Raw genomic sequence first — 54,289 nt, 5'->3', positions numbered from 1 at the left:
TAAACGTCCTCCGGGGCCTTGTAGACCTCCCCCGTGAGCCAGTAGATGACCCGCTCCGCCACGTTCTCCAAATGGTCCCCAAGCCGCTCGTAGCTGCGGGCCACCCGCATGAGGGTGAGGGCCTTGGTGATGGTCCGAGGGTCTTCCATCATGTAGGTGATGAGCTCCCGGGTTACCTCCTCGTAGAGCCCGTCCACCTGGTCGTCCAGTTCCAGGACCTTGCGGGCCAAAGCGGTGTCCCGCTCGGCCACGCTCCTGCCCAGGGTGTCCATCATCTCCAAAAGGCGCCTGCCCATCTCCGGCAGGGTCACGTAGCGCTTCAAGGGGGGCTCTTTGCTCAGGAGAAGGGCGTCTTCCGCCACGTGCATGGCGTAGTCCCCCGCCCGTTCCAGGTCGGTGAGGGCCTTAATGATGGTGAAGATCAGCCTGAGGTCCGTGGCCACGGGCTGGTGGCGGGCGATGACGGCGATGGCCTGGTTTTCAATCTTGAGCTCCAGCTCGTCCACCTCTTTGTCCTTGGCGATGACCGCCTGGGCCCGGGCGGCGTCCTGCTGGACCAGGGCCTCGGTGGCTTCCTGGGTCATCTCCCGCACCAAGGAGAGCATCCTCAAGGTTTCTTCCAGAAGCTGGTTGAGCGCTCGGTCTAGGGCTTCCCGCATGGGTTCCTCCTCGCTTCAGTCTAGGGGAAGGTGGACGCCGAAAACGTTCTCTTCCCCTTCCCGCCTTGCGTAGGCCTCTCCTCCGAGGCCTCGAGCCAGGCGGCGCACCAGGTAAAGGCCAAGCCCTTGCCCCAGGCCCCCCTGGAACCCCCGGCGCCCCGGGAGGAAGAGGGTTTCGTAGTCGGGGAGGGGTGGGCCCGCATCCCGCACCTCCAGGTGGAGGCGGTCCGCCTCTAGGTGCGAAAGGAGGCGGATGGGGTCTTGGCCGTACTTGAGGGCGTTTTCCAGGAGGTTTAAGAGGATCTGGAAGAGGGCGTCGGGGTCGGTGTGGGCGGTGTGGGGGAGGTGGACCTCCACGCGCCTTCCCTGGAGCTTCTCCTGGAGAAGCCTTTCCAGGCGGGGCCAGAGCTCCTGAAGGGGAAAGGTGCGTTTAGGCCCGGGCTGGGTGAAGGAAAGGCTTTGCGCCAGGCGGGCGAGGCGGGCCACCTCCCCTTTGAGGAGGTCCAGGACCTCCTTTTCCTGCTTGGTTCTGGGCGTGAGGGCCTCCAGGAGGGGCCCCATCCCCGCCAGGGGGGTCCTGAGCTCGTGGGCCAGGGTAAGGGTGGCCTCCTCGAGGGCCTCTAGCCTTCCCTTCACCTCCGTTTCGTCCAAGAGGTAGAGCCTTCCCGGGAGGGCCTTGGCCTTCAGGAGGCGGCCCCGCACCTCTAGGTGCCTTTCCCCCCCGTGGAGGGCTAAGGCTTCCAGGCGGTGGTCCCGTAGGGCGAGGAGGAGGGGGCGGCCCACCACCTTTTCCCGGCGCACCTGCAAAAGCTCCTCCGCCTTGGGGTTGAGGTAGACCACCTGCCTTTCCCGGTGCAGGACGAGGCCTTCCAAGGCCTCCTCCCAGGCGGCCCAAAACTCCTTCACCCCACCTCCTTGAAGCGGTACCCAAGCCCCCGTACCGTTTCCAAAAAGCGGGGGGCTTTGGGGTCCTCGCCCAGCTTTTCCCGTAGCTGCAGGATGTGCTGGTCCACGGTCCTGGGGGTGCCAAAGTAGTCTGGACCCCAGACGGCCTCCAAGAGCGCTTCCCGGGTGTAGACCCGGCCCGGATGCTGGGCCAAGTAGGCCAAAAGGGCGAACTCCCGCCGGGTGAGGGGAAGGGGTTTCCCCTCCAGGCTCGCCTCCATGCGCTCTAGGTCCAGGAGAAGGGGGCCCCGCTTCAAGCGCTTGGGCTTCCCCGCCCGGCGCAGGAGGGCCTCGAGGCGGGCGAGAAGCTCCTCCGTGGCGAAGGGCTTGGCCAGGTAGTCGTCCGCCCCCCGGCTTAGGCCCTCCACCCGGTCCCGCACCTCGGCGCGGGCGGTGAGGAGGAGGACGGGAAGCTCGGCGAAGGCGCCTTGGCGCATCCTTTCCAGGAGCTTGATCCCGGGCTCATCGGGAAGCATCCAGTCCAGGATCACCGCTTCCGCCTCCTGAAGGAGGGGCCAGGCCTCGTGGGCGTTTTCCGCCTCCAGTACCCGGTGCCCGGCCCGCTCCAGGGCCAGGCGGACCCCAAGCCGCACCGCCCGTTCGTCCTCCACCAGGAGCACCGTGGCCACGCTTTCAGTCTAGCCCGGGCCAGGTCAGGGCACGGTCAAGCCCTTGGCTGGACTCGCCTAACAAATGGTTTGATGCGAGCGCAATGCCCATCGCTTGGGCCTTGGAAACACCTGTCACAGGACCCCGTAAGGCAGCGAGGTCTTAGGGTACGGCCCTGCTTTGAGAGGAAGCCCTCGCATCCAGCCCAGAAAGCGTGGGGAGAGCAGCCTTCCTCAGGCTCTGGCCAGTGGCTTGTGGCTAGCAGCATAATGGCTTTGGTGCGCAAGGTACTAGAAGCCCATCTTCTGGCCTTGCTTCGGGAGCCTCACTCCTTGGACGAACTTTATTTTACCCTAAAAAATCTTCATCCCAACTTGCGTAAGGTCACGCTTTTTGGTCTGTTAATCCGGCTTAAGCGGGAAGGGTGGGTGGTCTACCGCGATGGGCGCTTCCTAGCGAGGGAGACGCACGACCCGGACGCTTAGGCCGTCCGTGAACTGGACCTCAAAGTGGCCTCCTGGGGGTAGGCCCTCAAGGGCCAGGCGGGCTTCCCCGGCGGGGTGGAAGAGGGTGAGGGCGGTGCGGGTGCCGTCATCGGCCACGTGGAAAACCGCGAAGCTCTTGGCCCCCTGGACCCGAACCCAGAGGAACCCTCCCTCCTCTTGGGCTTCTACCCGCGGTTCGGCTTGGGGAAGCAGGGAAGCCACGAGTTCCCCCAAAAGGTTCCCTTCCAGGTAGAGGCCCACCCGGGTGTAGCGGGCCACGGGCGCCTTGGCTTGGAAGTGGAGGGTCCCTTCCGAATCCCGGAGGACATACACCGGTAGCTCTAGGCCGTCCACCCTCAAGCGATAGGGGGAGGGTTCTCCTTCAGGGTTTGCCTTAAGGAGAAGCGGGGGGTTGAAGACCAGTGCGCCGTTTTCTATGCGACCGGTGAAGAAGAGCCCTTCTTCAGGGAGGCTTTGCGGACGGGGGGGCGTGGCCTCCAAAAAGCCCTGGGCCCCCTCATAGGTGTAATCGGAAACCCATTGGGGCCCGCAGTAGCTCATGAGGTCGTAGCGCTCGTTGGGGTCGCGGAGGGTTCCCGTGGCGAGGTCATAGCCCCAGGTGCCGATTTTTCCCCCCGGATAAGGGTAGTTGGGGTCGCCGGAGGTACCGCAAGGGGCGTGTTCCCGCCCGAAGTTGTGCCCCAGCTCGTGGGCCATGACCACGGGCGCAGAGGAGGCGTAATCCCAACCCACCGCCACCGGGTAGCCGATGTACCCGATCCCCGCAATGCCCGAGGTGTAGGTAACCCGCACAAAGCCGTAGTAGTACCGCCCGCTGCCATCTGTTTGGCGCAAGATGCGGAGCTCAACCAGCAATTGGGCCCAGGTGTTCCCGTTGCTGGCGCTTAGGGTTCCGGAGAAGGTGTAAGGGGTCCGGATGGTGAAGCTTATGTCCTTCAAGGGCCACACGCGCCAAAGGGTTTCTGGGAAGTCGGGTACCGAGGCGGTCTGTCCCTGGTGCACCACGGGCACCACGGTGAGGTACAGGGTGGTGCCTGCGCCCACTGCGGGCGTGAGCACGCGGAGGTTGTCGCTTTCGTTGGTTTCGGGAACCTGGTTGGCGGGGTCCACCCGGAGCTCCACCCGAAGCCCCGGGGCCACCCAGGAAGCGGGCAGGGTGGCGTTGCAGGTGGAGGATAGGTCGCCCTGCGTGGCGCGGGTGGGGATGGGGTTTGGGCAGGAGAAGGCCAGGTTCCCCTGGAAGGTGTTGTTCACATAGACAGCGCCCCCAATCGGCGTGGTTAAAGACACAGAGGATGGGCTTGCCACCAGGTGCACCCTGAGGAGGGCGGGTTTCCCAGCTACCAAGCGCAGATTTTCCTTAAGCACGGTTTGGCCCCACTCGGCCTTCTCAATGAAAAGATTGGCGTTCGCCGAGGCTGGGGTTACGCTGAGGGTCAGGGATACCTCGCGGGTAAGGCTTCCTCCGGTGCCCCGAACATAGAGGTTGTAGGTACCCGGGGATAAGGAAGGGGAAGCTTTGAGCTCGAGGTTGGGCGCCGAGGGCACGGGGGTGGAGGTGGGGGAGAGGGTCACCCCCGAGAAGGGATTTTTATTGGCATCCACGAGGCTTAGGTCTATAGAGCCTGGATACGTACCCGAAACCACAAGGCGCACGTAAGCCGTGCCCCCTTGGGGGACGGAGAGCGCTGAGCTTTCTAGCGTGAGAGTGAAATCCTCGCTAGGCGGCGAGCTCACGGTGACGTCCAGGTTTTTCTCTTGGGTGATGTTGCCGCTGACCGCGCGGAGCTTGAGGGGGTAGGTGCCCGGGGCCACGCCGCTTCCCACGGAGACGGTGAGGGTCTGGGTGACGGGGGAGCCGGCGAGGCTAACGGAGGGAGGGGTGAGGGTGATGCCGGGCACGGGGTTATGGGTGTTGCGGTCCACCAGGGAGAGGCTGACGGCCCCCGTGAAGCCGTTCGTGGGGGTGAGGGTGACCTGGGTGGTCCCGCTCCCCCCTTGGGGGATGGTGAGGCTTGCGGGGTTGGGGTCGGAGAGGGTGAAGGAAGGAGGCTGGTTTTGGGCTTGCTGTTGGCAGGAAACAAGGGAGACAGCGAGGCCCAAGGCGAGGAGGAGAGCAAACTGGGCCATAATCCGCACCTTAGCAGAGGGCTAGGGCGCTTAGGTGAGAGGGTGCTATCCTGGACCTTAATGCGGCCTGGGCTTTCCGCCAAAAGGTTGGTGGTCAAGGTGGGGAGTGCGGTCCTGGCCGGGCCTAGGGGGTTGGACCGGGAGGCCATGGCCGAGATTGCCCGCCAGGTCCTGGCCCTGAAGGCGGCGGGGCGGGAGGTGGTTTTGGTGTCCTCGGGGGCGGTGGCGGCGGGCATGGCGGCCACGGGGCTTCCCCGCCCGGAGGACATGCCCCTGAAGCAGGCCTTGGCCGCCATCGGCCAGCCCCTCCTCATGGCCGTTTGGCGGGAGGCTTTTCAGGGGGTTCCCGTGGCCCAGGTGCTCCTGACGGCGGAGGATTTGGCCTCGAGGGAGCGCTACCTGAGCGCCAAGGCCACCCTGAAGGCCCTTTTGGAGCTAGGGGCCATTCCCATCATCAACGAGAACGACACCGTGGCCTTCCAGGAGATCCGCTTCGGGGACAACGACCAGCTTTCCGCCCGGGTGGCGGCCTTGGTGGAGGCGGGGCTACTCCTCCTCCTTTCCGACGTGGACGCGCTTTACGAGGAAGACCCCAAGAAAAACCCTGAAGCGAGGCCCATCCTCGAGGTCAAAGACCCTGCCTCCGCCCTGCGGCACGCCGGGGAAGGGAACCCCTTGGGAAGCGGCGGCATGCGCTCCAAGCTCCTCGCCGCCCGGCTTGCGGGGCGGGTGGGCATCCCCACCCTGCTTCTGCCCGGGAGGCGGCCCTCGGTCCTCTTGGAGGCCTTGGAGGGGGTGCCCATCGGCACCTACTTCCACGCCCAGAGGCGCTACCGGGGGGAGCGGGCCTGGCTCTATGGCCTTGTGCGCCCCAAGGGGGAGCTCGTCTTGGACCAAGGGGCGGTGCGGGCCCTGCGGGAAAGGGGGGCAAGCCTCCTCCCCGCCGGGGTCAAGGAGGTGCGGGGGCGGTTTGGCCGGGGGGAGGCGGTGCGCCTCCTCGCCGAAACGGGAGAGGAGGTGGGGGTGGGCCTTGCCAACTATGCCGCCGAGGAGATCGCCCGCATCCAGGGGCGGAAAAGCGCAGAGATTGAGGCCATCTTGGGCTACCGCTACACGGAGGAGGTGGTCCACCGGGACCACCTGGCCCTAAAGGAGGAGGCATGACGGCGCTGGGTCTAAGGGATTTGGCGGAGCGGGCCAAGGCCAAGCTTCCCCTCATCGCCAAGGGGAGGCGGGACGAGGCCCTTTTGCGCATGGCGGCGCTTCTTTCCGAGCGCTGGCCGGAGGTGCTGACGGCCAACCGGATGGACCTGGAGGAGGCGGAAAGGGCGGGGCTTCCCAAGGCCAAGCTGGACCGGCTCGCCCTAAAGGAGAAGGACCTCAAGACCCTCACCGAGGGCTTGAGGCAGATCGCCGCCCTTCCCGACCCCTTGGGGCGGATTGAGGGCTTGAGCAAGCGGCCGAGTGGCCTCCGGGTGGGCCGGATGCGGGTGCCTTTGGGCCTCATCGGCTTCATCTACGAGGCGCGCCCCGGGGCCACGGTGGAGGCGGTGGCCGTGGCCCTGAAAGCGGGGAACGCCATGCTCCTCAGGGGCGGCAAGGAGGCCTTCCGCTCCAACCAGGCCCTGGTGGGCCTATGGCACGAGGCCCTGAGGGAGGCGGGGCTTCCGGAGGAGGCGGTCCTCCTGGTCCCCACCACGGACCGGGAGGCCATCCTGGAGATGTGCCGCTTGGAGCTTCTGGACCTCCTCATCCCCCGGGGCGGGGAGGAGCTCATCCGCTTGGTGCAGAAGGAGGCCCGGGTGCCCGTCCTGGCCCACGCCAAGGGGGTGAACCACCTCTATGTGGACGAGAAGGCGGACCTTTCCATGGCCCTCCGTCTGGCCCTGAACGGCAAGACCCAGCGCCCGGCGGTGTGCAACGCCCTCGAGGCCGTCTTGGTCCACGAGAAGGTGGCGGAGGCTTTCCTGCCCCTTCTGGAGGGGGCCATGCGGGAAAAGGGGGTGGAGCTTAGGGCCTGTCCCCGGGCCCTTCCCCTTCTAAAGGAGGCGGTGCCCGCAGGGGAGGAGGAATGGGACCGGGAGTACCTGGACCTCGTGCTCCGGGTCAAGGTGGTTTCGGGCCTGGAGGAGGCCTTGGCCCACATCGCCCGCCACGGCTCCCGGCACACGGAGGCCATCTGCACGGAGGACCCCAAGGCGGCCTGGCGCTTCCTGGAGGAGGTGGACGCCTCCTTGGTTCTCTGGAACGCCTCCACCCGCTTCAACGACGGCTTTGAGCTGGGCCTGGGGGCGGAGATCGGCATCAGCACCTCCAAGCTCCACGCCTACGGCCCCATGGGTCCCCTGGAGCTCACCGCCTTGAAATGGGTGGCCCTGGGGGAGGGGCAGGAGAGGAAGTAGGCGTTGCTGCGAAGGGTTTTTGACCTTTACACCGAGGCCCACGTTCCCTTCTTCGCCGCCGCCCTCGCCTACTACGCCCTTCTCTCCCTCATGCCCCTTCTTTTCCTCTTGGTGGGGGTTTTCGGCCTCCTGCTGGCGGGAAACCCCCTTTGGCAAAAGGAGCTCCAGGAGGCCTTAGGGGGGCTCACCCTGGCCCTTTTCCCCGCCCGGCCCGAACTCGCAGAGGACCTCCTCCGCTTCCTTTCGCAAAGCGCCTTTCCCCTCACCCTGGGAAGCGGCCTCCTCTTCCTCTGGTCCGGGAGCAACTTCTTCGCCGCCCTTAGCTACGCCTTGGGCCTCGTCTTCGGCCGCCCCCCCGGGGTGCGCCACCGGCTTTTAGGGCTTTTCATGCCTTTTCTCCTGGGCCTCGCCCTCATCCTCCTCTCCCTCCTGGGTCTGGCCCTGGGCTTTATCCTCCGCTACCTGCCCCCGGCTTGGCGGGGCCTTCTTGGGCCTTTGGAGGTCCTTCTGCCCCTCTTTTCCGCCTTCTTCCTCTTCCTCCTCACCTACGCCTTTTTCCGCGGGGTTCGGGGGCTACGGGACCTCCTCCCCTTAAGCGCCGGGGCCGGGATGGCGGCCCTCCTCTTTGAGGGGGTGCGGCTTGGGCTTCCCAAGCTCCTTCCCCGCTCCCAGTACGAGCTCCTCTACGGGCCCCTGGCGGGGTTCGTCCTGGCCCTCCTCGGGCTTTACCTGGTCCTCCTCTCCCTCCTCCTGGGGGCCTTGGTGGCCCGGGCCCTCGAGGACTAGCGCCTTTTCTCCAAGGTGCAAAAAGGGGTAGGATGGACTCATGCGTCCGGCCAGGCTAGCCCCCTAAAGGGAAGGGGCCTGGCCGTCCCTTCCCTGCGGGGGAAGGGTTTTTTTGAGGAGGCGAAGATGGAGAAGTACAACCCCCACGCCATAGAGCCCAAGTGGCAACGCTTCTGGAAAGAGAAGGGCTTCATGAAGGCCAAGGAGGTGCCGGGGAAGCGGGGCAAGCAGTACGTCCTCGTCATGTTCCCCTACCCCTCCGGGGACCTGCACATGGGCCACCTGAAGAACTACACCATGGGGGACGTCCTCGCCCGCTTCCGCCGGGTGCAGGGCTACGAGGTCCTCCACCCCATGGGCTGGGACGCCTTCGGCCTGCCGGCGGAGAACGCCGCCTTGAAGTTCGGCGTCCACCCCCGGGACTGGACCTACCAGAACATCCGCCAGGCCAAGGAAAGCCTGGAGCTCATGGGCATCCTCTACGACTGGGACCGGGAGGTGACCACCTGCGAGCCCGACTACTACCGCTGGAACCAGTGGATCTTCATCAAGATGTGGGAGAAGGGCCTGGCCTACCGGGCCAAGGGCCTCGTGAACTGGTGCCCCAAGTGCCAGACGGTTCTCGCCAACGAGCAGGTGGTGGAGGGGCGTTGCTGGCGGCACGAGGACACCTTGGTGGAGAAGCGGGAGCTGGAGCAGTGGTACCTGCGCATCACCGCCTACGCCGACCGGCTCCTTCGGGACCTCGAGGGCCTGGACTGGCCCGAGAAGGTGAAGGCCATGCAACGGGCCTGGATCGGCCGCTCGGAAGGGGCGGAGATCCACTTCCCCGTGGAGGGCCGGGAGGAGAGGATCACCGTCTTCACCACCCGCCCCGACACCCTTTTCGGGGCCACCTTCATGGTCCTGGCCCCCGAGCACCCCTTGGCCCTGGAGCTCGCCGCCCCCGAGCGCCGGGAGGAGGTCTTGGCCTACGTGGAGGCGGCCAAGCGCAAGACGGAGATTGAGCGCCAGGCGGAAGGGCGGGAGAAGACGGGGGTTTTCCTGGGGGCCTATGCCCTAAACCCCGCCACTGGGGAGCGGATCCCCATCTGGACCGCCGACTACGTGCTCTACGGCTACGGCACCGGGGCCATCATGGCCGTGCCCGCCCACGACAGCCGGGACTACGAGTTCGCCAAAAAGTACGGCCTCCCCATCAGGAAGGTGATTGAACGCCCCGGCGAGCCCCTTCCCGAGCCCCTGGAGGGGGCCTACGAGGAGCCGGGCATCATGGTGAACTCCGGCCCCTTTGACGGCACGGAAAGCGAGGAGGGCAAGCGGAAGGTCATCGCCTGGCTGGAGGAAAAGGGCCTGGGTAGGGCCCGCATCACCTACCGCCTGCGGGACTGGCTCATCAGCCGCCAGCGCTACTGGGGCACCCCCATCCCCATGGTCCACTGCCCCACCTGCGGCGTGGTGCCGGTGCCCGAGGAGGAGCTTCCCGTCCTCCTCCCCGACCTCAAGGACGTGGAGGACATCCGCCCCAAGGGGAAAAGCCCCTTGGAGGCCCACCCCGAGTTCTACGAGACCTCCTGCCCCAAGTGCGGCGGCCCCGCCAAGCGGGACACCGACACCATGGACACCTTCTTTGACAGCTCCTGGTACTACCTCCGCTACACCGACCCCAAGAACGAGCGCCTCCCCTTCGCCCGGGAGAAGGCGGATTTCTGGATGCCGGTGGACCAGTACATCGGCGGGGTGGAGCACGCCGTTTTGCACCTTCTCTACAGCCGCTTCTTCACCAAGTTCCTCCATGACCTGGGCATGGTGGGGGTGGAGGAGCCCTTCCAGGGCCTCTTCACCCAGGGCATGGTCATGGCCTGGACAGACTTCGGGCCCGTGGAGGTGGAGGGGGAGCGGGTGCGCCTCCCCGAGCCCACCCGCATCCAGCTGGAGATTGGGGAAAACGAGCTTTCCCTGGAGGACGTGAGGAAGATGGGGGCCGAGCTCAGGCCCCACGAGGACGGCACCCTCCACCTCTGGAAGCCCGCGGTGATGAGCAAGTCCAAGGGCAACGGGGTCATGGTGGGGCCCTTCGTGAAGGAGGAGGGGGCGGACATCGCCCGCATCACCATCCTCTTCGCCGCCCCGCCCGAGAACGAGATGGTCTGGACCGAGGAGGGGGTGCAGGGGGCCTGGCGCTTCCTGAACCGGGTGTGGCGGCGGGTGGTGGAGGACCAGGAGGCCCTTCTCCATACCACGGGGAAGTTCCAGAAGGAGGACCTGGAGGGGGAGGACAAGGCGCTTTACGGGAAGCTCCACGAAACCCTGAAGAAGGTGACGCAGGACCTCGAGGCCCTTCGCTTCAACACCGCTATCGCCGCCCTCATGGAGTTCCTCAACGCCCTTTACGAGTACCGCCGCAAGCGGCCCGTGACCCCGGTCTACCGCACCGCCATCCGCTACTACCTGCAGATGCTCTTCCCCTTCGCCCCCCACATCGCCGAGGAGCTTTGGCACCGCTTCTGGCCCGATAGCCTCTTTGAGGCGGGCTGGCCCGAGCTGGACGAAAGCGCCTTGGAGAAGGACGTGGTGGAGGTGGCGGTGCAGGTGAACGGCAGGGTGCGGGGCACCATCCGGATCCCCAAGGACGCCCCCCTGGAGATGGCCCTGGCGGAGGCCAAGAAGGTCCCCAACGTCCAGGCCCACCTGGAGGGCAAGCAGGTGGTGAAGGAGATCTACGTGCCGGGGAGGATCCTCAACCTGGTAGTGCGCTGAGGGAAAGGCTTAGCCGGGTGGGCACCACCTGGGCCACCTCGCCCTGGGCGGGGGTAAGGAAGAGCCCTTCGCCCGGGGCGTAGGCCAGAAGCCGCCCATAGCCCAGGAAAAACCCCTCGGGGTCCAGGAGGCCGTAAAGCCTTTCCGGCTCCGGGGGATGGGAAAGGGGGAGGACCCTGGGCCTCGCCTCCTGGAAGTGGGCAAGGAGGCGCTCCAGGCGGTTTTGCCGCCGCAACTTAGGGCTTTTCCGCCTGGCCTCGGGCAAGGGGGGCACGGGGCGCGCCTTGAGGTCCCGGCGCCAGGCGAAGGCTTGGAAAAGCGCCTCCGAACCCAGGATGAGGATCTCCGCCGGGCTCAAGGCCTCCGCCTGAAGGAGGCGGAACTCCGGGTCCAAAAGGCCGTCCGTGTCCGCCACCGCCGGGCTCCCCCTCGNCGGGGGGGGGGAGGTGGCCCCCAGGAGGTAGCGGCGCACCGGGGTGAGGGCGCCTTCCCGGTAGCGGAAGAGGGTGAAGGTGCCCGGCAAGGCCCCTTGCCCCGGGTCCAGGTCCAGGAGATAGGCCTCCTTGAGCTTCTCTAGGAGCCTATGGGCCAGGGTGGTCTTGCCCACGTCCGTGGGGCCCAAGAGGAGGAGCACGAGGAAAACTCTAGCACCCCTTCGTGGTCTTACGCCTTTTTGCCACTTCGCAAGAAAGTGATATACTTGGCCCAACATGGAGCTCTGGTTTGAGGAAACGGGGGAGGAGCGGCAGGTCCTAGGGCCTTTCCGGGAGTTCTTGAAGGCGGAGGTGGCCCCGGGGGCGGCGGAAAGGGACCGCACGGGGGCTTTCCCCTGGGACCTGGTGCGGAAGATGGCGGCCTTCGGCGTCTTCGGGGCGGTGGTGCCCGAGGCTTACGGGGGGGCGGGGCTTTCCACGCGCCTCTTCGCCCGCATGGTGGAGGAGATCGCCTACTACGATGGCTCCCTGGCCCTTACCGTGGCGAGCCACAACTCCTTGGCCACCGGGCACATCCTCCTGGCGGGGGACGAAAGGCAGAAGGAAACCTTCCTCCCCAAGCTGGCCTCGGGGGAGCTCTTGGGGGCCTGGGGCCTCACCGAGCCCGGCTCGGGCTCGGATGCGGCGGCCCTGAAGACCCGGGCGGAGGAGGTGGAAGGGGGCTTTGTCCTGAACGGCACCAAGCAGTTCATCACCCAGGGGAGCGTGGCCGGGGTTTACGTGGTCATGGCCCGCACCGACCCCGCTCCAAGCCCGGAGAGGAAGCACCTAGGCATTTCCGCCTTCGCCTTCTTCCGCCCCGAGAAGGGCCTAAGGGTAGGGCGCAAGGAGGAGAAGCTCGGCCTAAACGCCTCGGACACGGCGCAACTCCTCTTGGAGGACTTGTTCGTGCCCAAGGAGGGGCTTTTAGGGGAAAGGGGGAAGGGCTTTTACGATGTCCTCCGGGTCCTGGACGGGGGGCGGATTGGCATCGCCGCCATGGCCGTGGGTTTGGGGCGGGCCGCCTTGGACTACGCCCTAAGGTACGCCAAGGAGCGGGAGGCCTTCGGCCGGCCCATCGCCGAGTACGAGGGGGTTTCCTTCAAGCTGGCGGAGGCGGCCACGGAGCTGGAGGCGGCGCGGCTTCTCTACCTCAAGGCGGCGGCCCTCAAGGATGCAGGGCGGCCCTTTGCCCTCGAGGCTGCCCAGGCCAAGCTCTTCGCCAGCGAGGCGGCGGTGCGGGCCTGCGACGAGGCCATCCAGGTCCTCGGGGGCTACGGCTACGTCAAGGACTACCCCGTGGAGCGCTACTGGCGGGACGCCCGCCTGACCCGCATCGGCGAGGGGACGAGCGAGATCCTCAAGCTGGTCATTGCCCGGCGCCTTCTAGAAGCGGTTTGAAGGCGAGGGCCTTGGGGGCCTTGAGGGCGAGCTGCCCGCAGGCCGCCCCCACGTCCTGCCCCCGGCTGAAGCGGATGGAGGTGGGCACCCCCAGGCGCTTGAGCTCCTCGGCGAAGGCCAAAATCCCCGGTTTGGGCGTCCCTTCCACTGGGGCCCCTTCCCAGGGGTTGAAGGGGATGAGGTTCACGTGGGCGCTGATCCCCTTGAGGAGCTTGGCCAAAAGCCTCGCCTGCCAGGGGTGGTCGTTCACCCCCTTGAGGAGGGTGTACTCAAAGGTCACCCGCCGCTTGGTCTTGGCGTAGTAGTGGCGCACCGCCTCCATGATCTCGGCGATGGGGTAGCGGTGGGCCGTGGGGATGATCTTCCGCCGCGTTTCGTCGTCGGGGGCGTGGAGGGAGAGGGCAAGCCGCACCCCAAAATCCTCCTCCGCCAGGCGGTAGATCCCCCTAGGGATGCCCACGGTGGAGAGGGTGATGCGCCTGGGGCTCATGGCCAGGCCCTTGGGGTGGAGCATGACCCGCACCGCCTTGAGGACCTGGGTGAGGTTCAAGAGGGGCTCCCCCATGCCCATGAGGACCACGTTGCGGATCTCCCGGGGGGAGATGCCCTGGTGGTAGGCGATGGCGAGGAGTTGGTCCAGGATTTCCGCTGCCCTTAGGTTGCGGCCAAAGCCCAAGGCCCCCGTGGCGCAAAAGGTGCACCCGGCGGGGCAACCCACCATGCTGGAGAGGCAGACGGTCTTGCGGTTCTTGTAGGGCATGTAGACCGCCTCGGTCTTCTTCCCGTCCAGGAGGGTGAAAAGGTACTTGACGCTCCCGTCTTTGCTCGGGTAAGCCTCCACCAGGGAGAACTCCGAGATGCGCCACGCCTCGGCCAAGGCTTCCCGCATGGCCTTGGGCAGGTCCGTCATCTCGGCGAAGTCCCGCACCCCCCGGGCGTAGAGCCAGTGGGCGATCTGGGCCTTGCGAAACCCCTCGCCGGGGAGTTCCTCTGGGAGTAGCTCCAGGATGGGCTTCATGCAACTCCCTCGTAGATGGCCTCGAGGTCCAGAGTTCCCTCCAAGCAAGGTAGCGTGAGTGTTTCCCCAAGGGTTTCTTCCCGGAAACCTTCGGAGGCCCTTCGGTAGAAGACACCTCCCCGCCCTTCGCTTTCCAGGATCAGGTAACCCTGGAGGCTTGGCAGGCTAAGGTAGTGGGAGCGCTTTTCCCTTTTGTCTTGGGCTTCTGTGCCTCGGGAGAGCACCTCCACTACCAGGCAAGGGGCGGTCTCGTAAAGGGGGTGGGCCTTGGGGCCGCACACCACCATGACGTCCGGGTAGTAGAAGGTGTCTTCGGACAGCTTGAGCCTGGCGGTTTCGCTATAGACCCTACAGCCCTTAGCCCGGGCCAGGGGCTTCAGAAGAGCTACCAGGTTGGTAACGATAAGGTTGTGGTCCAGACTGGCCCCGGCCATGGCGTAGGGGTAGCCCCCCAGGAGCTCGTGCCGGACGGGGCTTTCTTCCTCCAGGGCCAGGTACTCTTCCTCGGTGAGAGGGCGCAGGGCCCGCTCGGTCATCCCCCCATTATAGCTAGCGGAGCCGGCCATAGCCCAAAAGGAGCCCAACCAGAAGGAGGAGGAGCCCCAAGGGCCTGGGCCGCGCCAGAAGGCCCAGGAAGCCGCCGAAGAGGAAGAGCCCAAGCCCCACCCGGCCCCTTCCCTCCCGGAAGGCCCTCCCCGCCAGGAAGCCCAAGAGGACGGGAAGGGCGAAGAGGACGAGAAGGAGGAAGCCAGCCAGGAAGGTGAAGGAGGTCAAAGCCGGTGCTCCTCCGGGGCGAAGCCCTCCACCCAGAAGCTCCCGTCCGGGCGGTACTCCTTTTTCCAGACGGGGAGGATCTGCTTCACCCGGTCAATGGCGTATTCGCAGGCGGCGAAGGCCTCCTTGCGGTGCCGGGCCGAAACCACGATGGCGATGGAGGCCTCCCCCGGGTCCACCCGGCCCAGGCGGTGCCACAGGGCCACCCGGCCCAAGGGCCAGCGCTCCCGCATTTCGGCGATGACCTGGGCCATGGCCTTTTCCGCCATCTCGGGGTAGGCCTCGTACTCCAAATAGGCCACCGCCTCCCCCCGGTTGGGGCTCCGGGTGGTGCCGAGAAAGCTCACCACCGCCCCGTACTCGGGGGCCGTGGCCCAGTCCACCAGGGCCTTTAGGTCCAAGGGGCCTTCCGTGAGGCCGAAGGAGTCCTGCCCCCCGGAAACCGGGGGCAGGAAGGCCACCTCGTCCCCCTCCTTCAAGGGGGTTTCCGCCCCGGCCAACTCCCGGTTCACCGCCGCCATGCCCCCGGAGAGGGAGAGGCCGGGGAAAAGCCTTTCCAAGGCTTCCTTGGCCTCCTTTACCCGGGCCCCTTCCGGGAGGTCCAGGGGAAAGCGGTCCTTCCCCACCCGTTCCCGGTAAAGGGCGAAAAGCCTCACCTCAACCCGCATGGCCCCCAGTATAGACCTGGGTGAGGCCTAAGGCCACGGAAAGGGCCTCGGGGTAGCGCATGCGCATGGGGCCGATAAGGGTAAGCTCCCCAAGCCACTCGCCCTTTTGGAAGCCCGCCTGCACCTGGGCGAGCCCCTCCACCTCCCCCACCCGCACGTCCACCCGGCCTGGGGGGGTGAGGACCTCCTCGCCTCCCGCCTCGTAGAGCCGTACCAGGCGCTCCAGGAAGCCTGGGTCTTGGGCCTCGGGCTCCTTTAGGGCCTCGGCGAGCCCTTCCCGGTAGGAGAGGGAAAGGCCCACGTTTAGGGCCCGGGCCAGGTGGGCGAAGAGGTCCTCTAGGCCCCTGGGCGGTGGGGGGAGCGTGGCCAGGGGCCCTGCCAAGACCGCCTCCGCCTCCCTAAGCCGCTCGGGGGAGAGGGTGAGGGGAAGCCTCGCCTCCTTCACCCGCCCTCCTTCCAGGACGAAGACGGCCAAGGTGCCCTCGCCTAGGGGAGAGAGGTGGACCTGGAGCACCTTGGGGGTCTTGCGCGGCCGGAGGCGGAGGAGGGCGGGGTAGCCGGAAAGCCCCACGGCCACCTTCACCAGGAAGGCCTCGGGCTCCTTGGCCCCGGAAAGGGCCCGCTCCAGGCGCTCCTGGACGCTTTCGGGCAGGGGCTTGGGGGGGAGGAGGGAGAGGGAGTATTGGCGAAAGCCCTGCCGGGTGGGCACGCGGCCGGCGGAGGCGTGGGGCTTGGTGAGGTAGCCCATCTCCTCGAGGGCGATGAGCTCGTAGCGGGCCAGGGCGGGGGAAAGCCCAAGCCCCTCGGCGAGCCTGGCCGAGGGTACCGGGGCTTTGGTCTTGATGTACTCCTCCACCAGGAGGTGGAGGATGGCCCGCTGCCGCGCCGTCACACCCCTATTGTACCGGGGTGACGGCGGCCTCGTCCTCTTCCCCGGTGCGGATGCGGTAGACCTTCTCCACGGGGATCACGAAAACCTTGCCGTCCCCCACCTCCCCGGTGCGGGCGGCCTTCAGGATGGCCTCCACGGTGGGTTGGACGAAGGGCTCGGAAACCCCGATTTCCAGGCGCACCTTCTCGTGGAGCTCCATCTTCACCGTGGTGCCGCGGTAGGTTTCCACCTTTTCCGTTTCCCCGCCGTGGCCCTGGACCCGGCTTAGGGTAAGCCCCCGCACCTCGGCCCGGAAGAGGGCCTCCAGGACCTCGCCGAGCTTCTCCGGGCGGATGATGGCCACGATGAGCTTCATGCCTCACCTCCCAGGGGCTTGAGGGCGGGCGGGGAAGCCTCGGGGAGGACCAGAATGGCCCCTTCGCCGCTGGCGTAGGCTTCTTCCCCGTGCTGGGTCACGTCCAAGCCCAGGCCCTCCTCCTTGGGGCCTGCCCGCAAGGGGGTGAGGAGGGCGACGAGCTTTAGGAGGACAAAGGTGCCCAAGGCGGAGTAGGCCACCGCCGCCAGGACCGCCAGGGCCTGGACCCCAAGCTGGGCCGGGTTGCCGAAAAGGAGGCCATCCGCCACCCCGTTCCAGGCCTTTTCCGCCAGGAGCCCGGTGAGAAGGGCTCCGGTAATCCCGGCGAGGCCGTGGGCTCCGAAGACGTCCAGGGAGTCGTCTAGGCGCGTCCTTGGCCGGTAGAGGAGGAAGAAGTAGCTGGGGAAGGCGGAAACCGCCCCCAGGACCAGGGCGGAAAGGGGCGAAACGAAGCCCGCCGCCGGGGTGATGGCCACCAGGCCCACCACGATGGCCGTAGCCAGGCCCACAGCCGTGGCCTTTCCGGTGCGGAGGAGGTCCAAGAGGACCCAGACCGCCAGGGTGGCCGCTGGGGCCAGGAGGGTGTTCACAAAGGCCAAGGCCGCCACCTCCCCGGAGGCCAGGGCGCTCCCCCCGTTGAAGCCGAACCAACCGAACCAGAGAAGGGCCGCCCCCAGGAGGACGAAGGGCACGCTGTGGGGCAGGATAGCCTGGCGGCCATAGTCCTTGCGGGGGCCGAGGACCAAGGCCCCCACCAGGGCCGCGATGCCGGCATTGATGTGGACCACGGTGCCGCCGGCGAAGTCCAGGGCTCCTAAAGCCCCCAGGAACCCCCCACCCCAGACCCAGTGCGCCAGGGGCGCGTAGACGAAGAGCCCCCAAAGGGTGAGGAAGAGAAGGAGGGCGGGAAAGCGCATCCGCTCCACCAGGCCTCCGGTGAGGAGGGCGGCGGTGATGATGGCGAAGGTGCCCTGGAAGGCCATGAAGAGGAGGTGGGGGATCTCTCCTTTGGCCTCCAGACCCACCCCCCGCAAAAGGGCGTGGCCCAGGCCCCCAAGCCAAGGGTTTCCTTCGGCGAAGGCGAGGCTATACCCCAAAAGGGCCCAGCCCACCCCCACGAAGCCCAGGGCGGCGAAGCTCATCATCATGGTGTTCAAGGCGTTTTTGGAGCGCACGAGCCCCCCGTAGAAGAAGGCCAAGGCCGGGGTCATGAGGAGCACCAAGGCCGTGGAAACCAGCACCCACGCCGTGGCGGCCCCATCTACCCCTTCCGCCAAGGCCAAGCCCGAAAGCCCTACTGCCGTTAGTCCCCAAAGGGTCTTTTGCCGCTGCATGGCCACCCCCTCGAGGGCGAGCCTAGCACCCTAAGTGCATATTGTCAAGTAAAAGGTGTACATCTAGCCAATACTGCATGGACACACAAAGGCATTTACGCCAAAAACTTGCATAACGTCAAGCAAATAGCGAACAAACGTCAACAATAGGTCAGACAAGATGCTCTTCCAAACCCTCCACCCCCAGCCCTATCCCGCTAAACTGGGCCCCGTGACGTGGGAGGAGCTATTGGAACGCCTGGCCCAGGGGCAGGACGAGCGCACCCTTTTCCTGCCCCCCGACCTTTCGCCGGAAGAGCTGGCCCGCTACGCCGCCGGCCTCGCCAACCACAAGGGGGGAACCCTTTTCCTCGGGGTGAGCCCGGAGGGGCGGGTTCTTGGGGCTTCGGACATCCACCCCCTCCAGGTCACCCACGCCCTCTTTGAGCTCACCCAAGGCCTGCTTTTGCCCTACGTGGAGGCGGTGGAGGGGCCTGGGGGAAGGGTGTTGGCCCTCCACGTGCCGCAAAGCCCGGCGGCCATCGCCGTGGGGGCGGGGCGGGTGCCCTTTTGGGATGGGCGGCGCCTCACCGAGCTCCGCATGGGCCAGGCCCTGCCTGAGCCCGACTTCACCGCCCAGGTCCTGCCGGCGGCGAGCCTTGCCGACCTGGACCCGGTGGAGGTCCTGCGCCTAAGGCGCATCCTGGAGGAACGGGGAAGCGCCCTGGCTGCGCTTCCCGATTTGGAGCTCCTCTTCGCCCTGGGGCTATTGGAGCGGGTGGAGGGGGAGGCGAGGCCCACGGTGGCGGGGCTCCTCCTGGCGGGTACCCCCTTGGCCCTAAGGCGGCTTCTGCCCCAGGCGGAGGTGAGCTACTACTTCCACGAGGACGAGGAGGGGTACGCCTTCCGGGAAGACCTTCTAAGGCCCATCCCCGCCCTTTTGGAAAGGCTTCGGGACCTCATCCAGGCCCGGAACCGGATGCGCTACCTCACCGTGGGGCTCTTTCGCCTCGAGGTCTGGGACTTTGACCAGGAGGTCTACCGGGAGGCTCTCCTGAACGCCCTGGTCCACCGGGACTGGCAGAGCCGGGACGCCATCCAGGTCCACCACCACCGGGACCGGTTGGAGATCTCCAACCCCGGGGGCTTCCCCCCCGGCATCACCCCGGAGAACGTCCTGCGCCACCCCCCCAAGCGGCGCAACCCCCGCTTGGCCGAGGCCCTTTACCGCCTGGGCTACGTGGAGCGGGCCGGAAGCGGGGTGGACAAGATGTACCGCCTCCTCCTCAAGTACGGCAAGGAGCCCCCGGAGTACCGGCTTTACCCCGAGGCCCTGACCCTGGTCCTCTACAACCCCGAGTTGGACGAGGGCTTCGTGCGGGAGTTGGCCGAGGCCCAGGAGCGCTTCGGGGCCTTTAGCCTGGACCACCTCATCGCCGTGGGCCACCTGCGGCGGGTGGGGGAGGCCACCCTGGCGGAGCTTGCCCGGGCGTTGCAGCTTTCCGAGGAGGCGAGCAGGAAGGTCCTCGCCCGCATGGAGCGGATGGGCCTGGTGCGGAAGGAGGGGGGGAAGTACCGGCTGGCCCGGCGGGACGCCTTGGCGGAGCGGGCCCTGGCCTTTTTGGAAACCCCCCGGTCCAGGCGGGAGGTGGAGGCCCTTTTGGGCCTGCGCCCTAAGGCCGCCTTGACCCTACTGAACCGGCTCCTCCGCGAGGGGCGGGCGGAGCGGGTAGGACGGGGGGCGGCCACCCGGTACCGGAGGCGCTAGTGCTCCACCTGGTCCTTTACCAGCCGGAAATCCCCCAGAACGTGGGGAACATCGCCCGCACCGCCGCCGCCTTGGGGTGGCCCCTGCACCTCGTCCGTCCCCTGGGCTTTCTCCTCTCCAGCCCTAAGCTCCGGCGGGCGGGGCTGGACTACTGGCCCCACGTGGACCTGAGGGTCCACGACGACTGGGCGGCCTTCCTCGCCTCCCTCCCCCCTTCCGCCCGGGTATGGGCCTTTAGCGCCAGAGCCGAAAACGACCTTTACCAGGCCCGTTTTCGGGAGGGGGACTACCTCCTCTTCGGCCCCGAAACCCGAGGGCTTCCGGAGGCGGTGCTGGCCCAGTTTCCCGCCCTCAAGATCCCCATGCCGGGGCCGGTGCGCTCCCTGAACCTGGCGGTGGCCGTGGGGGTGGCAGCCTACGAGGCCTACCGGCAGCTGCGCATTAGGGAAGGCGCCCTTCCAGAAAGGCCCGGCTCCTAGGGTCTTTGGGGGATTGGAAGAAGCGGCCCGCCTCCCCCTCCTCCACCACCTGGCCCAGGTAGAGGAAGAGCACCCGCTGGGCGAGCCGTTTGGCCTGGAAAAGGTCGTGGGTGGCGAGGACCACCGCCCGCCCTTCCTGCGCTGCCTCCCGGAGGAGGGCCTCCACCTGGGCGGCGTTGGCTGGGTCCAGGCTGGCGGTGGGCTCGTCCAGAAGGAGGACCTCGGGCTCCACCAAAAGGGTGCGGGCGAGGGCCAAACGCACCGCCTCCCCGCCCGAGAGGCGGTGGGCGGGCTGGCGCGCCTTTTCCGCCAGGCCCACCCGGGCGAGGAGGGCCTCTGCCCGCCGCCAGGCCTCCCGCCGGGCCACCCCCCGGAGGCGGAGGCCGAAGGCGGCGTTTTCCAAGACGCTCCGCCGCAAGAGGGGCGGGGTCTGGGGAAGGTAGGCGGCACGCCCCCCTTCCACCCGGCCGCCATCGGGCCGAAGGTGGCCCGCCAGGAGGCGGAGCAGGGTGGTCTTGCCGCTACCCGAGGGGCCCAGGACCGCCAGGATCTCCCCGGGGTAGACCTCGAGGCGCTCCACCTCGAGGCAAAACTCCCCGTGGCGGTGGGAAAGCCCCTCGGCCCAAAGCGCTGGCCTCATTCCCGCTCCAGGATAACGAGAAGCCCGGTGACCAAAAGGGCGATGCCCAGGAGCACCATTCCCAAGGCCAAGGCCGCTTCCAACTCCCCCTTGCGGGTTTCCACCACGATGGCCGTGGTGAGAACCCGGGTGTGGTGGCGGATGTCCCCGCCCACCAGGGTGGCCGCCCCCACCTCGCTGATGGCCCCGCCAAAGCCCGCCGCCAAGGCGGCGGCCAAGGTGCGGCGGCTTTCCCCAAAGAGGGTGGGGAGGACCTGGGCTTCCGTGCCCCCCAGGCTCCGCACCAGGAGGCGCACCTCCTCCACCCGGGCCCGGGCCCCGGAAAGGACAAAGGCGGCGATGAGGGGGAAGGCCAGGATGGCCTCGGCCAGGACCATGGCGTAGGGGGTGTAGAGGAGGCCGAGGAAGCCCAAGGGCCCAGAGCGGGAGAGGAGGAGGTAGAGGAAAAGCCCCACCACCACCGAGGGCAGGGCCATGCCCGCATAGAGGAGCACGCGCCCCCAAACCCCGCCCCCGCCCCGGAGGGCGAGCCAAAGCCCCAAGGGAATGGCGGGAAGCGCCGCAAGGAGCGTGCCCGCCCCCGCCACCCAGAGGCTACGCAAGGCGATTTCCCAAAGCTCAGCGGCTTCCACCTAGGGGGATGATACACCGGCCCCGAAGGGGCTGGAAAAGGCTTTGCCCCGCCACCTTTAGGCCGGCGATGCGCTGGGCTGCCGCTTCGGAGGCCAAAAAGGCCCGAAGCTGCCTGGCTTCCGAAGCGCCCTTCCCTTTGGGGACCACGTAGTAGCTGTACTGGTTGAGGAGAAGGGGGTCAGCCTGGGCGTAGAGGGCCTCGAGGCCCCGCTTTTTCCCCACGGTGAGGTGGGTGGCCAGGTCGGAAAGCGTGTAGGCCCCCTTCTCCGCCGCCAAGACCAGGGTCTGGCCCATGCCCGCCCCCGACTCCAGGTACCAAGGGGGCCTAGGGGTTAGGCCCGCTTTCCGCCAAAGGGAAAGCTCCTTAAGGTGGGTGCCCGAGCGGTCCCCTCGGGAGACGAAGGGGCTTTGGGTTTGGGCGATGCGCCTTAGGGCCTCGAGGACCCCCTTCACCTGCCGCACCCCGGCGGGGTCCCCTTTGGGCCCCACCAGGAGGAAGAGGTTCTGGGCAAGGCAAAGCCCTTCCGCCAAAACCCCCTTGCCCAGGGCCTCGGCCTCCAGCTCGGGGGCGTGGACCAAGACGGCGTCCACGTCCCCCCGCGCCGCCAAGGTGAGGGCCTGGCCCGTGCCCACCGCCAAGACCTCCACACGTATCCCCGTGGCTTCCTGAAAGGGTGGTAGGAGCCGGTCCAAAAGCCCGGAATCGTAGACGCTGGTGGTGGTGGCGAGGCGCAGGGCGTGCGCCAGAAGGAAAAAGGGAAGGGCAAACGCCCAAAGGCGCATGGGCCCATCTTAGGCTAGGGAACGTGGAGGCGCTGGAAGAGGCCTTGGCCCTTTGGCGGGAGGGGCGCTACTTTGAGGTGCACGAGGTCTTGGAGGCGGCCTGGCTTCGGGCGGAAGGGGAGGAGAGGCGCTTCCTCCAGGGGCTTATCCTCCTCGCCGCCGCCCTGCACCAGGGGGCCATGGGCAAAAGCGGCCAAAGAAACCTCAAGAAGGCAGAAGCCCGGCTAAAGGGCCTGCCAAACCCCTATAGGGGCGTGGACTGGCAGGCCCTTTTGGCGGAGGCCCGGCGTAGACTTGGGGCGTGAACGCTTGGGTTTACGCCTACCGCGGCGAGCTCGTGGAAAACCGGCACCGGGCTTCCCTGGTGGTCTTCGGCCGGGAAGGGGTTTTGGCCTACGCCGGGGAGCCGGACCTTTGGGCCTACATGCGCTCCTCCGCCAAGCCCTTCCAGGCTTTGGCCCTTTACCTCACGGGGGCCGTGGAGCGCTTTGGCCTTGGGGAGGAGGAGGTGGCCTTGGCCACGGCGAGCCACGACGGCACCGAGGCCCACGTGGCGGTGGCCGCCCGCTTTCTCTCTAGGCTCGGCCTGGGCCCAGAGCACCTGGTCTGCGGGGTCCACCCGCCCTTTTCCAAGGAGGCCCGGAAGGCCCTGGAGGAGAAGGGGCTTTCCCCCACCCCCCTCCACCACAACTGCTCGGGCAAGCACGCTGGGATGCTCGCCGCCGCCCTGGCCCTGGGGGCGCCCACGGAGGGCTACCACCTGCCCGACCACCCGGTGCAGCGCCTGAACCGGGAAACCCTCCGGGCGCTTTCGGGTGCCGAGCCCCGCCACGCCACGGACGGCTGCAGCGTGCCCACCTTCGCCCTGCCCCTTTCCCGGGCGGCGCGGGCTTTTTACCTCTTGGCGGCCCCCGAGGAGGCCCCCTCCCCTTACCGGGAACCCCTTGGGAGGGTGCGGGAGGCCATGCGCCGCCACCCGGCGCTCGTGGCGGGGCCGGGGAGCATTGACACCTTGCTCATGGAGAGGCTTCCGGTGGTGGCCAAGCGGGGGGCGGACGGCTACTATGGCCTGGCCCTTCTGGAAAGCCCCAAGGGGCCTTTGGGCATCGCCCTCAAGGTGGAGGACGGCTCCGGCCAGGCCCGGGAGGTGCTGGTGGTGGCCCTCCTACGCCTTTTGGGCTTGGACCCCGGCCCTACCCCTTGGGACCGGCCCGAGATCCGGAACCACCGGGGCCTGGTGGTGGGCCGCCTCGAGGCCCGGTTGGCTTTAACCTGGCTCTAGCCCTCCTTACGTCCCGTGGCGGAGTAGGCTTTCTACGCTTTCGGGCAGGGGGGCTTCGGGAAAAAGGCCCTTGTAACGCTGGGCTAAGTCCTTGAGCAAAGGGATCAGTTCCCTTTCCCGCAAGGCCTCGGGGTAGAGCTCCCGCATCTCTCTGAGAAGGCGCTCCCGGGCCAGGTGCCGCGCTGCAAGGAGCGCCTCCCCTTCCAGGCGGGCGGCTTGCCCCCGGCTTAGCCTTTCCGCCTCCTTGCGCACGGCGGGGCTTTCCAAAAGGCGGCGGCAGGTGGGGCAGGGGTGGCGCTCGCTTGGGGCGCCGCAGATGGGGCAAGGGCTTCCCCTTTGGTGGGAAAAAAGGGCCAGGGCGGCCCGGGCCACCTTTTCCCGAAGCTCAGGGGGGGCTTCCTGGGCGAGCTTAAGCGCCCGGCGCGCCGCCTCGGGGTTTTCCGGGGGCTTGGGGGGAGGGGGGGGTGGGGTTTCCAAGGGGCCCACCAGGAAGCGGATCTCCTGGACCACCCCGGGGAAGCGCTCCTCGTAGCGGCGGAGGAGGGCGAGGCGGCTATAGGTGAGCTGGTGGGCGGTGAGGGGGTCCGCCACCCGCACCAAGAGGGTATTCCCCTCGAGGCCCACCGCCTCGGTGAGCTGGGCGAGCTCCTTCCCCACCACCTCCTTCCAGGCGGCCAGCACCAGCCCCCGCCTGAGCTTTTCCTTGCCCCCCGCCTTCTTCAGGGCCTCGGGCACCAGGTCCTTTAGCCGCCAGGGCATAGCACCACCCCTCCTTCCATGGTGCACGCAGGAATACCCTCCGGGGCCCAAAGCCCCGCCAAAATCGCCTGGGGAAGCCCCTGGGCGTAGGCCAGGACCGCCTGCCTTCGCCCCGCGTCCAGCTCCTCGCTCCACTCGTCCACCAGGAGGAGGGGCGCCTCCCCATGGTGTTCCCAAAGAAGGCGGTGCTCCGCCAGACGCAGGGCCAGGGCCAGGGCCTTGGCCTCCCCCCGGCTGGCGAAGCGGTGGGCGGGACGGCCCCCCAGGAGGACGACGAGGTCGTCCCGGTGGGGGCCTATAAGGGTCTGCCCCCGTTCCCGCTCCTCCTCCCGCCGCCCGGCCAGGGCCTCCAGGAAGCTTCCCCGCACCGTCTCCTCCAGGATAAGCCCGGCCTCCCCAGGGGCCAAGCTCCGGTGCACCGCCTGAAAGATGGGCAAAAAGCGCCCGAGGAAGCGGCGGCGGAGGGCCATGATCTCCTCCCCGTAACGGGCGAGCTCCAGGTCCCAGGCCTCGAGGCCCTCCCCCCCCGTTTTCAAAAGGGCGTTCCGTTGCCGTAAGGCCTTCTCGTAGGCGGAGAGGAGGGCGGCGTAGCGGCGGGAAAAGCGGCCGATGAGCCGGTCTAGGAAGCTCCGCCGCTCCTCCTTGGCCCCCAAGACCACCTCCACGTCCTCCGGGGAGACCAGGACCGAACCGGGAAGCTCCCAAAGGGCCTTCAGGCTCACGGCCTTCTCGTTCAGGAATACCGCCCTTCCCTCAGGGGAGAGGCGCTGTTCCACCCGGAAGACCCCGAGCTCGGTTTCCACCTCGGCGAAGAGCCAGGCCTCCTTCTCCCCAAAACGCACCAGATCGCCCAAGGTGGCCCGCACCTCCCCCCCGAGGGCCAGGTGGATGCCTAAGAGAAGCCCCGTCTTTCCCTGGGCGTTTCCCCCCACCACGGCGAAAAGCCCCTGGGGGGGACGGAAGGCGGTGAAGGCCAGGTTGCGGAAGTTTTTCTGCCGGAAAAGAAGGAGCCGCATCAGAGCCGCACCCGCCGGAAGAGGGCGGGGAGGAGAAGGAGGGAAAGCCCCAAAAGCCCGGCCCCAAGCAGGTACGGGGCCTCGGGCATGAGCCGGTAAAGCCCCGTGCCCAAAAGGGGTCCAAGCATCCGCCCCAGGGCTTGGGCGGCGCTATTGAGCCCCGCCACGAGCCCCTGCTCCCCCTCCCCCACCGCCAGGGAAAGGGCTGCCGTGATCCCGGGGCCCGCCAGGGCCGCCCCCGCTCCCTGGAGGGCGAGGCCTAGGGCGAGGAGGGGAAAGGTGTGGGCCAATGCGAGCAGGGAAAACCCCAACATCCCCACGGGAAGCCCCAGGAGGAGGAGGGTTTTGGGGGGCCAGGAAAGCTTCCGCACCAAAAACCCCTGGATGAAGACCGCCACGAGTCCATAGAGCACCAGGGCCATCCCCACCTTGCGGGCGGTTTCCACCCCGCTCAGGCCCAGGCGGTCTTGGAAGAGGAAGGCGATGGTCTGCTCCAAGGCCACGCCCGATAGGTTCAAGGCCAGGCCCAGGAGGAGGAGGGGGAAGACCCGGGGGTCAAAGGGGGAGAGGCGCCCCTCCGCTTTCGCCCCTTGGGGCCGGGACTCGGGGAGGGTGAGGGCCACAAAGAGGGCGTTCAAAAGGGCGATGGCGCTGGCGAAGAAGACCGGGGCCAATAGCCCAAAAAGGGCCGCAAGCCCTGCCCCTAACGCCGGGCCCAGAATAACCGCCAGGCCAAAAGCTGCCCCCAGAAGGGCCATGCCGGCGGTGCGGTTTTCCCTGCCCGTGACGTCCGCCGCGTAGGCCTGGGCCGTGGGCAGGGTGGCGGAACTGAAGGCCCCGCCCAAGAGCCGGGCGAGGAGGAGGAGGGGGAAAAGGAGGCTTGGGGGAAGGAGGCCCTTCTGCCCCAAGAGGGCAAAAAGGCCAAAGAGGAGGAAGCTTAGGGCAAAGCCCAGGATGCCCAGGAGGAGCACGGGCTTCCTGCCCCTTTCGCTCCGTCTGCCCCAGTAGGGGGCGAGGAGGAACTGCATGAGGGCGTAGCCCGTGGAGAAGAGGCCCACCTGGACCTCGCTCAGGCCGAGCTCCCTCCCCAAAGGCCCCAGGATGGGGAAGAGGAGGGAAAGCCCCAGGACGCTGTTGAAGAGGGTGAGGAAGAGGAGGCCGAGGGCAGACATGCCGTAAAGTTTAGCCGAAGCGGCCCGTGATGTAGGCCTCGGTGTAGGGGTGCTTGGGTTTGGTGAAGACGAGGTCCGTGGGGCCTTCCTCCACGAGAACCCCGAGGTGCATGAAGAGGGTGCGGTCGGAAACCCGGGCCGCCTGCTGCATGTTGTGGGTGACGATGACCACGGTGTAGCGCTCCTTTAGCTCCAGGATGAGGTCCTCAATGGCCTGGGTGGCGATGGGGTCCAGGGCGCTGGTGGGTTCGTCCATGAGGAGGAGGGGGGGTTCCACGGCGATGGCCCGGGCGATGCAAAGCCGCTGTTGCTGCCCGCCGGAAAGCCTGAGCCCGCTCTCCTTCTTAAAGCGGTCTTGCACTTCGTTCCAAAGGGCGGCCCGCTTCAGGGCCTCCACCACCCGGTCCTCCAGCTCGCTCCCCTTGACCCCCATGAGCCTTAGGCCGAAGGCCACGTTCTCAAAGATGGTCTTGGGGAAGGGGTTGGGCTTTTGGAAGACCATGCCGATGTGGCGCCGCACCGCCACCGGGTCCACCCGGGGGTCGTAGATGTTCACCCCTTCGTAGCGCACCTCCCCTTCCACCCGCACCCCCGGCACCAGGTCGTTCATGCGGTTGAGGGAGCGCAGGAGGGTGCTCTTGCCGCACCCCGAGGGGCCGATGATGGCGGTGACCTTGTTTTTGGGGAAGCGCACGGAGATGTTGAAAAGGGCCTGCTTGGGGCCGTACCAGAGGTTGAGGTGGCGCACGTCCACCAAGGCCTCGGCCTCGGAAACGGGGGCTGTGCGCACCGTCTCGTGGTCTTTGAGCATTTCCAGGCTCACCATTCCCTCCTAAAGCGGTTCCTGAGGTAAAGGGCCAAGAAGTAGAGCACGGAGAGCACGAGGAGCATGACCAGGATGCCTGCCGCCGCCACCCGGGCGAACTCCGGCTGGTTCTGGCTGATCCAGAGGTAGATCTGTACCGGGATCACCGTGTACTGGGAAAGGGGCCCTGAGGGGAGGAAGGGCACGTAGGCTGCTGCCCCCACCAGGAGGAGGGGGGCGGCCTCGCCGATGAGGCGGGCGGCGGAGAGGATGACCCCGGTGACCATACCGGGCAGGGCGGCGGGGACCACCACCCGGAAAACCACCTGCCGCCTCGTGGCCCCCAGGGCGAAGGCCGCCAGGCGCAAGGACTCCGGTACCGCCCTCAAGGCTTCCCGGGCCGTGACCACGATGACGGGGATGCCGAGAAGCCCCAAAGTCATGGAGGCGGCGAGGATGGTGGGTCCAAGCCCCATCCCCCGCACGAAGAGGGCCAGGCCTAAAAGCCCATAGACGATGGAGGGCACTCCCGCCAGGTTGCGCAGGTTCACCTCCAGGAGCCGGGAAAGCCTCCCCTCCTTTAGGTATTCTTCTAGGAGAATGGCGGTGCCGATGCCCACGGGGATGGCGATGAGGAGGGCTAAGGAGAGGACCCAGACCGTGCCCCAGATGGCCACCCCTATGCCCGCCGTTAGGGGGGAGCGGGAGGGGGGGCGGGTGAGGAAGGTCTGGTCCAGCCAGGGGTTGAGCACGAGGCGCTCCCCTTCCTGGAGGTTGGCCTTGAGCTCGTTCCAGCGCCTCAGGCCCTCGGCCAGGGAGAAGTCCGCCACCCGCTCGTCGTAGACCCCGGTGACCACGTAACGGAAGGGCCCGTCCTGGGTGTTCCACATGAGCTCCACCCGGTTCTGAAGGAAGAGCACCTGCCGTTCCTTGGGGTCCTCGAGGGCGAAGGCCACCTCCTCCTCGGTGTAGCCCCGGGCGAGGAGGTCTTGCCGGAGGATTTCCTGGGCGGAAAGGCCGAAGGGATAGGTCTTCCCGGGCCCCTCGTCCGCCCGCACCACCTGGACGGAGAAGCTCCGGTACAGGGTGTCCCCCAGGAGGAGGGCGAGGAGGCCTAGGGCCAGAAGGAGGGGCAGGACCAAGGCTCGGGCGAAGACCCGGTCAATGCGGGTCTTCCAAGGGTCTACGCCGAAAGCATCGGGAGTGTGGGTCCTATTCATACCGCTCCCGGTAGCGCTCCACGATCCACTGGGCCAGGATGTTCAGGAGGAGCGTGAGGGCAAAGAGGGTGAAGCCCACGGCGAAGAGGGCGTAGTAGGCGGTGGAGCCCGTGGGCTGGTCCCCCGTGGCTGCCTGGACGATGTAGCTGGTCATGGTGGCGATGGTCTCCCGGGGGTCTAGGGTAAGGGCGGGGCGTTGCCCGGCGGCGATGGCCACGATCATGGTTTCCCCAATGGCCCGGCTTGTGGCCAGAATGATGGCGGCGATGATGCCGGAGATGGCGGCGGGGAAGACCACTTTCAGGGCCACCTCGTAGGGGCGGGCTCCCAGGGCGTAGGCCGCTTCCCGGATAGAGCGGGGTACGGACTCCATGGCGTCGGCGGCTACGTTGGAGATGTAGGGGATGATGGCGAAACCCATGACGAGGCCGGCGGAGAGGGGGTTGAAGATGTTGAGGCCCGGGATCACCTTTTGAAGGAGGGGGGTCACGAAGAGGAGGGCGAAGTAACCGAAGACCACGGTGGGGATGCCCTCAAAGAGCTCCAGCATCCCCTTGATGCGGGCCCGCTGGGCGCTTTCCGCATACTCGGAGAGGTAGATGGCGAGGGCCAGCCCCAAAGGCACCGCCACCAAGAGGGCGATAAAGGTGACCATGAAGGTTCCCAGGATCAGGGGGGCGATGCCGTAGCGGGGATTGGCGAAAAGGGGGGTCCACTCGGGGGCGAAGAGGAACTCCCTAAGGGGCACCCGGCGGAAGAACTCCGCCACGTCGCCGAGGAGGCTCAGGATGACCCCTAGGGTGGTGAGGAGGGTCACGGAGGAGAGGAGGAGGAGCAGGGCGAAGGTGAGCACCTCCCAAGGGTGCCTCGAGGGCCTTTGCTTCAGGATCTCCATGCCTTCCCCATTCTAAAGGGGGTGGGGTTAGCCCCACCCCCAAGGACCCTTCCGGGGCTACTTTAGCTCCTTCTTAAGCTCCTCCACGAACTTGGAAAGGGGCGTCCCCGCCGGGAGTTCCATGAAGAAGGTACCCGTCTTCTTCCGCTTCACCAGCTCCTGGCCGATCTGGTAGGCCTCGGCGGGGAGCTCAATGTAGCCCGTGGAGCGGATGGCCCGCCGGGCGGCGGGGGAGAGGTAGAAGTCCACGAACTCCTGCACCTCCTTCCGCTCCAGGCTCTTGGCGTTCACGTAGATGAAGAGGGGCCGGGAGAGGGGCTGGTAGGTGCCGTTCAGAACGTTTTCCCGGCTGGGCAGGACGCACCCCTTGCCGTTATCCACCGCCACCGCCTTCACCTTGTCCTTGTTCTCCTCGTAGTAGGCCACACCCAGGAAGCCCATGGCGTAGGTGTCCCCGGCCACGCCCCGGATGGTGACGTTGTCGTCCTCCGTGGGCTGGTAGTCGGTGCGGATGGCCTTGGCTTTGCCCATGATGGCCTCGGTGAAGTAATCAAAGGTGCCGGAGTCGGCCCCGGCCCCGAAGAGCCTCAGGGGCTGGTTGGGCCAGTTGGGGCGGATCTGGTTCCAACGGGTAATCTTGGAGCCCGGCTCCCAGATGGCCTTGAGCTCGGAGGTCTTCAAGCAGGTGGCCCAGGTGTTTTTAGGGTTCACGATGACCGTGAGGGCGTCGTAGGCCACGGGGATCTCAATGAAGGCGATGCCGTTTTCCTTACAGACCTTGAGCTCCTCCGGCATGATGGGCCGGCTGGCGTTTTGGATGTCCGTTTCCCCGCGGCAGAACTTCTTGAAGCCGCCCCCGGTGCCGGAGAAGGCCACCACCACCTTCACCCCGGGGTTGCGGGCGGCGAACTCCTCCGCCACCGCCTGGGTGATGGGGTAGACGGTGGAGGACCCGTCCGCCCGCACCACCTGCTGGGCGAAGGCCGCGCTGGCTACCGCTAGGACTGCTAGGCCGATGGCTTTCCGCATACCTAACCTCCCACCCGTACTCTGCCAGCCCCTTGTCAGGGGACGGTCAGGGCCATGGGGGCCTCGAGGCTAAGCCCCGCCAGGTTGTAAAGCCCCCGCCGGATCACCGCCCCGCCCAAAAGCCTTTCCCCCTGGTAGAAGACGGCGCTCTGCCCGGGGGTGACGGCGAAGACGGGCTCTTGGAACCGGAGGCGCAAGGGGTTTAGGGACTCCACCTTGGCCCGCACGGGGGGGGTGCGGTAGCGCACCTGCACCTCCACCTCCTCCGGAAGCTCGGCCAGGAGGTTGAGGCCTTCCCCCTCCAGACCCTGCCAAAGGGTAGCCTCCTTGGGCCCCACGTAGACCACGTTCCGCCCCGGGTCCAGCCCCACCACGTACCGCTCCAGGTGGGGCTTGAAGAGCCCAAGCCCCTTCCGTTGCCCCAGGGTGTAGAGGCTTGCCCCCTGGTGTTCCCCCACCACCTCCCCCGTGAGGGCGTCCACCACGGGGCCCGGGCGGACCTGGAGCCTGGTCTGCAGGAACTCCCTCAGGTCCCCGGCCACGAAGCAGAGGTTCTGGCTTTCGGGCTTTCGGGCGGTGGGGAGGCCCGCCCTTTCCGCCAGGGCCCGCACCTCCGGCTTGGTGAGGTGCCCCACGGGGAAGAGGAGGTGGGGGATGGCCTCCTTGGGGGTGCCCCAGAGGAAGTAGGTCTGGTCCTTCCTCGGGTCCAGGCCCCGGAGGAGGGCCTCCCCTTCCCTGCGCACGTAGTGCCCCGTGGCCACGTAGTCCAGGCCGAGCCTTTTCGCCTGCTTGAGGAGGGCCCCGAACTTCACGTGGGTGTTGCAGCGGGCGCAGGGGTTGGGGGTGCGCCCCTGGGCGTAGTCCTCCAGGAAGGGCCCGATGATCTCCTCCTCAAAGACCTCGCGGTAGTCCAGGAGGTAGAAGGGAATGCCGAGAAGCTCCGCCACCCGCCTGGCCTCGTAGGCGGCGTCCGGGGTGCAGCAGCTCTCCCAGGCCCGGGGCTTCCCGCCCTCCAGGCGCACGGGGGGCAGGTCGGGCCAGAAGCGCATCATGGCCCCCACCACCTCGTAGCCCGCCTCCTTGAGGAGGAGGGCCGCCACGGAGGAGTCCACCCCCCCGGACATGGCCACGAGCACCCGCTTCATGCCACCACCTTCTCCCCCAGGGCCGCCTCCGTGCTCCGGATGGCCACCTCCACCATCTCCGGGGTGGGCTCGGCCACGGTGAGGGCCTGGAAGCGGAAGCCGAGCTCCCTAAGGAGGCGGGAAAGGGGGTCCTCATGCCGGGCGGAGAAGTAGAGGAGCTCAAAGGCCAAGGCCGCCACCACGGGGAGGAAGAGGACCCGGGCCAAAAGCCGCCACCAGAGCACCTCGGGGGCGGGGATGAGGCTATAGACCAAAACGGAAACCACGATGACGAAGGCCAGGAAGGTGGTGCCGCACCGGGGGTGGAAGCGGGGCTGGGCCAGGACGTTTTCCACCGTGAGGGGAAGGCCCTTCTCGTAGGCGTGAATGGCCTTGTGCTCCGCCCCGTGGTACATGAAGAAGCGCTGGATCTCCGGCATGCGGCCGATGAAGCGGAGGTAGCCGAGGAGGATCCCCACCTTGAGGAGCCCCGCCAGGAGGTTGTAAAGCACCGGGTGGCGGGCGGGGTCCACCAAGAGCCCGGAGAGGAAGCCGGGCAGGACGATGAAGAGGGCGATGCCCAAAAGGAGGCTAAAGGCCACGGTGCCCCAAAGCGCCCCCTTGGGCATCTCCTCCTCCCCGGCGAGCTCGGCGCTCCGGGCCAGGGCGCGGTAGCTCACGGAAAGGGCGTCAAAGAGGGCCACCACTCCCCGGATGAGGGGGAGGCGGGCAAAGGGGTAGCGTTCGGTGAGGGCTCGCTCCTCGTGGCGCTCCACGTGGATCTCGCCATTTGGGAGCCGCACCGCCAGGGCCCAGGCCCACGGGGCCTTCATCATCACGCCCTCGAGGGCCGCAGCCCCTCCCAAGGCCGCCTGTTTGGCCAAAAGCAAGAAGCGCATCCTTCCCATTCTGCCACGGGCGGGCGTGGTATAACCCTAGGCGTGATCACCCTAAGCGCTAGCCAGGCAAGCTTTCTGGAAGCGGAAGCCCCTTTGAAGGTGGTCTTCGTGCAAAAAGGAGCCCTCCTCCCCCAGGGGGAGGCCCTGGACGCCCGTTTGGGCGGGCTTTTGCGCCGGGCCTGGGAGGGGGCGGGGCTAAAGGAGGCGGGGGACCACCTCCTCCTCGCCACGCCGGAAGGGCATGTCCTCCTTTTCGCCCTGGGCGAAGACCTCCGGGCGGCTGGGGGCCGGCTTGCCCAGGCCCTCGGGCGGTACTCCTTCCCCCGGGTCCTCGTGGAGGAGGTGGCGGAGGCCTACCCCTTGGCGGAAGGGCTCTACCTCGGGGCCTACCGCTACACCCGCCACAAGACGGAGAAGGCGGAAAAGCCCTTGGCCCTGGAGCTTTCCGGCGCCGAGCCCCAGGCGCTGGAGCGGGCGAGGAAGGTGGCGGAGGGGGTCTACTTCGCCCGCGACCTGGTGAACGAGCCCCCAAACCTCCTCACCCCCGAGGCCTTAGCGGAGGCGGCCCTTTCCCTGAAAGCGCTCGGGGTAGAGGTGGAGGTCCTGGACGAAGGGGCCATCCGGGAGCTGGGCATGGGGGCTTTCCTGGCGGTGGCCCAAGGCTCGGAGAACCCGCCCCGCTTCATCCACCTCCGCTACCGCCCGGAAGGGGCTAAGGGGAGGCTGGACCTGGTGGGTAAGGGCCTCACCTTTGACTCCGGGGGCTACTCGCTAAAGCCCACGGAGAGTATGGCCACCATGAAGTCGGACATGGCGGGGGCGGCGGCGGTGCTCGGGGCCTTTAAGGCTGCGGCCCTCCTCGGCCTTCCCCTGGAGCTATGGGGCTACGTGGCCGCCTGCGAGAACCTGGTCTCGGGACGGGCCTATCGGGTGGGGGACGTGCTCAAGACCCTTTCCGGCAAGACCGTGGAGGTGATGAACACCGACGCCGAAGGCCGCCTCACCCTGGCGGACGCCCTCGCCTATGCGGAGCGGCAGGGGGCCGAGCGCATCCTGGAGCTTTCCACCCTCACGGGGGCGGCGGTGGTGGCCTTGGGGGAGGAGGTGGCGGCCCTTTTCGCCACGGAGGGGGAGTTTGGGGAGAAGGTGCGGAAGGCGGCGGAGGAGGCCGGGGAGAAGGTCTGGCCCATGCCCTTGGAGAAGGCCTACCGGGAGAAGCTCAAAAGCCCCGTGGCCGATCTGAAAAACGTGGGAGACCGAAACGGCGGGGCCATCACCGCCGCCCTCTTCCTGGCGGAGTTCGTGAAGGTGCCCTTGGTCCACCTGGACATCGCCGGGCCCGCCTTCGCCAAGAAGGCCCACGCCCTGGGGCCGGAAGGGGGGACGGGCTTCGGGGTGCGGACCATCCTGCGCCTGGCGGAAACCCTGGCCCAGTAAGAAAGGGCCCGGGGGACTCCCCGGGCCCTCCATCCGCCTCCCTTAGCCCTGGCAGTTCGGGCACTTGCCCCTGAACTCCAAGCGGAAGCCCTCCAGGGCCCAGCCCGTGCGCTCGGCGGCCGCTTTGAGGGCGGGCTCGAGGTCCAGCTCGGGCAGGTTCTTCAGGAGGAGGTCCTCCACCTTGCCGCAGGAGGTGCAGACCAGGTGCGCGTGGGGCTCGTTGTAGCCGTCGTACCGGGTGTAGCCCTTAGGGTCCTTGAACTCGTAGATGAGGCCGTGTTCCCGCAGGACATGGAGGTTTAGGTAGACGGTGGAAAGGCCGATATCGTAGCCCCGCTTCTTCAGGCCCTGGTAGAGCTCCTCCGGGGTGGGGTGTACGTTCTTGCGGTCCAGGAAGCTCAGGATGCGCTCCCGGGGCAAGGTGTGCCGCAGCCCCACCGCCTTTAGCCGCGCCCGGTAGTTTTCCTTTTCCTTGGTCCTTGGCATGGCTCCTCCTTCCTTTCAATTCCAGTATACACAGGCCATGTGCAAATGCAACACTTGAGCCCTGTTAAACAAGTACAATATCTGTTTTTCGCCACCGAGGGCGTCTTCTGGAGGGACTTTTGCCAAGATTCTCCTTTTATTTTTGGAGAAGCCTTGTCCACACCGCAAGGGCCTCTCCGGGGTATAATGGGGCCACCTTGGAGCGGCCCGTTTACCGCATCCTGCACCTGGTCTTCGCCCTGGGGGTGGCCCATGCCCTTTTTCTTTTGGGGCAGGAGGGGGTGCGGGCCTACCGCTTGGCGGGGGAAAGGGCTAGGCTAGAGGAGGCCATCGCCCGGGCCGAGGCCCGGGTGGCCGAGCTCAGGGCCCAGGTTGCCGCAGCCCAGGACCCCGCCCACCTCGAGGCCCTGGCCCGCAGGCTCGGCTTGGTGCGTCAGGAGGAGACGCTAAAGAGGCGATGAGGGAAGACCCAGCCCACCTGCTCTTGGAGGACGAGGCCCTGACCGATGGCCTCACGGACGAGGAGGCGGAGACCCTCCTCTCTTGGCTTCTGGACCTAGCCCACGAGGCGAGCCCAGCGCAGTTGGCCCACCTCAGACGGCTTGGGCACGAGATCACCCGCCTTTCCCGGGACTACGGCGTCCCCGTGGAGGAGCTCATCGGCCTGGTGGAGCTGAGCTGGGGGGAAGGCGAACCCCCTGGCCTCCAGGCCTAAAGGACCAGGGCTTTGAGGAGTTCCCGCACCTCCTCGAGGCGGGGTGGGGGAGGGTTTTTGCGGTAGATGAGGGAAACCTGCAAAGCCGCCTCCTCCGCCAGGGGTTTGAGCACCGTCCCCGGGTGGGGGAAGACGCGGTAAGGGGCCAGGGTGAGGTAGACCCCTACCCCAGCCGCCACCAGGCTCACCGCCTGGGGGAAGCGGGCCACCTCCCGGGCCACCCTGGGGGTAAACCCCGCCCGGCGGAACACCTCCATGAAGGCTTCGTGCAGGGGGGGCAAAACCTCTTTAGGAAGGAGCAGGAAGGGCTCCTCCTTCAAGGCGGCCAGGGGCACCCGTTCCCTTTCCGCCAAGGGATGGCTTTCCGGGAGGAGGACCACGATGGGCACCTTCAAGAGGGGCTCCTCCCCGATGGCTGGGTCCTCCACCCGGAGCCCAGCCAGGCCGTAGTCCAGCCTTCCCTCCTTCAGGGCCTTCACCTGCTCGGGGGTGTGCATCTCCAGGACCTCCACCGCCTGGCCGAGCCCCCGGCGCAGGTGGTCTAGAAGGGGCATGAGGTCGGGAAGGAGGTTTTCCGGCACCCCGAAGCGGAGGGTCTGCCAGCCTGCCCGGCGTACCCTTTCCTTTAGCGCCTCCACCGACTGGAGAAGGCGGCTTCCTTCCTCCTTGAGCACCTCTCCGGCTGGGGTGAGGCGGAAGGGCCTCCTTTCCAGGAGCCGCACCCCGAGCTCCCTTTCCAGGGCCTGGATCTGCTGGGAAAGGGCGGGCTGGGAGAGGTAGGCCCGCTCCGCCGCCTTGTGGAAGTTCCCCTCTTCCGCCAACAAGAGGAATAGCCTGAGGCGGCGCAGGTTCATGATAAGAAAAGTTTATCACCTTGCCCTGTGCCTTCCTATTGGACAAGCGGTCCCCTTTGCCCCAGACTGGGGGATGAGTCGGTGTAGTGTAGTTTGCCGCCAAAGGGGGGAAGCATGACGGAACGCGCGCTAAAGGAAGCCTGGATGGCCCTATCCCCGGAGGAGCGGGCCCGCTTCCTGGAGGTGGAGAACCGGGAGTGGGTGGAGTCCTTGGAGTACGTCCTCCGGGTGGAGGGGTTTGAGCGGGTGGAGGAGCTTTTCCGCCTCTTGGACGAGTACCTTTACCTCCAGGGGTACTTCCCGCAAAACCGCCTTTCCACCCCCTACCTCAACACCATCCCCAAGGAGAAGGAGCCCCCTTACCCGGGGGATCTGGAGTTGGAAAGGCGCATCGCCAACATCCTCCGCTGGAACGCCGCCATGATGGTCGTGCGGGCCAACCAGAAGGCGGACGGCATCGGGGGGCACATCTCCACCTACGCCTCCCTCGCCGAGCTCTTAGAGGTGGGCTTCAACCACTTCTTCCGGGGGCCGGAGGCGGGGCTGGACCGGGACCTGGTCTTCTTCCAGGGGCACGCCTCCCCCGGGGTTTACGCCCGGGCCTTCTTGGAGGGGCGGCTTAGCGAGGCCGACCTGGAGAACTTCCGGCGGGAGGTCCACCCCCCTGTGCCCGGGGGACGGGGGCTTTCCAGCTACCCCCACCCCTGGCTCATGCCGGACTTCTGGGAATTCCCCACGGTTTCCATGGGTCTAGGGCCCATCCAGGCCATCTACCAGGCCCGCTTCATGCGCTACCTAGAAGACCGGGGCCTAAAGCCCAAAAGCTCCGCCAAGGTCTGGGCCTTCCTGGGGGATGGGGAGCACGACGAGCCCGAGACCGTGGGGGCCCTGCACCTGGCGGCCCGGGAGAACCTGGACAACCTGGTCTTCGTGGTGAACTGCAACCTCCAGCGCCTGGACGGGCCCGTGCGGGGCAACTCCAAGATCATCCAGGAGCTGGAAAGGCTTTACCGGGGGGCGGGTTGGCGGGTGATCAAGATCGTCTGGGGCTCCGCCTGGGACGAGCTCATCGCCAAGGACAAGGAGGGCCACCTCCTCCGCCGCTTTGAGGCCTTGGTGGACGGGGAAAGCCAGCGCTACGCCGCCTTTGGTGGCAAGGAGCTCCGGGAGCGTTTCTTCAACACCCCCGAGCTTAAGCGGCTCATTGAGGGGATGACGGACGAGGAGCTCACCGAGCTCACCCGTAGCCGCGGCGGGCACGATCTGAAGAAGATCTACGCCGCCTACAAGATGGCGGTGGAGCACAAGGGGAGCCCCGTGGTCATCCTGGCCCGCACCATCAAGGGCTACGGCATGGGGCCCACGGCCATGGCCAAGAACGTGGCCCACCAGGTGAAGAAGCTCACGGAGGAGGACCTTAGAGAGGCCAGGGCTTTCCTCGGCATCCCCATTCCCGAGGAGAAGCTTAAGGACCTCCCCTACTACCACCCCGGGGAGGACTCCCCCGAGGTGCGCTACCTGAAGGAGAGGCGGAAGGCCCTGGGCGGCTTCCTTCCCGAAAGGCGGGTGCGCTTTAAGGGGGGCCTCGAGGTGCCGGGGGAGGACTTCTTCCGGGAGTTCTACGAGGGCTCGGGGGGGCGGGAGATCTCCACCACCATGGCCTTCGTGCGCATCCTGGCCAAGCTCCTCCGCCACCCCACCATCGGCAAGCTCATCGTGCCCATCGTCCCCGACGAGGCCCGCACCTTTGGCATGGAGGCCCTGATCGCCCAGGTGGGCGTCTACTCCCCCCAGGGGCAGCTTTACATCCCCGTGGACGCCGGTACCCTCACGGCCTACAAGGAGAGCAAGGAGGGCCAGATCCTGGAGGAGGGGATTACCGAGGCCGGGGCCATGGCGGACTTCATCGCCGCCGGCACCGCCTACGCCCACTGGGGCATCCCCACCATCCCCTTCCTCATCACCTACTCCATGTTCGGCCTGCAACGCATCGGGGACCTGGTTTGGGCCGCCGCCGACCAGCGCACGCGGGGCTTCCTCCTCGGGGCCACCGCCGGGCGCACCACGCTTCTCGGGGAGGGCCTGCAACACCAGGACGGCCAAAGCCACATCTACGCCCTGGCCGCCCCCAACCTCCTGGCCTATGACCCCGCCTTCGCCTACGAGTTCGCCGTGATCCTCGAGGACGGCCTGAAGCGCATGTACGGGAAGGGGGAGGACGTCTTCTACTACATCACCATAGAGAACGAGAACTACGTCCACCCCCCCATGCCCGAGCCCCGGGAGCGGGTGAAGGAGGGCATCCTCAAGGGCCTTTACCTTTTCCGGGAAGGGGAGGGGAAGGGGCCCAGGGTGCAGCTATGGGGCGCAGGGCCCATCCTGCCCGAGGCCATCCGGGCCCAGGAGCTCCTCGCCCAGTACGGCGTGGTGGCGGACGTCTGGAGCGCCACCAGCTACAAAGCCCTTTACTACGACGCCATAGAGGCGGAAAGGGAAAGGCGGCTTCTCGGCAAGGCGCGGAAGCCCTACGTGAAGGAGGTCCTCGAGGGGCACGAGGGCCCGGTGGTGGCGGCCACGGACTACCTGAAGGCCCTGCCCAACCTGGTGCGGGACTACGTGGACCGCCCCTTCTGCGCCCTGGGGACCGACGGCTTTGGCCGCTCGGACACCCGGGAGGCCCTCCGGGACTTCTTTGAGGTGGACGCCCGGCACATCGCCTACGCCGCCTTGGCCCTCCTCCAGGAGGAGGGAAAGGTGGGGGCCGAGGTCTTGGAAAGAGCGCAGGCGGAGCTAGGCCTTAAGCTAGAGGAAGTGCCGCCCCACAGGCGCTAGGAGGCCAGGCATGGAACTCAAGCTTCCCGAACTGGGCGATAACGTGAGCGCGGCCACGGTGGTGGGGGTCCTGGTCAAGGAGGGCGACCGGGTAGCCCCCGGCCAGCCGGTCTTGGAGCTGGAAACGGACAAGGCGGTGATGGAGGTGCCCGCGGAGGCGGGCGGGGTGGTAAGGCGGGTTTTGGTCAAGGTGGGGGACGAGGTGCGTCCGGGCCAGCCCTTCTTGGAGTTGGCCGAGGAGGCCGCGGCGGAGGCGCCCCCCAAGGAACCCGTGGAGGCGCCCGCTCCCCCCAAGCTAGGGCCCCAAGCCCCTAAGGCCCCTTCCCCCGGGGCGCCCAGGCCCGAGCCGCAGGAGCGCCGCCTCATCCCCGCCGCCCCTTCCGTAAGGCGGCTTGCCCGGGAGCTCGGGGTGGACCTCCTGGGGGTGCGGGGCACGGGCCTTGCCGGGCGCATCACGGAGGAGGACGTGCGCCGGGCGGCGGGGCTTGGGGAAGCGCCCGAGGAAGCTCCGAAGATGGGCCTTCCGGCCCCCAGGCTCCCCGACTTCGCCAAGTGGGGTCCGGTGCGCACCGAGCCCATGAGCGGGGTGCGCAAGGCCACCCTAAGGGCCATGGCCCAGGCCTGGGCCCAGGTGCCCATGGTCACCCACTTTGACGAGGCGGACATCACCGAGCTGGAGGCCCTGCGCAAGCGCTACGCCAAGAAGGCGGAGGAAAGGGGTTTCCGCCTCACCCTCACCGCCTTCCTCCTCAAGGCCTTGGCCCTGACCCTCAAGGCTTTCCCCAAGTTCAACGCCTCCATAGATGCGGAAAAGGCCGAGGTCATCTACAAGGACTACGTCCACATCGGCGTGGCCGTGGACACGCCCCACGGCCTCCTGGTCCCGGTGATCCGCAACGTGGACCAGAAGGGGGTCTTGCGCCTGGCGGCGGAGCTTCAGGAGGTTTCCGAAAGGGCCAGGGAGCGGAAGCTCACCCCCGAGGAGATGCAAGGGGGTACCTTTAGCCTCTCCAACCTGGGGGGGATTGGCGGGGTGGGCTTCACCCCCATCGTCAACTGGCCCGAGGTGGCCATCCTCGGGGTTTCCCGCTCCCAGATGAAGCCCGTCTGGGATGGGGAACGGGAGGCCTTCGTGCCGAGGCTCGTCATGCCCTTTAGCCTTACCTACGACCACCGCCTCATTGACGGGGCGGAGGCCGCCCGGTTCTGCCGCCATTTGGCGGGGCTACTGGAAGACCCCTTGGGCCTCGCCCTGGAATGAGGGTCCTCGTGTAGTATGGGAAAGTATGCGCGTCATCGTGGTGGGAACCCGGGGCAGCGCCCTCGCCCTGGCCCAGACCCGGTGGGTGGTGGAGCGCCTCAAGGAGAGCTGGCCTGAGGCGGAGTTTAAGGTGAAGACGGTGAAGACCCGGGGGGACCAGGGGGCGGACCCCAAGGAGCAGGCCATCTTCGTCAAGGAGCTCCAGGAGGCCCTCCTTGCCCGGGAGATTGACATCGCCGTGCACTCCCTCAAGGACCTGCCCACGGAAGAGCCCCCGGGGCTCAAGATCGCCGCCATTCCCCGGCGGCAGGACCCCAGGGACGTCTTCTTGGGGAGGGCGTACAAGCGCCTCGAGGACCTGCCCCAAGGGGCGGTGGTGGGCACGAGCTCCGTGCGCCGCAAGGCGCAGCTTCTCGCCCACCGGCCGGATTTGGTGGTCAAGGAGCTCAGGGGGAACGTGGACACCCGCTTGGCTGCTTTGGGTAACGGGGAGTACGACGGCATCATCCTGGCGGCGGCGGGGCTTTTGCGCCTGGACCTAAGGAACCGCATTGACCAGTTTTTGGAGCCCGAGGTGATGCTCCCCGCCCCGGGCCAAGGGGCCTTGGCCCTGGAGGTGCGGCAGGGGGATGACCTGGCGGAGGAGCTCTGCTACGCCCTCCACCACCACCCTTCCCACGACCGGGTGCGGGCGGAGAGGGCCTTCCTCAAGGGGCTTGGGGCGGGTTGCCTGGCCCCCGTGGGGGCCTTGGCCCAGGTGGCGGAGGACGGCACCTTGGTGTTGGAAGGGGGGCTCTTCTCCCCCGACGGCAAGAGCTTCATCCGGGCGGAGATTGAGGGGGACGCCTCCGAGGCGGAGGAGCTTGGCCTGGAGCTGGCCCAGGACGTCCTGGAGCAGGGGGGGCGGGAGATCCTCGCCCAAACCCGAGCGGTTTAGGGGAGTTTAGGGTATAGTGGGGCTGATGGCGCTGAAGCGTCTGACCCGCCAGCGCAAGGCCATCCTGGAGGTGGTGCGGCAGGCCCACCACCACCCGGACGCCGCCTGGATCTACCAGGAGGTGCGCAAGGTGGTGCCCAAGGTGAGCCTGGGCACCGTCTACCGCACCCTCGAGGCCCTGGTGGCGGAGGGGTATCTCGTCCCCATCACCAAGGCGGGGGAGGCCACCCGGTACGACGCCAACCTCCACCCCCACCTGCACCTGGTCTGCGAGGCCTGCGGGGCCATCGTGGACCTGGAGGTGGCGCTTCCCGATCTGGTGGGCCTGGCCCGGGAGGCCCACCCCGGGGTGGAGGTGCGGGCGGCCGAGGTGACCTTCAGGGGGCTTTGCCCCACCTGCAAGGCGGCCCCCAGGGGCTAGATGGACCCTTTGGCCTGGCTCTACGCCCGCCAGGGGGTGGTGACCCTGGGCCTGGAGCGCATCCGGGCCCTTCTTGCCCGCTTGGGCGACCCCCAGGAGGCCTACCCCGTGGCCCTGGTGGGGGGGACGAACGGGAAGGGCACCGTAGCCCGGGCCCTGGCCGCCATCCTGGAGGAGGCGGGGCTTAGGGTGGGGCTTTACACGAGCCCCCACCTGGTGGACTTCCGGGAGCGCATCGCCCTCATGGGGAAGCCCATTTCCGAAGCCCGCCTCCACGCCCTCTTGGAGGAGGTCCGCCCCCACGCCGAGGCGGTGGGGGCGAGCTTCTTTGAGGCCACCACCGCCCTGGCCCTCCGCTACTTCGCCCAGGAGGGGGTGGAGTTGGCGGTCCTGGAGGTGGGCCTTGGGGGGCGTCTGGACGCCACCAACGCCGCCGAGCCCATTCTTTCCATCGTCACCAACATCGGCCACGACCACCTGGAGGTCCTGGGGCCCACCTTAAGGGACGTGGCCCGGGAGAAGGCGGGGATCTTCCGCCAAGGGGTCCCCGCCCTCACCGCCGCCCGGGGGGAGGGCTTGGAGGAGCTAAGGGCCAGGGCCCAAGCCCTCGGCACCCCCCTTTGGGTCCTGGGGGAGGACTTCCACGTGGAGGAGGTGGCCCCCACCCCGATGGGCCTCGCCTTCACCCTGGCCCTGAAAGGGGAGAGGCGGCGCTTCCAAGCCTCCCTCCTCGGCCCCCACCAGGCGGAGAACCTGGCCTTGGCGGCGGTGGGGGGAAGGCTTTTGGGGGCGGGGTGGGAGGCCGTGGAGAGGGGCCTTGCCCGCACGGAGAACCCGGGCCGTCTGGAAAGGCTTAGCCTGGGGGGAAAGGAGCTCCTCCTGGACGGGGCCCACAACCCCGAGGGCGCCTTGGCCCTGCGGGAGGCCCTCCGCTTCCACGGGCTTCTCCCCGCTGCCTTCGTCCTCGCCTTCACCAAGGGCAAGGCGCACGCCCCCATGGCGGAGGCCCTCCTCGGCCTCGGCCCCGTGGTCCTCACCCGCTACGCCTCCCCCCGGTGCGAGGACCCCAGGGCCCTCCTTCCCCTTTTCCCCGGGGCGGAGGTGGAGGAGGACCCCTTAAGGGCCCTGGAACGGGCGCTTGCCCTGGAGCCCCGCGCGGTGGTGGCGGGAAGCCTCTACCTGGTGGGGGAGGTGAAGCGGCGCCTTTTGGGGCTTCTCCCCGAGGAGCGCTGGCAGTAGGCTAGAGGGCTTCCCGGATGGTCCGGGCTGCCCGGAGGAGGTCTTCTAGAGGGCGCACCAGGGCGATGCGCAGGAAGCCCCTTCCCCCAGGCCCAAAGCCCCGGCCCGGGGCCAGGGCCACCCCCCTTTCCACGAGGCGGAGGGCGAAGTCCAGGTCGTCCACCCCCTCAGGTAGCTTGCCCCAAAGGTACATGGTGGCCCGGGGGGGCAGGAGCTCCAGGGCCCCCTCCAGGGCCCTTGCCATCCCCAGGGCCCTTTCCCGGTAGACCTGGGCGTAGCCCCGGGTGGCCTCCCTCGGGGTTTGGAGGGCCGCTATGCCCAGGCGCAGGATGCCGGCGTACTGGTTGAAGTCTATGACCCCTTTCACCCGCTCTAGCCGCTCTATGGCTTCCGCGTTTCCCAGGGCGAAGCCCAGGCGGAAGCCCGCCAGGTTGTAGCTCTTGGAGAGGGAGAAGAGCTCCACCACCCGCTCCTTGGCCCCGGGGAGGGCCAGGGGGGAAGGGGCCTCCCCCTCGTAGACCTGGTCCACGTAGGGGTTGTCGTGGAGGAACCAAAGCCCGTACCGCTTGGCCAGGGCCAGGGCTTTCTCAAAGTACCCCCAGTCCGCCACCGCCCCCGTGGGGTTGTTGGGGTAGTTGAGGAGGAGGACCTTGGCCTCCTTTAGGACGGGTTCCGGCACCCGCTTTAGCTCGGCGAGGCCCCCTGGCCCTAGGGGGATGAGGTGGGTCCGCAGGGAGGCCACCCGGGCGGCGCCGAAGTAGCTCGGGTAGGCCACCTCGGGGAGGAGGAGGAGGTCGCCCGGCTCCGTGAGGGCGAGGAGGAGGTGGGCGAGGCCCTCTTGGCTCCCGATGAGGGCCAGGGCCTCCCGCCTGGGGTCTAGGGCGACCCCGTAGCGTCCTTGGTACCAGGTGGTGGCGGCCTCGAGGAAGGGCAGGGTGCAGCTCTTTAGGCAGTAGCCGTAGGTTCTGGGGTCCAAGAGGGCTTCCTGGAGGGCCTTTAGGGGGGCCTCCGGGGGAAGGAGGTCCGTGGAGCCGATGGAGAGGTCTATGAGCTCCACCCCCCTTTCCCGGGCCCTCCGCTTGGCCTCGTCCACCACCAGGAAGACGGAGGGCTCCGGCACCCTACTCATGGTGTCCCTCCCGCCAGACCTTGCCCGTGACCAGGCTCAGGGCGTGGGGCAACACGGGAAGCACCGCCTCCAGGGACTCCCGCGCCCCCTTGGGGCTTCCCGGGAGGTTCAGGATGAGGGTCCGCCCCCGCACCCCCGCTACCCCCCGGGAGAGGGCGGCCATGGGGGTTTTCTCCAGGCCTTTGAGGCGCATGAGCTCGGGAAGCCCCGGGACCTCCCGCTCCAAGACCTCCCGGGTGGCCTCGGGGGTGCGGTCCCGGGGGCTCAAGCCCGTGCCCCCGTTGGTGAGGATGAGGTCCATCCCTTCCCGGTCGGCCCAAAGCCGGAGGACCTTCTTGATCATGGGAGGCTCGTCGGGCACCACCTCGTAGGCCACCACCTCGTAGGGCCCCCCCTTCAGGGCTTCCCGCAGGGCCAGGTGGGTGGTGTCCTCCCGCTCGCCGCGGAAGCCCTTGTCGGATACCGTGAGGATGCCCACGCGGAACATTTGCCCTCAGTTTACGCGAGGACCTTTGCCAAAAGGGTTTTGGCGTAGTACAGGGTTTGGGCCAGCGCTTCCTCGTCCAGCCGGGCGAAGGTGTCCGTGGGCCAGTGCCAGTTAGGGGGAACGCCCCCTTCCAAGCGGATAAGGGTGAGGGTGGGAAAGCCCCTTTGCGCCAGGGGCAGGGCGTCAAAGTAGGCCAGGCGGTAACGGAGGGGCCTGGCCCCAGGGGTCCTGCGGGCAGCCTCCAAAAGGGGCCCGCGGTAAGGGGTGTAGCGGAGCATCCCTTCCCCCTCAGCATAGAAAAGCTCCCCCCGGCCCACGTTGTCCAGGTTGAGGACGAGGGCCCCTGGGGGCAGGTGGCGGGCGAGGGCCTTGGCCCCCAGCGCCCCCACCTCCTCGCACCCCGTGAGGGCGAGGCCGAGGCGCCAGCCTTTGGGGGGCTTGGTTTCCAGGAAAAGGGCCGTGGCCACCGCCACCCCGCTGGCGTTGTCGTTCCCCCCTTCCACGTAGGGCGCCCCGGCCTCCCGGTGGAGGAGGAGGGCTGCTTGAAGGAGGAAGTAAAGGCCCAGGGGCCACTTCAAGGGGGTGAAGGCCAAAAAGGGGCTTAGGAAGGCGAGGAGGGCGTTTGCGAGGAAGTTTTGCCGGAAGCCCCTTACCCGCTTGGGGTGGTAGAGGAAAAAGGTCTTGGCGGTGTCCACGTGGGCCATGAGGACGAGCGCCCTTTCCCCTTCCCCCTTCCAGGCCAGGAGGTTTTGCGAGGGGTGGCGGTCCAGGAGGAAGCCCCAGGGCCTATGCCCCTGGAAGTAGAGGAAGAAGGCCAGGGCCCCGAGGAGGGGGAAGAGGAAGGAAAGGGGGCTTAGGGCGAGGAGGAGGCTGATGCCGATGAGCTCGGGGCCGTAGCTTCGTACCCCCAGGAAGGGTAGGACCTCCACCGCCACCCCCCGCGCCTGCAAAAACTCTTTCAGGCGGCGGAAGGCCTCGGCCTCTCCTTCCGTGGCGCTTCCCCGGTGGGGGAGGTGGAGGAGGGCGAGGACCGCTTTTAGGGTCTCCACCTTCCCCAGCATAATGGGTCCATGTGGACTTTCCCCGAGCGCCTGGCCGGGCGGTACGTGCGCCTCGAGCCCCTAAGCCTCGCCCACCTTCCCGGCTTCCTCGCCCAGTACGACCCCGAGGTCTACCGCTTCCTAAGCCGCATTCCCTTAGGCCCCACGGAGGAGGCCCTAAGGGCCCACCTGGAGGCCCTCCTTTCCGAGCCCGGCCGGGTGAACTGGGCGGTCTACCTGGGGGAGGCCCTGGCGGGGCGCATCTCCGTCATTGCCCCGGAGCCGGAGAACCGCAAGCTGGAGCTCGGCACCATGATCTTCAAGCCCTTCTGGGGAAGCCCCGCCAACAAGGAGGCCAAGTACCTCCTCCTCCGCCACGCCTTTGAGGTGCTCCAGGCGGAGCGGGTCCAGTTCAAGGTGAACCTGCAAAACGAGCGGAGCCAGAGGGCCCTGGAGTCCTTGGGGGCGGTGCGGGAAGGGGTGTTGCGGCGAAACCGCAGGCTTCCCGACGGGACCTTCCGCGACGACGTCATCTATAGCATCCTGCGGGAGGAGTGGCCAAAGGTGAAGGCCCGCCTCGAGGCCCGCCTCTATGGAGGCCCTTAGCGCCCTCGTCCTCCTCCTGGCCTACCTGGGCCTTGCCCTGGGGGGGCTTCCCGGCTTCCGCATGAACCGGGCGGGGGTGGCCCTGGTGGGGGCGAGCGTGTTGGTCCTTTTGGGGGTCTTGGACCTGGAGGAGGCCTGGCACGCCCTGGACGCGGAAACCCTCGTCTTCCTCTTCGGCGTCATGGTCCTCAACGCCCAGCTCTCCTACGCCGGCTTCTTCGGCCTGGCGGCGGAGGCGCTTTTGCGCTTCGCCCGGACCCCCTTCGCCCTCCTCGCCCTCCTCACCCTGGGGGCCGGGGGGCTTTCCGCCCTCTTCCTCAACGACACCATGGCCCTCCTCCTCACCCCCTTGGTGGCGCGCGTGGCCCAGGGGCTTGGCCTAAACCCCGTGCCCTACCTCCTCGCCCTCATGGGGGCGGTGAACACGGGAAGCCTCATGACCCCCACGGGCAACCCCCAGAACATCCTGGTGGCGAGCCTTTCGGGCCTGGGCTACCTGGACTTTGTCCGATCCCTTTGGCTTCCCGCCCTTCTCGGGCTTCTCCTTCAGGTCCTCCTCCTCGCCCTCCTCTACCCGGAGGTGCGCTCCCTTAGGCCCCTCCCGCCCCTTCCCCCTTTGCGCTACCGCCTGCACCCGGGCCTCCTAAGGAAAGGCCTTGCCGTGGCCTTAGGCCTCCTCTTGGCCTTCCTCCTCGGCTACCCCATGGCCCAGGGGGCCCTGGTGGCGGCGGGGCTTCTCCTCTTTACCCGGAGGCTCCGCTCCGAGCGCTTCTTCCACCGGGTGGACTGGGAGCTCCTCGTGCTCTTCGGCGGGCTTTTCGTCCTCACGGAAGGGGTGAAGCGCCTGGGCCTCGCCGAGGCCCTCCTCCCCTTGGCCGCCACCCCCTTGGGCCTCCTCCTGGCCGCCGTGGTCCTTTCCCTCCTCATCTCCAACGTGCCCGCCGTCCTCCTCCTCGCCCCCTTGGTGCAGGACCCCAAGGACTGGCTCCTCCTCGCCGGGGGGAGCACCCTGGCGGGCAACCTCACCCTCCTCGCCAGCGTGGCCAACCTCATCGTGGCCGAGGGGGCGGGGAAGGAGGGGGTGCGGGTGGGCTTCGGCGAGCACCTGCGCCTGGGCCTGCCCCTCACCCTCTTAAGCCTCGCCCTCCTTTACGCTCTACTTTAGGCGTTCCTCCAGCCAGCCCCCGATGGCGAGCACCCTGCCGTCCTCGGCGTAGGGGCCCACCACCTGGAGGCCCACGGGCATCCCCTCCACCCGGGCGAAGGGGAGGGCCAGGGTGGGCACCCCGAGGAGGCTAAAGGGCAGGGTGAGGGTGATGAAGGCCTCCCGGTGGCCCTTGCGGCCCGACTCCAGCTCCACCTCCTCCGTGCCCAAGGGGGGGGCGGGGAGGGGTTGGGCGGGGAGGAGGAGGGCGTCCACGCCCCTCAGGGCCTTCATGAGCTCGAGGCGCAAGGACTCCCGCTCGGCCACGGCGTCCCGGTAGTCCTTTTCCGTGAGGGCAAGCCCTTGGAGGAGGGCTTCCCGAACCTGGGGGGAGAAGCCCTCGGGGTTTTCCTTTAGGGCCTTCTCGTGGATGCGGGCGGCCTCGTAGCGCACCAGGCGGGTGTAGACCTCGTAGACCCCCCTAAGGGGCAAGGAGACCTCCTTGACCTCCGCCCGCAGGGTGGGGAGGTCCTCCAGAAGGCGCAGGAAGGCCCTCCTTACCCCCTGGCCTAGCCTCCCCTCCAGGAAGTCCAGGGGGACGCCGAAGGTGGGGTTCTGGGGGGCCTCGAGGGGGATGCTCTCCCCCGCCAGGATCTCCGTGAGGAAGTGGGCGTCCCGCACCGTTTTGGCCAGGGGCCCGGCGTGGTCCGTGGAGCGGGAGAGGGGCAAGGCCCCTTCCAAGGAGATGCGGCCGTAGGAGGGCTTGAAGCCCACCACCCCGTTGAAGGCGGCGGGGATGCGGATGGAACCCCCGGTGTCTGTGCCCAAGGAGGCGAGGCCGATGCCTAAGGCCACGGCCACGGCGCTCCCGCCGCTAGACCCCCCGGCCTGGCGGGTGGGGTCTATGGCGTTGCGCACGGGGCCCGTCCAGGGGTTTTCCCCCGTGATGCCCAGGGCGATCTCGTGCATGTTGGTCTTGGCGAAGAGGAGGGCCCCCGCCTCTCTTAGCCGCCGCACCGCCTGGGCCTCTTCGGGAAGGGGCGGGAGGGGGGCTTGGGTCCCGGCTCGGGTGGGCATGCCCTTCACGGGGAAGAGGTCTTTCACCGTGAGGGGGAGGCCGTGGAGGGGGCCTCGAGGCCGCCCCCGACGAAGCTCTTCCGTGAGGGCCTCCGCCTCCTTGCGGGCGGCCTCCTCGTCCAGATAGGCCAAGGTGTTCCGGTCGGCGAAGGCCCTGGCCCTTTCCAGGGCCTCTTCCAAAAGGGCCAAGGGGGTGGTTTTACCCTGCTCCAGAAGGGCTTTAGCCTCGAGGAGGTCCATGCTCCATTATAAAAGCCTTCTCCCCTTGCCCTCCCAGGGGCTTCCGCCCCGGCCAGGCGTAGGCGACCACCTCCCTTTCCTTGAGGGCCAGGGCGATGAGCTCCTCCGTGGGTAGGCGCTTTTCCGCCTCCAAGACCACCTCCAGCTTCGCCCGGGTCACGGGGTGCTTGGGGGCGAAGAGGGTGCAGCACTCCTCGTCGGGGAGGATGGAGATGGGGTAGGTGCCGATGCGCTTGGCCTCGGCCATGATCTCCTGCTTATCGGAGCCGATGAGGGGGCGGAAGACGGGGAGGGTGGCTGCCTGGTTCACCGCATAGAGGTTCTTCAGGGTCTGCGAGGCCACCTGGCCCAGGCTGTCCCCCGTGCAAAGGGCCAAGGCCCCCTCCTCCTTGGCAATGGCCTCGGCGATGCGGAGCATGTAGCGGCGGTAGAGGACCACCCGGTAGGGGGTGGGGGCCTCCACGATGATGTGCCGCTGCACCTCGCTAAAGGGGACGAGGTGGAGGCGGATACGGTGCTGGAAGCGGGCGAGGCGCTCGGCCAGGGCCATGGCCTTCTCCCGGCTTGCCCCGGAGAGGAGGGGGAAGGGGTGGAAGTGGACGAGGACCACCTCCGCCCCTCGGCGCATGAGGCGGTAGGCGGCCACGGGGGAGTCTATGCCCCCCGAAAGGAGGGCCACCACCTTCCCGGAAACCCCCGGGGGAAGCCCCCCAGGCCCCGGGTAGCGGGCCACCTCCAGGAGGGCCGCCCCGGGGAGGATGCGCACCACGAACTCCCTTTCCGCCCCCTTGAGCCTTACCTGGGCCCCCGTCCTCTCCTTCACGAAGGCCCCAAGGCGCCTTTCTATCTCGGGGGAGGTGAGGGGGAAGGCCTTGTCCGAGCGCTTGGCGGTGATGCGGAAGCTGGCAAAACGCGCTTCCGCCAAGACCCCTTCCAAGGCGGCCTCGAGGGCCTCGAGGTCCGGGGGCGTGCGCAGGACCCGGGCGAAGCTTTCCACCCCCAGGGTGTCCTGGAGCCGGGACTGGGCCTCGGGCCAGGCCGTGGCCTCCAGGCGGAAGAGGAGGGCCATGGCCCAGTCCGCCTCCAAGGTGGCCCCAAGCCCCTTTAGGGCCTCCCGCACGTGGGCCTTGGCCCTCTTCAGAAAAAGGGGGCGGTTCTGCCCCTTGAGGGCGAGCTCGTGGAAAAGGTTGACCAGGACCAGGGTTTCCGTCATGGGCAAAGGCCTTTCACTGCCAGGTAAAGCCGGCTGCACAAGGAGCCCCGCCGGGCCGCATCTTTAAGGTCCTCGGGGCGTCCATAGCGGAAGGCGGCGTAGTAGGTCTTGCCGGGCTTGGGCTCGGGAAGCCTCGGGGGGGCGAGGAGCCTCCCCTCAAAGACCCATAGCTCCAGGGTGTAGCGGGGCCTTTCCTCCACGCCGAAGGCGAGGGGGCTGGCCTCGGCGAGGGCGGTGCCGAGCTTCTCCCGGGCCACGCGAAAGGCGGCCTCCTCCAGGGTTTCTTCCCCTTCCAGGCTCACGGCGGGAAGCCCCCAGGCCCCCCCGAACTCGGGGTCCTCCGGAGGCCGCAGGACCATAAGAAGCCCCTCCTCCCCCCAGGCGGCCAGGGCCACGGAGCGCTTCTTGGGCACCCCCGCGCGCACCTTCCCAATCTAGCAGGATTGTGGCCCAGGCGCAAATCCGGCGAGGCGCAGGGGCTCCACCTCCACGGGGGTGCTGTGGAAGGTGCTCCCACCCCCCAGGTCCGTGAGCCTTTCCGAGGTGAGGTGGTTCACCCCCTTGCCGTCGGGGGCCCACTTCTCCCACCAGGTGCCCTCGAGGACCACCACCCCGGGCCTGGGGGCCTCGCTCACCCGGGCCTTCCGGGTGATGCGGCCCCAAGGGGAGTGGATGTGCACCAGCATCCCGTCCTGTATCCCCCGGGCCTCGGCGTCCAAGGGGTGGATGAGGAGCCTAGGCTCCCCTCCTTCCGCCGCCACCAGGGCCTCCACGTTCCCGTAGGTGGTGTTGAGGAAGCGGTGGGCGGGCGGGGTGAGGAGGATCAAGGGGTATTCGGGGAGGGGCTCCGTGGGGAGGACCAAAGGAGGGGGGCTAAAGCGCACGGGGCCCTTGGCGAAGGGGAGGAAGGGCTTGGGAAGGTTGAGCTTCACGAAGCCCTCCTCTTTGAGCCTCTCCAGGGTGATGCCCTCCAGGAAGGGGTGGTCCGTGGCGAGGAGGCTTCGGGCCACCTCCTCGGCCCCCCAGTGGAGGGTGGGCTCTTTTAGGCCGAGCCGCTTGGCCAGTTCCCGGAAGACCCAGGTGTTGGGCCTCGCCTCCCCCTCAGGCTCGGCCAAGGGCTCGTTCCAAGAGAGGTAGTAGTGGCCGTAGCTCGTGTAGAGGTCCGGGTGCTCGTGGAAAAAGGTGGCGGGGAGGAGGAGGTCGGCGTAATGGGCGGTTTCCGTCATCACCTGCTCCAGGACCACGGTGAAGAGGTCCTCCCGCCCAAGGCCCTCCTTGACCTTCCCCGTGTTCGGGGCCACCACCAGGGGGTTGCTGTTGAAGACGAAGAGGATCCGGATGGGCGGGTGGAGCTCGGTGAGGGCGGTGCCGAGCTCGTTCATGTTGATGGCCCGGGCCCTGGGGTTGGGGCGGAAGTAGCCCTCGTGGGGAAGGTGCTCCGTGAGGAGGTGCCGCCCCCCGAGGTAGCGCCGGTTGAGGAAAAAGGCCCCGCTCGTGGAGAGCATGGCCCCGCACCCCGGGTAGCGCCAGGCCCCGAGGAGGGCGGGGAGAAGGATCACCGCCCTAAGGGCGTTCCCGCCCCCCGGGTGGCGGGTCATGCCGTAGCCCACCCGCAGGAAGACCCGCTTGGCCTCGCCCAGCTCCCGGGCCAGGCGAAGGATGGCCTCCTCGGGGATGCCGGTGAGGGCGCTCGCCCGGCTTGGGGGCCAGGCCTCCGCCGCTTCCCGGAACGCCTCCACCCCCGTGGCCGCCTCCTCCAGGTAGGCCCAGTCCACCAGGCCCTCCCGGAAGAGGACGTGGGCCAGGGCGTAGGCCAGGGCGGCGTCCGTCCCCGGGCGGATCTTTAAGTGCTCGTGGGCGAAGCGGGAGGTGGGGTTGGCGTAGGGGTCAATGTGCACCACCTTGGCCCCCCGGGCCTTGGCCTCCTTGAGGAAGGGGGTGAGGTGGCTGTTGGTGGAAAGGCTATTGATGCCCCAGAGGAGGATGTAGCGGGCGTTTTCGGGGATCTCCTCGGGGTCGGGGGCGAGGCGGGGGCCGTAGGTCATCTCCCAGGCGGCGCTTCCCGCCGTGGCGCAGATGGTTTCCAAGAGCTCCGAGGCCCCGATGGCCCGGAAGAAGGCCAGGGGGTGCTGGTTTTCCACAAGCCCCATGGTGCCGGCGTAGTGGTAGGGCAGGATGGCCTCGCCCCCGTGGGCGTCCAGGACGGCCTTGAGCCTTTCTGCGATTTCGTCCAGGGCCTCTTCCCAGGTAATGCGGGCGAAGCGGCCCTCCCCTTTGCGGCCCACCCGGCGCATGGGGTAAAGAAGCCTTTCCTTCACCCTTTCCGGGTAGCGGTAGGTCTTGGCGCAGGCAAAGCCCTGGGTGATGGGGTGGCGGGGGTCCCCCTCCACCCGCACCAGGCGGCCTCCCTCCAGGGTAAGGAGGAGGCTGCAGGCGTCCGGGCAGTCCAGGGGGCAGGTGGCGCGGGCCTTCATGCCCCTATAGTAGACCAAGGGCCTCGAGGGGGCCGCACCTTTCCTCATAAAAGTCGGGAAGGAGCCCCACGGGAGTGTCCAGCTTCAAGAGATAGCCCTCCCGGTAAAGGGGCCAACGGGGCCAACCCCCGGGCTCCCCTTCCCGGGCAAAGCTCGTCCAGTAGCGGCGCATCCGCTTCCCCAGCCATTCCGCCTTTTCCCAGGCCTCCGCCCCTAGGAAGAGGGGGAGGAAGGGGGGTACGTGCAGGTTGCCGAAAAGGGGCGCAAGCTCCAGGCCGTGGAAGCTTCCAAGCCCCTCAAGCCCATCCGGCCGGAAAGTGAAGAGATAGGCGTAGGTAGGGGCGTGGGGGCTTTGCAGGCGGGCCGCCTGCAGGGAAGGGCAGAGGAGGGTGAGGTCGGTCTGGAGCTCTCCCCAGGCGGTTTGGGGGCTTGGGTGGCGTTTCCGGTAGAGGGCGAGGAGGGCCTCCGCTTGCTCCGGGGCAAGCCCTGATTCCCCAAGCCTCCGCTTGATCTCCTCCCAGTCCCGAGGGCCCAGGAGCCCCTGCAAGGCGGGAAAGGTAACCTCCTCCGCGTTAGCCCCGGCGATCAGGGGAATGCCCCGGGCCCTTCCTTGGCGGAGGGCTTCCCTGGGGTCTTGGGGCAGGAGGGGGGAGAGGTGGGGCTTGAAGGGCCCAGTGCGGAAGACGGAGGGCCGGGAGAGGAAGCGGCCCATGGCCTCGAGGGTGGCCTCCCGGGGGAGGAGGCGTTCCAGGGGAAGGCTTCGCAAGCAGGCGAGGTCCTTGGGATCGCACCCCCAGGCTTTGGCCCAAGCCTCGCCCAAGGGGAAGTCCTCCTCCAGGGTCCTTACGTAGTTGCAGCCGCCCGACTGGACGATAGCCCGGTGGAAAAGCCCTTGGGCTTCGGGGGTGGCGAGGAGGGTGCAGACCATCATCCCCCCGGCGGACTCCCCGAAAAGGGTGATGTTTTGCGGATTACCCCCGAAGTGGCGGGCGTAGCGCTGAACGAAGCGCAGGGCCTCGAGGACGTCCAAAAGCCCAAAGTTGCCCACGGCCCTGGGGTCTTCCTCCGCCAGGGCGGGAAGGGCTAAAAAGCCCAAGGGTCCCAGGCGGTAGTTGGGGGCCACCACTATAACCCCTTCCTGGGCCAGGCGGTGTCCCCGGTAGATGGGCTCGGCCCCCGCTCCCGAGGTGAAGGCACCCCCGTGGAGGTAGACCATGATGGGAAACCCCTCGGGCGGGGGGAGTTCCAGGGGAAGGTAGATGTTGACCACCAGGCAGTCCTCCCGTTGGGGCGGGATGGGCCCGCCAAACCATTCCGTGATCCCTGGGGTCTGAGGACAGGCCACCTCCTCCTGACCCACGCCTTTAGGCCAGGCTTGGATGGGCTTGGGAGCCCTAAACCGCTCAGCCTCGGCGTAGGGTAGCCCGTAAAAGGCGATGGCCCCGCCCTCTACCCGCCCGTGGGCCTTGCCCAAAGGGGTGGTGACGGTGAAGCTTTGCGCCAGGGCCCATCCCAAGAGCGCCAGCAAGCCCAGTTTCTTTGGCATATTACAATCTTATACTCGGTGCACGTTCCTAAGGCAAGACCCCGGGCGGCGGCCCTTTTCCCTGCGCGGCTCTTGGGGTAGCCTCTCCGAGGGGTAGCCGTGGAGCCTATAGAAGCCTTCTTTTGGCGAAAGGGTTTGCGGGTGGCTGGTCTGGATGAGGTGGGCCGGGGGGCGTGGGCGGGGCCCATCGTGGTGGGGGCGGTGATCCTGCTCCCTGGGCGTTACCCTTTCCGCGACTCCAAGCTCCTCACCCCAAGGGCCCGGGCCCGCCTGGCGGAGGAGGTGCGGCGGGTGGCCTTGGCCTGGGCCTTGGGGGTGGCGGAGGTGGGGGAGGTGGACCGGCTTGGGGTCCTAAAGGCCACCCTTTTGGCGGCGGAGCGGGCGCTTAAGGCGCTTTCCCTACCCCCCGAGGCCCTGGTCACGGACTACCTCCCCCTCGCCACCTCCCTTCCCCTCCTTGCCCCCCCCAAGGCGGACCAGAAAAGCCCCTCCGTGGCGGCGGCCAGCATCCTGGCCAAGGTGCACCGGGACGCCCTCATGGAGGAGCTGGACCGGCTTTACCCCGGCTACGGCTTCGCCCGGCACAAGGGCTACGGCACGGAGGAGCACCAAAGGGCGCTTCTCGCCTTGGGGCCTTCCCCCATCCATAGGCGGCGCTTCGCCCCCGTGGCCCAGGCTTCCTTAAGGTTTCCTGAAGGCGAGGACGAAGGGGAAGGCGTAGGCTAAAGGGAGGAGGTGGCATGCGCCTTTTGGCCCTGGTGTTGGCGGGCCTCCTTTCGGGGTGTGCGGTGACCCTGGAGGGCCTCACCCTTTCCTACCGCTTGGACTTCACCCCGGCCATCCTGCGCTTTGAGCCGGACCGGGGGGTGGGGGCTACCTATTTCGTGGGGGAGGAGGTGCGGTTTTTTCTCACCTTAGCCTCCCCTGGCTGGGTGAGCCTGGTGGTGGTGGAGCCG

At 67.7% G+C, this 54,289-nt stretch carries 55 protein-coding genes (2 of these 55 running past the window's edge); 21 read left to right on the top strand and 34 right to left on the bottom strand.

Features of this window, described 5'->3' with window-relative positions:
- The 4 genes from phoU to LXN00_RS07035 form a co-directional block, all read right to left on the bottom strand.
- Window positions 1-659, bottom strand: partial view of a phosphate signaling complex protein PhoU gene (gene phoU / locus LXN00_RS07055; RefSeq protein WP_234506790.1) — the 5' portion only. The gene continues 4 nt to the left of window position 1, outside the view; the window shows 659 of its 663 coding nt (coding positions 1-659); its start codon is at window positions 657-659; its stop codon lies off the left edge, out of view.
- 15 nt (window positions 660-674) lie between these two features.
- Entirely contained in the window at window positions 675-1,565 is an 891-nt protein-coding gene (locus LXN00_RS07050) for a sensor histidine kinase (RefSeq protein ID WP_234506788.1), read from the bottom strand.
- Window positions 1,562-2,233, bottom strand: coding sequence for a response regulator transcription factor (locus tag LXN00_RS07045; RefSeq protein ID WP_234506786.1), 672 nt, complete (start codon window positions 2,231-2,233; stop codon window positions 1,562-1,564). Before LXN00_RS07045 ends, LXN00_RS07050 begins: the two co-directional genes overlap by 4 nt.
- A 432-nt stretch (window positions 2,234-2,665) precedes the next feature.
- Window positions 2,666-4,849: a M66 family metalloprotease gene (locus LXN00_RS07035; RefSeq protein WP_234506784.1), complete on the bottom strand. Its 2,184-nt coding sequence runs from the start codon at window positions 4,847-4,849 to the stop codon at window positions 2,666-2,668.
- A gap of 60 nt (window positions 4,850-4,909) precedes the next feature.
- Here LXN00_RS07035 and proB point away from each other — a divergent pair, with 60 nt between their 5' ends.
- The 4 genes from proB to leuS all read left to right on the top strand — a co-directional run bounded on the left by proB (window position 4,910) and on the right by leuS (window position 10,797).
- Entirely contained in the window at window positions 4,910-6,013 is a 1,104-nt protein-coding gene (proB, locus tag LXN00_RS07030; protein WP_234506782.1) for a glutamate 5-kinase, read from the top strand.
- Complete coding sequence (locus tag LXN00_RS07025) at window positions 6,010-7,251, top strand: glutamate-5-semialdehyde dehydrogenase (RefSeq protein ID WP_234506780.1); 1,242 nt, start codon at window positions 6,010-6,012, stop codon at window positions 7,249-7,251. Before proB ends, LXN00_RS07025 begins: the two co-directional genes overlap by 4 nt.
- Before the next feature lie 3 nt (window positions 7,252-7,254).
- Window positions 7,255-8,037: a YhjD/YihY/BrkB family envelope integrity protein gene (locus tag LXN00_RS07020; RefSeq protein ID WP_234506778.1), complete on the top strand. Its 783-nt coding sequence runs from the start codon at window positions 7,255-7,257 to the stop codon at window positions 8,035-8,037.
- A 126-nt stretch (window positions 8,038-8,163) separates the two neighbouring features.
- Entirely contained in the window at window positions 8,164-10,797 is a 2,634-nt protein-coding gene (gene leuS, locus LXN00_RS07015; protein WP_234506776.1) for a leucine--tRNA ligase, read from the top strand.
- Here the strand turns inward: leuS and LXN00_RS12640 are convergent.
- Window positions 10,778-11,431: a hypothetical protein gene (locus tag LXN00_RS12640; protein ID WP_326491129.1), complete on the bottom strand. Its 654-nt coding sequence runs from the start codon at window positions 11,429-11,431 to the stop codon at window positions 10,778-10,780. The two genes, leuS and LXN00_RS12640, sit on opposite strands and share 20 nt — an antisense overlap.
- Before the next feature lie 76 nt (window positions 11,432-11,507).
- Between LXN00_RS12640 and LXN00_RS07010 the strand changes: the two genes are divergently transcribed.
- A complete protein-coding gene (locus tag LXN00_RS07010; protein WP_234506774.1) occupies window positions 11,508-12,671 on the top strand; it encodes an acyl-CoA dehydrogenase family protein in 1,164 nt (387 codons plus the stop codon).
- On the opposite strand, the gene rlmN is transcribed toward LXN00_RS07010, so the two are convergent.
- Genes rlmN through LXN00_RS06975 form a run of 7 tightly spaced genes read right to left on the bottom strand, consistent with a single transcriptional unit; the run spans window position 12,640 to window position 17,712 of the window.
- Window positions 12,640-13,689 carry a 23S rRNA (adenine(2503)-C(2))-methyltransferase RlmN gene (gene rlmN, locus LXN00_RS07005; RefSeq protein ID WP_234506772.1) on the bottom strand — a complete coding sequence of 350 codons (1,050 nt, stop codon included), beginning with the start codon at window positions 13,687-13,689 and terminating at the stop codon, window positions 12,640-12,642. The two genes, LXN00_RS07010 and rlmN, sit on opposite strands and share 32 nt — an antisense overlap.
- Window positions 13,686-14,225, bottom strand: coding sequence for a Uma2 family endonuclease (locus tag LXN00_RS07000; protein ID WP_234506770.1), 540 nt, complete (start codon window positions 14,223-14,225; stop codon window positions 13,686-13,688). Before LXN00_RS07000 ends, rlmN begins: the two co-directional genes overlap by 4 nt.
- Before the next feature lie 13 nt (window positions 14,226-14,238).
- Window positions 14,239-14,463, bottom strand: a complete 225-nt coding sequence (locus LXN00_RS06995; RefSeq protein ID WP_234506768.1) for a hypothetical protein — start codon at window positions 14,461-14,463, stop codon at window positions 14,239-14,241.
- Window positions 14,460-15,131, bottom strand: a complete 672-nt coding sequence (locus tag LXN00_RS06990) for a molybdenum cofactor biosynthesis protein (RefSeq protein WP_234506766.1) — start codon at window positions 15,129-15,131, stop codon at window positions 14,460-14,462. Before LXN00_RS06990 ends, LXN00_RS06995 begins: the two co-directional genes overlap by 4 nt.
- Window positions 15,121-16,023, bottom strand: a complete 903-nt coding sequence (locus LXN00_RS06985; RefSeq protein ID WP_234506764.1) for an HrcA family transcriptional regulator — start codon at window positions 16,021-16,023, stop codon at window positions 15,121-15,123. Before LXN00_RS06985 ends, LXN00_RS06990 begins: the two co-directional genes overlap by 11 nt.
- A 4-nt stretch (window positions 16,024-16,027) precedes the next feature.
- Window positions 16,028-16,378 carry a P-II family nitrogen regulator gene (locus LXN00_RS06980; protein WP_234506761.1) on the bottom strand — a complete coding sequence of 117 codons (351 nt, stop codon included), beginning with the start codon at window positions 16,376-16,378 and terminating at the stop codon, window positions 16,028-16,030.
- Window positions 16,375-17,712, bottom strand: a complete 1,338-nt coding sequence (locus LXN00_RS06975; RefSeq protein WP_234506760.1) for an ammonium transporter — start codon at window positions 17,710-17,712, stop codon at window positions 16,375-16,377. The genes LXN00_RS06980 and LXN00_RS06975 overlap by 4 nt, the downstream gene beginning before the upstream one ends.
- A gap of 211 nt (window positions 17,713-17,923) precedes the next feature.
- Between LXN00_RS06975 and LXN00_RS06970 the strand changes: the two genes are divergently transcribed.
- A complete protein-coding gene (locus tag LXN00_RS06970; protein ID WP_234506758.1) occupies window positions 17,924-19,459 on the top strand; it encodes an ATP-binding protein in 1,536 nt (511 codons plus the stop codon).
- Window positions 19,459-19,938, top strand: a complete 480-nt coding sequence (locus LXN00_RS06965; protein ID WP_234506756.1) for a tRNA (cytidine(34)-2'-O)-methyltransferase — start codon at window positions 19,459-19,461, stop codon at window positions 19,936-19,938. Before LXN00_RS06970 ends, LXN00_RS06965 begins: the two co-directional genes overlap by 1 nt.
- On the opposite strand, the gene LXN00_RS06960 is transcribed toward LXN00_RS06965, so the two are convergent.
- From LXN00_RS06960 to LXN00_RS06950, 3 genes are read right to left on the bottom strand one after another with little or no spacing between them, the layout of a single operon-like run.
- Window positions 19,901-20,578 carry an ATP-binding cassette domain-containing protein gene (locus LXN00_RS06960; protein ID WP_234506755.1) on the bottom strand — a complete coding sequence of 226 codons (678 nt, stop codon included), beginning with the start codon at window positions 20,576-20,578 and terminating at the stop codon, window positions 19,901-19,903. The genes LXN00_RS06965 and LXN00_RS06960 overlap by 38 nt on opposite strands.
- Complete coding sequence (locus LXN00_RS06955) at window positions 20,575-21,210, bottom strand: ABC transporter permease (RefSeq protein WP_234506753.1); 636 nt, start codon at window positions 21,208-21,210, stop codon at window positions 20,575-20,577. The genes LXN00_RS06960 and LXN00_RS06955 overlap by 4 nt, the downstream gene beginning before the upstream one ends.
- The gene (locus LXN00_RS06950; protein WP_234506751.1) at window positions 21,197-21,994 is read right to left on the bottom strand and encodes a substrate-binding domain-containing protein; all 798 of its coding nucleotides are present in this window, start codon (window positions 21,992-21,994) and stop codon (window positions 21,197-21,199) included. Before LXN00_RS06950 ends, LXN00_RS06955 begins: the two co-directional genes overlap by 14 nt.
- 23 nt (window positions 21,995-22,017) lie before the next feature.
- Between LXN00_RS06950 and LXN00_RS06945 the strand changes: the two genes are divergently transcribed.
- Both LXN00_RS06945 and LXN00_RS06940 read left to right on the top strand, forming a co-directional pair.
- Window positions 22,018-22,299: a DUF309 domain-containing protein gene (locus LXN00_RS06945; RefSeq protein WP_234506749.1), complete on the top strand. Its 282-nt coding sequence runs from the start codon at window positions 22,018-22,020 to the stop codon at window positions 22,297-22,299.
- Window positions 22,296-23,276, top strand: a complete 981-nt coding sequence (locus LXN00_RS06940) for an asparaginase (protein ID WP_234506748.1) — start codon at window positions 22,296-22,298, stop codon at window positions 23,274-23,276. The genes LXN00_RS06945 and LXN00_RS06940 overlap by 4 nt, the downstream gene beginning before the upstream one ends.
- Window positions 23,277-23,282: 6 nt before the next feature.
- Here the strand turns inward: LXN00_RS06940 and LXN00_RS06935 are convergent, their stop codons facing one another.
- The 9 genes from LXN00_RS06935 to LXN00_RS06895 are packed head-to-tail and all read right to left on the bottom strand — an operon-like array spanning window position 23,283 to window position 32,195.
- On the bottom strand, window positions 23,283-24,035 hold the full coding sequence (locus tag LXN00_RS06935) for a DUF721 domain-containing protein (RefSeq protein WP_234506747.1): 753 nt from the start codon (window positions 24,033-24,035) through the stop codon (window positions 23,283-23,285).
- Window positions 24,020-25,051 carry a DNA replication/repair protein RecF gene (recF, locus tag LXN00_RS06930; protein ID WP_234506745.1) on the bottom strand — a complete coding sequence of 344 codons (1,032 nt, stop codon included), beginning with the start codon at window positions 25,049-25,051 and terminating at the stop codon, window positions 24,020-24,022. The genes LXN00_RS06935 and recF overlap by 16 nt, the downstream gene beginning before the upstream one ends.
- Window positions 25,051-26,223: an MFS transporter gene (locus tag LXN00_RS06925; RefSeq protein ID WP_234506743.1), complete on the bottom strand. Its 1,173-nt coding sequence runs from the start codon at window positions 26,221-26,223 to the stop codon at window positions 25,051-25,053. Before LXN00_RS06925 ends, recF begins: the two co-directional genes overlap by 1 nt.
- Window positions 26,224-26,233: 10 nt before the next feature.
- On the bottom strand, window positions 26,234-27,049 hold the full coding sequence (gene pstB / locus LXN00_RS06920; RefSeq protein ID WP_234506741.1) for a phosphate ABC transporter ATP-binding protein PstB: 816 nt from the start codon (window positions 27,047-27,049) through the stop codon (window positions 26,234-26,236).
- On the bottom strand, window positions 27,043-28,248 hold the full coding sequence (gene pstA, locus LXN00_RS06915) for a phosphate ABC transporter permease PstA (RefSeq protein WP_234506739.1): 1,206 nt from the start codon (window positions 28,246-28,248) through the stop codon (window positions 27,043-27,045). Before pstA ends, pstB begins: the two co-directional genes overlap by 7 nt.
- Complete coding sequence (gene pstC, locus LXN00_RS06910) at window positions 28,241-29,143, bottom strand: phosphate ABC transporter permease subunit PstC (RefSeq protein WP_234506737.1); 903 nt, start codon at window positions 29,141-29,143, stop codon at window positions 28,241-28,243. Before pstC ends, pstA begins: the two co-directional genes overlap by 8 nt.
- Before the next feature lie 57 nt (window positions 29,144-29,200).
- The gene (locus LXN00_RS06905) at window positions 29,201-30,172 is read right to left on the bottom strand and encodes a PstS family phosphate ABC transporter substrate-binding protein (RefSeq protein ID WP_234506735.1); all 972 of its coding nucleotides are present in this window, start codon (window positions 30,170-30,172) and stop codon (window positions 29,201-29,203) included.
- Between the two features lie 35 nt (window positions 30,173-30,207).
- Window positions 30,208-31,317 carry a tRNA 2-thiouridine(34) synthase MnmA gene (gene mnmA, locus LXN00_RS06900; RefSeq protein WP_234506732.1) on the bottom strand — a complete coding sequence of 370 codons (1,110 nt, stop codon included), beginning with the start codon at window positions 31,315-31,317 and terminating at the stop codon, window positions 30,208-30,210.
- A complete protein-coding gene (locus LXN00_RS06895) occupies window positions 31,314-32,195 on the bottom strand; it encodes a DUF1385 domain-containing protein (protein WP_234506729.1) in 882 nt (293 codons plus the stop codon). The genes mnmA and LXN00_RS06895 overlap by 4 nt, the downstream gene beginning before the upstream one ends.
- Window positions 32,196-32,237: 42 nt before the next feature.
- Here LXN00_RS06895 and LXN00_RS06890 point away from each other — a divergent pair, with 42 nt between their 5' ends.
- Window positions 32,238-33,632 carry a leucyl aminopeptidase gene (locus tag LXN00_RS06890; protein ID WP_234506726.1) on the top strand — a complete coding sequence of 465 codons (1,395 nt, stop codon included), beginning with the start codon at window positions 32,238-32,240 and terminating at the stop codon, window positions 33,630-33,632.
- A gap of 42 nt (window positions 33,633-33,674) precedes the next feature.
- Here the strand turns inward: LXN00_RS06890 and LXN00_RS06885 are convergent, their stop codons facing one another.
- Window positions 33,675-34,118 carry a Fur family transcriptional regulator gene (locus LXN00_RS06885; RefSeq protein ID WP_039454967.1) on the bottom strand — a complete coding sequence of 148 codons (444 nt, stop codon included), beginning with the start codon at window positions 34,116-34,118 and terminating at the stop codon, window positions 33,675-33,677.
- Window positions 34,119-34,315: 197 nt separating this feature from the next.
- On the opposite strand from LXN00_RS06885, the gene LXN00_RS06880 reads away from it, so the two are divergent.
- Together LXN00_RS06880 and LXN00_RS06875 are read left to right on the top strand one after the other, a co-directional pair.
- A complete protein-coding gene (locus tag LXN00_RS06880; RefSeq protein WP_234506723.1) occupies window positions 34,316-34,579 on the top strand; it encodes a septum formation initiator family protein in 264 nt (87 codons plus the stop codon).
- Window positions 34,576-34,833 carry a hypothetical protein gene (locus LXN00_RS06875; RefSeq protein ID WP_234506721.1) on the top strand — a complete coding sequence of 86 codons (258 nt, stop codon included), beginning with the start codon at window positions 34,576-34,578 and terminating at the stop codon, window positions 34,831-34,833. Before LXN00_RS06880 ends, LXN00_RS06875 begins: the two co-directional genes overlap by 4 nt.
- On the opposite strand, the gene LXN00_RS06870 is transcribed toward LXN00_RS06875, so the two are convergent.
- Window positions 34,830-35,687, bottom strand: a complete 858-nt coding sequence (locus tag LXN00_RS06870) for a LysR family transcriptional regulator (protein WP_234506718.1) — start codon at window positions 35,685-35,687, stop codon at window positions 34,830-34,832. The genes LXN00_RS06875 and LXN00_RS06870 overlap by 4 nt on opposite strands.
- Before the next feature lie 114 nt (window positions 35,688-35,801).
- On the opposite strand from LXN00_RS06870, the gene aceE reads away from it, so the two are divergent.
- Genes aceE through LXN00_RS06845 form a run of 5 tightly spaced genes read left to right on the top strand, consistent with a single transcriptional unit; the run spans window position 35,802 to window position 42,377 of the window.
- Window positions 35,802-38,519, top strand: coding sequence for a pyruvate dehydrogenase (acetyl-transferring), homodimeric type (aceE, locus tag LXN00_RS06865; RefSeq protein ID WP_418952988.1), 2,718 nt, complete (start codon window positions 35,802-35,804; stop codon window positions 38,517-38,519).
- A gap of 10 nt (window positions 38,520-38,529) precedes the next feature.
- Complete coding sequence (locus LXN00_RS06860; protein WP_234506713.1) at window positions 38,530-39,780, top strand: 2-oxo acid dehydrogenase subunit E2; 1,251 nt, start codon at window positions 38,530-38,532, stop codon at window positions 39,778-39,780.
- 25 nt (window positions 39,781-39,805) lie between these two features.
- Complete coding sequence (gene hemC / locus LXN00_RS06855) at window positions 39,806-40,717, top strand: hydroxymethylbilane synthase (RefSeq protein ID WP_234506710.1); 912 nt, start codon at window positions 39,806-39,808, stop codon at window positions 40,715-40,717.
- Window positions 40,718-40,742: 25 nt separating this feature from the next.
- Window positions 40,743-41,138, top strand: coding sequence for a manganese-dependent transcriptional regulator PerR (gene perR, locus LXN00_RS06850; RefSeq protein WP_234506707.1), 396 nt, complete (start codon window positions 40,743-40,745; stop codon window positions 41,136-41,138).
- Window positions 41,139-42,377, top strand: a complete 1,239-nt coding sequence (locus LXN00_RS06845) for a bifunctional folylpolyglutamate synthase/dihydrofolate synthase (RefSeq protein WP_234506704.1) — start codon at window positions 41,139-41,141, stop codon at window positions 42,375-42,377.
- A gap of 1 nt (window position 42,378) precedes the next feature.
- Here LXN00_RS06845 and LXN00_RS06840 read toward each other — a convergent pair whose 3' ends face one another.
- Genes LXN00_RS06840 through LXN00_RS06830 form a run of 3 tightly spaced genes read right to left on the bottom strand, consistent with a single transcriptional unit; the run spans window position 42,379 to window position 45,054 of the window.
- Complete coding sequence (locus tag LXN00_RS06840) at window positions 42,379-43,506, bottom strand: aminotransferase class I/II-fold pyridoxal phosphate-dependent enzyme (protein ID WP_234506702.1); 1,128 nt, start codon at window positions 43,504-43,506, stop codon at window positions 42,379-42,381.
- On the bottom strand, window positions 43,499-43,993 hold the full coding sequence (locus tag LXN00_RS06835) for a MogA/MoaB family molybdenum cofactor biosynthesis protein (protein WP_234506698.1): 495 nt from the start codon (window positions 43,991-43,993) through the stop codon (window positions 43,499-43,501). The genes LXN00_RS06840 and LXN00_RS06835 overlap by 8 nt, the downstream gene beginning before the upstream one ends.
- An 11-nt stretch (window positions 43,994-44,004) precedes the next feature.
- Window positions 44,005-45,054, bottom strand: coding sequence for a M28 family metallopeptidase (locus LXN00_RS06830; RefSeq protein WP_267962686.1), 1,050 nt, complete (start codon window positions 45,052-45,054; stop codon window positions 44,005-44,007).
- A gap of 9 nt (window positions 45,055-45,063) precedes the next feature.
- Between LXN00_RS06830 and LXN00_RS06825 the strand changes: the two genes are divergently transcribed.
- Both LXN00_RS06825 and LXN00_RS06820 read left to right on the top strand, forming a co-directional pair.
- Window positions 45,064-45,639 (top strand): GNAT family N-acetyltransferase, encoded by a 576-nt coding sequence (locus tag LXN00_RS06825; RefSeq protein WP_234506691.1) that lies wholly within the window; start codon window positions 45,064-45,066, stop codon window positions 45,637-45,639.
- Window positions 45,626-46,804: an SLC13 family permease gene (locus LXN00_RS06820; protein ID WP_234506688.1), complete on the top strand. Its 1,179-nt coding sequence runs from the start codon at window positions 45,626-45,628 to the stop codon at window positions 46,802-46,804. Before LXN00_RS06825 ends, LXN00_RS06820 begins: the two co-directional genes overlap by 14 nt.
- On the opposite strand, the gene LXN00_RS06815 is transcribed toward LXN00_RS06820, so the two are convergent.
- The 5 genes from LXN00_RS06815 to LXN00_RS06795 are packed head-to-tail and all read right to left on the bottom strand — an operon-like array spanning window position 46,796 to window position 53,333.
- Entirely contained in the window at window positions 46,796-48,100 is a 1,305-nt protein-coding gene (locus LXN00_RS06815) for an amidase (protein WP_234506684.1), read from the bottom strand. The genes LXN00_RS06820 and LXN00_RS06815 overlap by 9 nt on opposite strands.
- The gene (gene thiI, locus LXN00_RS06810; protein WP_234506681.1) at window positions 48,081-49,313 is read right to left on the bottom strand and encodes a tRNA uracil 4-sulfurtransferase ThiI; all 1,233 of its coding nucleotides are present in this window, start codon (window positions 49,311-49,313) and stop codon (window positions 48,081-48,083) included. The genes LXN00_RS06815 and thiI overlap by 20 nt, the downstream gene beginning before the upstream one ends.
- Window positions 49,310-49,726, bottom strand: coding sequence for an NUDIX domain-containing protein (locus LXN00_RS06805; RefSeq protein ID WP_326491131.1), 417 nt, complete (start codon window positions 49,724-49,726; stop codon window positions 49,310-49,312). Before LXN00_RS06805 ends, thiI begins: the two co-directional genes overlap by 4 nt.
- Before the next feature lie 21 nt (window positions 49,727-49,747).
- Window positions 49,748-51,787, bottom strand: coding sequence for a molybdopterin oxidoreductase family protein (locus LXN00_RS06800; RefSeq protein ID WP_234506675.1), 2,040 nt, complete (start codon window positions 51,785-51,787; stop codon window positions 49,748-49,750).
- Window positions 51,788-51,791: 4 nt separating this feature from the next.
- A complete protein-coding gene (locus tag LXN00_RS06795) occupies window positions 51,792-53,333 on the bottom strand; it encodes a polyhydroxybutyrate depolymerase (RefSeq protein WP_234506670.1) in 1,542 nt (513 codons plus the stop codon).
- A gap of 99 nt (window positions 53,334-53,432) precedes the next feature.
- On the opposite strand from LXN00_RS06795, the gene LXN00_RS06790 reads away from it, so the two are divergent.
- Both LXN00_RS06790 and LXN00_RS06785 read left to right on the top strand, forming a co-directional pair.
- Window positions 53,433-54,059: a ribonuclease HII gene (locus tag LXN00_RS06790; protein WP_234506667.1), complete on the top strand. Its 627-nt coding sequence runs from the start codon at window positions 53,433-53,435 to the stop codon at window positions 54,057-54,059.
- A gap of 14 nt (window positions 54,060-54,073) precedes the next feature.
- Window positions 54,074-54,289, top strand: partial view of a DUF4384 domain-containing protein gene (locus LXN00_RS06785; protein WP_234506664.1) — the start only. The gene runs 255 nt beyond the window's last position; only the first 216 of its 471 coding nucleotides appear in the window; its start codon is at window positions 54,074-54,076; the stop codon falls past the right edge of the window.

Origin of the sequence: Thermus brockianus (assembly GCF_021462505.1) — a bacterium.
Taxonomy (GTDB): Bacteria; Deinococcota; Deinococci; order Deinococcales; family Thermaceae; genus Thermus; species Thermus hydrothermalis.
Note: the sequence above shows the minus strand (reverse complement) of the source record. Positions and strands in the feature narration are given on the sequence as shown.

Coding starts and splice junctions, on each gene's coding strand:
- LXN00_RS07035 (WP_234506784.1), bottom strand. CDS start 4,849: ATGGCCCAGTTTGCTCTCCTCCTCGCCTTGGGCCTCGCTGTCTCCCTT.
- proB (WP_234506782.1), top strand. CDS start 4,910: ATGCGGCCTGGGCTTTCCGCCAAAAGGTTGGTGGTCAAGGTGGGGAGT.
- LXN00_RS07025 (WP_234506780.1), top strand. CDS start 6,010: ATGACGGCGCTGGGTCTAAGGGATTTGGCGGAGCGGGCCAAGGCCAAG.
- leuS (WP_234506776.1), top strand. CDS start 8,164: ATGGAGAAGTACAACCCCCACGCCATAGAGCCCAAGTGGCAACGCTTC.
- LXN00_RS07010 (WP_234506774.1), top strand. CDS start 11,508: ATGGAGCTCTGGTTTGAGGAAACGGGGGAGGAGCGGCAGGTCCTAGGG.
- rlmN (WP_234506772.1), bottom strand. CDS start 13,689: ATGAAGCCCATCCTGGAGCTACTCCCAGAGGAACTCCCCGGCGAGGGG.
- LXN00_RS07000 (WP_234506770.1), bottom strand. CDS start 14,225: ATGACCGAGCGGGCCCTGCGCCCTCTCACCGAGGAAGAGTACCTGGCC.
- LXN00_RS06990 (WP_234506766.1), bottom strand. CDS start 15,131: ATGCGGGTTGAGGTGAGGCTTTTCGCCCTTTACCGGGAACGGGTGGGG.
- LXN00_RS06980 (WP_234506761.1), bottom strand. CDS start 16,378: ATGAAGCTCATCGTGGCCATCATCCGCCCGGAGAAGCTCGGCGAGGTC.
- LXN00_RS06975 (WP_234506760.1), bottom strand. CDS start 17,712: ATGCAGCGGCAAAAGACCCTTTGGGGACTAACGGCAGTAGGGCTTTCG.
- LXN00_RS06960 (WP_234506755.1), bottom strand. CDS start 20,578: ATGAGGCCAGCGCTTTGGGCCGAGGGGCTTTCCCACCGCCACGGGGAG.
- LXN00_RS06950 (WP_234506751.1), bottom strand. CDS start 21,994: ATGCGCCTTTGGGCGTTTGCCCTTCCCTTTTTCCTTCTGGCGCACGCC.
- LXN00_RS06935 (WP_234506747.1), bottom strand. CDS start 24,035: ATGCCCTGGCGGCTAAAGGACCTGGTGCCCGAGGCCCTGAAGAAGGCG.
- recF (WP_234506745.1), bottom strand. CDS start 25,051: ATGCGGCTCCTTCTTTTCCGGCAGAAAAACTTCCGCAACCTGGCCTTC.
- LXN00_RS06925 (WP_234506743.1), bottom strand. CDS start 26,223: ATGTCTGCCCTCGGCCTCCTCTTCCTCACCCTCTTCAACAGCGTCCTG.
- pstB (WP_234506741.1), bottom strand. CDS start 27,049: ATGGTGAGCCTGGAAATGCTCAAAGACCACGAGACGGTGCGCACAGCC.
- pstA (WP_234506739.1), bottom strand. CDS start 28,248: ATGAATAGGACCCACACTCCCGATGCTTTCGGCGTAGACCCTTGGAAG.
- pstC (WP_234506737.1), bottom strand. CDS start 29,143: ATGGAGATCCTGAAGCAAAGGCCCTCGAGGCACCCTTGGGAGGTGCTC.
- LXN00_RS06905 (WP_234506735.1), bottom strand. CDS start 30,172: ATGCGGAAAGCCATCGGCCTAGCAGTCCTAGCGGTAGCCAGCGCGGCC.
- mnmA (WP_234506732.1), bottom strand. CDS start 31,317: ATGAAGCGGGTGCTCGTGGCCATGTCCGGGGGGGTGGACTCCTCCGTG.
- LXN00_RS06895 (WP_234506729.1), bottom strand. CDS start 32,195: ATGCGCTTCTTGCTTTTGGCCAAACAGGCGGCCTTGGGAGGGGCTGCG.
- LXN00_RS06885 (WP_039454967.1), bottom strand. CDS start 34,118: ATGCCAAGGACCAAGGAAAAGGAAAACTACCGGGCGCGGCTAAAGGCG.
- LXN00_RS06875 (WP_234506721.1), top strand. CDS start 34,576: ATGAGGGAAGACCCAGCCCACCTGCTCTTGGAGGACGAGGCCCTGACC.
- LXN00_RS06870 (WP_234506718.1), bottom strand. CDS start 35,687: ATGAACCTGCGCCGCCTCAGGCTATTCCTCTTGTTGGCGGAAGAGGGG.
- aceE (WP_418952988.1), top strand. CDS start 35,802: ATGACGGAACGCGCGCTAAAGGAAGCCTGGATGGCCCTATCCCCGGAG.
- LXN00_RS06860 (WP_234506713.1), top strand. CDS start 38,530: ATGGAACTCAAGCTTCCCGAACTGGGCGATAACGTGAGCGCGGCCACG.
- hemC (WP_234506710.1), top strand. CDS start 39,806: ATGCGCGTCATCGTGGTGGGAACCCGGGGCAGCGCCCTCGCCCTGGCC.
- perR (WP_234506707.1), top strand. CDS start 40,743: ATGGCGCTGAAGCGTCTGACCCGCCAGCGCAAGGCCATCCTGGAGGTG.
- LXN00_RS06845 (WP_234506704.1), top strand. CDS start 41,139: ATGGACCCTTTGGCCTGGCTCTACGCCCGCCAGGGGGTGGTGACCCTG.
- LXN00_RS06840 (WP_234506702.1), bottom strand. CDS start 43,506: ATGAGTAGGGTGCCGGAGCCCTCCGTCTTCCTGGTGGTGGACGAGGCC.
- LXN00_RS06835 (WP_234506698.1), bottom strand. CDS start 43,993: ATGTTCCGCGTGGGCATCCTCACGGTATCCGACAAGGGCTTCCGCGGC.
- LXN00_RS06830 (WP_267962686.1), bottom strand. CDS start 45,054: ATGCTGGGGAAGGTGGAGACCCTAAAAGCGGTCCTCGCCCTCCTCCAC.
- LXN00_RS06825 (WP_234506691.1), top strand. CDS start 45,064: ATGTGGACTTTCCCCGAGCGCCTGGCCGGGCGGTACGTGCGCCTCGAG.
- LXN00_RS06820 (WP_234506688.1), top strand. CDS start 45,626: ATGGAGGCCCTTAGCGCCCTCGTCCTCCTCCTGGCCTACCTGGGCCTT.
- LXN00_RS06815 (WP_234506684.1), bottom strand. CDS start 48,100: ATGGACCTCCTCGAGGCTAAAGCCCTTCTGGAGCAGGGTAAAACCACC.
- thiI (WP_234506681.1), bottom strand. CDS start 49,313: ATGACGGAAACCCTGGTCCTGGTCAACCTTTTCCACGAGCTCGCCCTC.
- LXN00_RS06800 (WP_234506675.1), bottom strand. CDS start 51,787: ATGAAGGCCCGCGCCACCTGCCCCCTGGACTGCCCGGACGCCTGCAGC.
- LXN00_RS06795 (WP_234506670.1), bottom strand. CDS start 53,333: ATGCCAAAGAAACTGGGCTTGCTGGCGCTCTTGGGATGGGCCCTGGCG.